This is a genomic window from Paenibacillus sp. FSL W8-0186 (genome assembly GCF_037969765.1).
In the GTDB taxonomy this organism is placed as follows: Bacteria; Bacillota; Bacilli; order Paenibacillales; family Paenibacillaceae; genus Fontibacillus; species Fontibacillus woosongensis.
This window is the reverse complement of the sequence record NZ_CP150207.1, coordinates 1789605-1847275: the sequence shown is the minus strand read 5'-3', so window position 1 is coordinate 1847275 and position 57671 is coordinate 1789605. Positions and strand designations below refer to the sequence as shown.

53 protein-coding genes and 1 riboswitch (2 of these 54 cut by a window edge) are annotated in these 57671 nt (G+C 51.6%); of the genes, 7 read left to right on the top strand and 46 right to left on the bottom strand.

From position 1 onward, the window contains the following. Positions 1–1681: the 5' portion of a PrkA family serine protein kinase gene (locus MKX50_RS08015; protein ID WP_213589045.1), read on the bottom strand. 215 nt of this gene lie to the left of the window's left edge; the window shows 1681 of its 1896 coding nt (coding positions 1–1681); the start codon lies at positions 1679–1681; its stop codon lies beyond the left edge, outside the window. 381 nt (positions 1682–2062) lie between these two features. Between MKX50_RS08015 and MKX50_RS08010 the strand changes: the two genes are divergently transcribed. Continuing rightward, positions 2063–2830, top strand: a complete 768-nt coding sequence (locus MKX50_RS08010) for a DUF2161 family putative PD-(D/E)XK-type phosphodiesterase (protein WP_213589046.1) — start codon at positions 2063–2065, stop codon at positions 2828–2830. A gap of 67 nt (positions 2831–2897) precedes the next feature. Here MKX50_RS08010 and MKX50_RS08005 read toward each other — a convergent pair whose 3' ends face one another. Beyond that, positions 2898–4199: a PLP-dependent aminotransferase family protein gene (locus MKX50_RS08005; RefSeq protein ID WP_213589047.1), complete on the bottom strand. Its 1302-nt coding sequence runs from the start codon at positions 4197–4199 to the stop codon at positions 2898–2900. Positions 4200–4374: 175 nt separating this feature from the next. On the opposite strand from MKX50_RS08005, the gene MKX50_RS08000 reads away from it, so the two are divergent. Then, the gene (locus MKX50_RS08000; RefSeq protein WP_244996346.1) at positions 4375–4764 is read left to right on the top strand and encodes a hypothetical protein; all 390 of its coding nucleotides are present in this window, start codon (positions 4375–4377) and stop codon (positions 4762–4764) included. Continuing rightward, the gene (locus MKX50_RS07995) at positions 4761–5831 is read left to right on the top strand and encodes a phosphodiester glycosidase family protein (RefSeq protein WP_213589490.1); all 1071 of its coding nucleotides are present in this window, start codon (positions 4761–4763) and stop codon (positions 5829–5831) included. The genes MKX50_RS08000 and MKX50_RS07995 overlap by 4 nt, the downstream gene beginning before the upstream one ends. 317 nt (positions 5832–6148) lie before the next feature. On the opposite strand, the gene MKX50_RS07990 is transcribed toward MKX50_RS07995, so the two are convergent. The 9 genes from MKX50_RS07990 to MKX50_RS07950 form a co-directional block, all read right to left on the bottom strand. Next, positions 6149–6394 carry an AbrB/MazE/SpoVT family DNA-binding domain-containing protein gene (locus MKX50_RS07990; RefSeq protein ID WP_055108985.1) on the bottom strand — a complete coding sequence of 82 codons (246 nt, stop codon included), beginning with the start codon at positions 6392–6394 and terminating at the stop codon, positions 6149–6151. 63 nt (positions 6395–6457) lie between these two features. Further along, on the bottom strand, positions 6458–7054 hold the full coding sequence (locus MKX50_RS07985) for a sugar O-acetyltransferase (protein ID WP_213589049.1): 597 nt from the start codon (positions 7052–7054) through the stop codon (positions 6458–6460). Between the two features lie 37 nt (positions 7055–7091). After that, a complete protein-coding gene (trmL, locus tag MKX50_RS07980; protein WP_213589050.1) occupies positions 7092–7556 on the bottom strand; it encodes a tRNA (uridine(34)/cytosine(34)/5-carboxymethylaminomethyluridine(34)-2'-O)-methyltransferase TrmL in 465 nt (154 codons plus the stop codon). Between the two features lie 205 nt (positions 7557–7761). Beyond that, the gene (gene serC, locus MKX50_RS07975; RefSeq protein ID WP_213589051.1) at positions 7762–8850 is read right to left on the bottom strand and encodes a 3-phosphoserine/phosphohydroxythreonine transaminase; all 1089 of its coding nucleotides are present in this window, start codon (positions 8848–8850) and stop codon (positions 7762–7764) included. Positions 8851–9008: 158 nt separating this feature from the next. Next, on the bottom strand, positions 9009–9896 hold the full coding sequence (locus MKX50_RS07970; protein WP_213589052.1) for a hypothetical protein: 888 nt from the start codon (positions 9894–9896) through the stop codon (positions 9009–9011). Positions 9897–10008: 112 nt separating this feature from the next. Continuing rightward, on the bottom strand, positions 10009–12738 hold the full coding sequence (locus MKX50_RS07965; protein ID WP_213589053.1) for a cellobiose phosphorylase: 2730 nt from the start codon (positions 12736–12738) through the stop codon (positions 10009–10011). A gap of 80 nt (positions 12739–12818) precedes the next feature. Beyond that, entirely contained in the window at positions 12819–13655 is an 837-nt protein-coding gene (locus MKX50_RS07960; protein ID WP_213589054.1) for a carbohydrate ABC transporter permease, read from the bottom strand. A 2-nt stretch (positions 13656–13657) separates the two neighbouring features. Beyond that, on the bottom strand, positions 13658–14551 hold the full coding sequence (locus MKX50_RS07955) for a sugar ABC transporter permease (RefSeq protein WP_155609322.1): 894 nt from the start codon (positions 14549–14551) through the stop codon (positions 13658–13660). A 91-nt stretch (positions 14552–14642) separates the two neighbouring features. Further along, positions 14643–16001 (bottom strand): extracellular solute-binding protein, encoded by a 1359-nt coding sequence (locus MKX50_RS07950; RefSeq protein WP_213589055.1) that lies wholly within the window; start codon positions 15999–16001, stop codon positions 14643–14645. Between the two features lie 553 nt (positions 16002–16554). On the opposite strand from MKX50_RS07950, the gene MKX50_RS07945 reads away from it, so the two are divergent. Further along, on the top strand, positions 16555–17580 hold the full coding sequence (locus MKX50_RS07945) for a LacI family DNA-binding transcriptional regulator (protein ID WP_213589492.1): 1026 nt from the start codon (positions 16555–16557) through the stop codon (positions 17578–17580). Between the two features lie 142 nt (positions 17581–17722). Here MKX50_RS07945 and aroF read toward each other — a convergent pair whose 3' ends face one another. The 22 genes from aroF to metA form a co-directional block, all read right to left on the bottom strand. Then, positions 17723–18766: a 3-deoxy-7-phosphoheptulonate synthase gene (gene aroF / locus MKX50_RS07940; protein WP_213589056.1), complete on the bottom strand. Its 1044-nt coding sequence runs from the start codon at positions 18764–18766 to the stop codon at positions 17723–17725. 217 nt (positions 18767–18983) lie between these two features. Then, complete coding sequence (locus tag MKX50_RS07935; protein ID WP_339159091.1) at positions 18984–20759, bottom strand: DUF5605 domain-containing protein; 1776 nt, start codon at positions 20757–20759, stop codon at positions 18984–18986. A 15-nt stretch (positions 20760–20774) separates the two neighbouring features. Beyond that, positions 20775–21605: a carbohydrate ABC transporter permease gene (locus tag MKX50_RS07930; protein ID WP_213589058.1), complete on the bottom strand. Its 831-nt coding sequence runs from the start codon at positions 21603–21605 to the stop codon at positions 20775–20777. Between the two features lie 26 nt (positions 21606–21631). Then, entirely contained in the window at positions 21632–22507 is an 876-nt protein-coding gene (locus MKX50_RS07925) for a sugar ABC transporter permease (RefSeq protein WP_155609327.1), read from the bottom strand. A gap of 189 nt (positions 22508–22696) precedes the next feature. Then, the gene (locus MKX50_RS07920) at positions 22697–23995 is read right to left on the bottom strand and encodes an extracellular solute-binding protein (RefSeq protein WP_213589059.1); all 1299 of its coding nucleotides are present in this window, start codon (positions 23993–23995) and stop codon (positions 22697–22699) included. A gap of 196 nt (positions 23996–24191) precedes the next feature. After that, a complete protein-coding gene (locus MKX50_RS07915) occupies positions 24192–25388 on the bottom strand; it encodes a response regulator (protein WP_213589060.1) in 1197 nt (398 codons plus the stop codon). Position 25389: 1 nt separating this feature from the next. After that, on the bottom strand, positions 25390–27171 hold the full coding sequence (locus MKX50_RS07910) for a histidine kinase (RefSeq protein ID WP_339159088.1): 1782 nt from the start codon (positions 27169–27171) through the stop codon (positions 25390–25392). Between the two features lie 274 nt (positions 27172–27445). After that, positions 27446–28396, bottom strand: coding sequence for a 4-hydroxy-3-methylbut-2-enyl diphosphate reductase (locus MKX50_RS07905; protein ID WP_213589062.1), 951 nt, complete (start codon positions 28394–28396; stop codon positions 27446–27448). Positions 28397–28472: 76 nt separating this feature from the next. Next, entirely contained in the window at positions 28473–29930 is a 1458-nt protein-coding gene (locus MKX50_RS07900) for a HAMP domain-containing sensor histidine kinase (RefSeq protein ID WP_213589063.1), read from the bottom strand. A gap of 2 nt (positions 29931–29932) precedes the next feature. Then, positions 29933–30625: a response regulator transcription factor gene (locus MKX50_RS07895; RefSeq protein ID WP_280530398.1), complete on the bottom strand. Its 693-nt coding sequence runs from the start codon at positions 30623–30625 to the stop codon at positions 29933–29935. A gap of 183 nt (positions 30626–30808) precedes the next feature. Then, positions 30809–32437 (bottom strand): trypsin-like peptidase domain-containing protein, encoded by a 1629-nt coding sequence (locus MKX50_RS07890; RefSeq protein WP_339159087.1) that lies wholly within the window; start codon positions 32435–32437, stop codon positions 30809–30811. A 153-nt stretch (positions 32438–32590) separates the two neighbouring features. Beyond that, positions 32591–33253 (bottom strand): response regulator transcription factor, encoded by a 663-nt coding sequence (locus tag MKX50_RS07885; protein ID WP_155609335.1) that lies wholly within the window; start codon positions 33251–33253, stop codon positions 32591–32593. Positions 33254–33268: 15 nt separating this feature from the next. Beyond that, a complete protein-coding gene (locus tag MKX50_RS07880; RefSeq protein ID WP_213589066.1) occupies positions 33269–34294 on the bottom strand; it encodes a sensor histidine kinase in 1026 nt (341 codons plus the stop codon). Positions 34295–34296: 2 nt separating this feature from the next. Further along, positions 34297–35241, bottom strand: coding sequence for a cell wall-active antibiotics response protein LiaF (liaF, locus tag MKX50_RS07875; RefSeq protein WP_339159086.1), 945 nt, complete (start codon positions 35239–35241; stop codon positions 34297–34299). A 206-nt stretch (positions 35242–35447) separates the two neighbouring features. Then, positions 35448–35621 carry a hypothetical protein gene (locus MKX50_RS07870; RefSeq protein WP_213589068.1) on the bottom strand — a complete coding sequence of 58 codons (174 nt, stop codon included), beginning with the start codon at positions 35619–35621 and terminating at the stop codon, positions 35448–35450. A gap of 101 nt (positions 35622–35722) precedes the next feature. Continuing rightward, positions 35723–36412, bottom strand: a complete 690-nt coding sequence (locus MKX50_RS07865; protein ID WP_280530399.1) for a 3D domain-containing protein — start codon at positions 36410–36412, stop codon at positions 35723–35725. A gap of 78 nt (positions 36413–36490) precedes the next feature. After that, positions 36491–38428: a threonine--tRNA ligase gene (gene thrS / locus MKX50_RS07860; RefSeq protein WP_339159085.1), complete on the bottom strand. Its 1938-nt coding sequence runs from the start codon at positions 38426–38428 to the stop codon at positions 36491–36493. Positions 38429–38824: 396 nt separating this feature from the next. Beyond that, a complete protein-coding gene (locus MKX50_RS07855) occupies positions 38825–39727 on the bottom strand; it encodes a putative sporulation protein YtxC (RefSeq protein WP_213589070.1) in 903 nt (300 codons plus the stop codon). A 137-nt stretch (positions 39728–39864) separates the two neighbouring features. Continuing rightward, positions 39865–41001: a cyclic dehypoxanthinyl futalosine synthase gene (mqnC, locus tag MKX50_RS07850; protein WP_283927652.1), complete on the bottom strand. Its 1137-nt coding sequence runs from the start codon at positions 40999–41001 to the stop codon at positions 39865–39867. Positions 41002–41204: 203 nt separating this feature from the next. Next, positions 41205–42392 carry an aminotransferase class I/II-fold pyridoxal phosphate-dependent enzyme gene (locus tag MKX50_RS07845; protein ID WP_339159083.1) on the bottom strand — a complete coding sequence of 396 codons (1188 nt, stop codon included), beginning with the start codon at positions 42390–42392 and terminating at the stop codon, positions 41205–41207. After that, entirely contained in the window at positions 42385–43572 is a 1188-nt protein-coding gene (locus MKX50_RS07840) for an aminotransferase class I/II-fold pyridoxal phosphate-dependent enzyme (RefSeq protein ID WP_339159081.1), read from the bottom strand. The genes MKX50_RS07845 and MKX50_RS07840 overlap by 8 nt, the downstream gene beginning before the upstream one ends. Positions 43573–43591: 19 nt before the next feature. After that, a complete protein-coding gene (gene metA, locus MKX50_RS07835) occupies positions 43592–44527 on the bottom strand; it encodes a homoserine O-succinyltransferase (RefSeq protein ID WP_213589073.1) in 936 nt (311 codons plus the stop codon). A gap of 136 nt (positions 44528–44663) precedes the next feature. Then, positions 44664–44788, bottom strand: a riboswitch (SAM riboswitch). Between the two features lie 445 nt (positions 44789–45233). Between metA and corA the strand changes: the two genes are divergently transcribed. After that, positions 45234–46169, top strand: a complete 936-nt coding sequence (gene corA / locus MKX50_RS07830; RefSeq protein ID WP_155609343.1) for a magnesium/cobalt transporter CorA — start codon at positions 45234–45236, stop codon at positions 46167–46169. 85 nt (positions 46170–46254) lie between these two features. Here the strand turns inward: corA and MKX50_RS07825 are convergent, their stop codons facing one another. Further along, positions 46255–47259, bottom strand: coding sequence for an HRDC domain-containing protein (locus MKX50_RS07825; protein ID WP_339159080.1), 1005 nt, complete (start codon positions 47257–47259; stop codon positions 46255–46257). 282 nt (positions 47260–47541) lie between these two features. On the opposite strand from MKX50_RS07825, the gene MKX50_RS07820 reads away from it, so the two are divergent. Next, positions 47542–47844: a DUF3055 domain-containing protein gene (locus MKX50_RS07820; RefSeq protein ID WP_339159078.1), complete on the top strand. Its 303-nt coding sequence runs from the start codon at positions 47542–47544 to the stop codon at positions 47842–47844. On the opposite strand, the gene MKX50_RS07815 is transcribed toward MKX50_RS07820, so the two are convergent. The 10 genes from MKX50_RS07815 to MKX50_RS07770 form a co-directional block, all read right to left on the bottom strand. After that, on the bottom strand, positions 47834–48940 hold the full coding sequence (locus MKX50_RS07815) for a phosphodiester glycosidase family protein (protein WP_339159076.1): 1107 nt from the start codon (positions 48938–48940) through the stop codon (positions 47834–47836). The genes MKX50_RS07820 and MKX50_RS07815 overlap by 11 nt on opposite strands. Beyond that, positions 48933–49802, bottom strand: a complete 870-nt coding sequence (locus MKX50_RS07810; protein ID WP_213589495.1) for a 5'-3' exonuclease H3TH domain-containing protein — start codon at positions 49800–49802, stop codon at positions 48933–48935. Before MKX50_RS07810 ends, MKX50_RS07815 begins: the two co-directional genes overlap by 8 nt. 58 nt (positions 49803–49860) lie before the next feature. Continuing rightward, entirely contained in the window at positions 49861–50223 is a 363-nt protein-coding gene (locus tag MKX50_RS07805) for an arsenate reductase family protein (protein WP_213589076.1), read from the bottom strand. 47 nt (positions 50224–50270) lie between these two features. Next, positions 50271–51239, bottom strand: a complete 969-nt coding sequence (locus MKX50_RS07800; protein WP_339159074.1) for an RluA family pseudouridine synthase — start codon at positions 51237–51239, stop codon at positions 50271–50273. Next, positions 51236–51811, bottom strand: coding sequence for a cob(I)yrinic acid a,c-diamide adenosyltransferase (locus MKX50_RS07795; protein WP_213589078.1), 576 nt, complete (start codon positions 51809–51811; stop codon positions 51236–51238). The genes MKX50_RS07800 and MKX50_RS07795 overlap by 4 nt, the downstream gene beginning before the upstream one ends. A 174-nt stretch (positions 51812–51985) precedes the next feature. Then, positions 51986–52174, bottom strand: coding sequence for an aspartyl-phosphate phosphatase Spo0E family protein (locus MKX50_RS07790; protein ID WP_230873697.1), 189 nt, complete (start codon positions 52172–52174; stop codon positions 51986–51988). Positions 52175–52377: 203 nt separating this feature from the next. Next, positions 52378–53580, bottom strand: coding sequence for an aminotransferase class I/II-fold pyridoxal phosphate-dependent enzyme (locus tag MKX50_RS07785; protein WP_155609351.1), 1203 nt, complete (start codon positions 53578–53580; stop codon positions 52378–52380). A 13-nt stretch (positions 53581–53593) separates the two neighbouring features. After that, positions 53594–54094 (bottom strand): Lrp/AsnC family transcriptional regulator, encoded by a 501-nt coding sequence (locus MKX50_RS07780; RefSeq protein WP_155609352.1) that lies wholly within the window; start codon positions 54092–54094, stop codon positions 53594–53596. A 200-nt stretch (positions 54095–54294) separates the two neighbouring features. Continuing rightward, on the bottom strand, positions 54295–54687 hold the full coding sequence (locus MKX50_RS07775) for a spore coat protein (RefSeq protein WP_196427047.1): 393 nt from the start codon (positions 54685–54687) through the stop codon (positions 54295–54297). Between the two features lie 31 nt (positions 54688–54718). Then, positions 54719–54952: a hypothetical protein gene (locus MKX50_RS07770; RefSeq protein ID WP_155609353.1), complete on the bottom strand. Its 234-nt coding sequence runs from the start codon at positions 54950–54952 to the stop codon at positions 54719–54721. A gap of 186 nt (positions 54953–55138) precedes the next feature. Here MKX50_RS07770 and MKX50_RS07765 point away from each other — a divergent pair, with 186 nt between their 5' ends. Then, positions 55139–56386 carry an FAD-dependent oxidoreductase gene (locus MKX50_RS07765; protein ID WP_213589079.1) on the top strand — a complete coding sequence of 416 codons (1248 nt, stop codon included), beginning with the start codon at positions 55139–55141 and terminating at the stop codon, positions 56384–56386. 20 nt (positions 56387–56406) lie between these two features. Here the strand turns inward: MKX50_RS07765 and MKX50_RS07760 are convergent, their stop codons facing one another. Beyond that, positions 56407–57594, bottom strand: coding sequence for an MFS transporter (locus tag MKX50_RS07760; RefSeq protein WP_339159073.1), 1188 nt, complete (start codon positions 57592–57594; stop codon positions 56407–56409). 69 nt (positions 57595–57663) lie between these two features. Next, a protein-coding gene (locus tag MKX50_RS07755; protein ID WP_155609356.1) for a hypothetical protein crosses the window boundary here: on the bottom strand, positions 57664–57671 show its end. It continues 520 nt past the right edge of the window; the window shows 8 of its 528 coding nt (coding positions 521–528); the start codon falls outside the window, past its right edge — the gene reads right to left on this strand; the stop codon is at positions 57664–57666.

Here is a 57671-nt window from a genome sequence, read left to right as displayed (position 1 = left end):
ATTGAAATTTACGCCCTTTCCGCGAATAGGCCGAAATCCGGATCAGAATTTCCTCGCGAAATGCTTTTTTCGCATTTTCGGAGATGCCGATCTGCTCCTCGATGGACCGCATCAGCCGCTCGTCGGGATCCAGCTCCTCATCGGTCAGCGGGTCGCGGATTTTGCTCCAGTTGCAGAATGCCTCTATATTATCAAGATAGTTCTCGAACAGTGTTTTTGCCGACTCTTCAAAAGAGTAGACAAACGCCTTCTGCACTTCCTTCTTGGCCAGTTCGTCGAATTCCTTGCGGGCGATGCTGATAAAATTGAGGTAACGCTCGCGCTCCTCCTTCGTAATTGAAGCATGCTGATCAAGTCCATCCTTAATCGCTCTGAGGATATCCAACGCTCCCATGCAGTGTAAATCCTGCTTGATGAGCGCGCTGGATATGCGATTGATGACGTACCGCGGATCGACGCCGGACATGCCCTCCTCCAAATATTCGTTCTGCAGCTCCTTCAGATCGGCATCCTTATAACCCTCGACTTCTTCCCCGTCGTACAGGCGCATCTTCTTCACGAGATCGACGCCCTGTTTTTTCGTCTCCTTCAGCCGGGTCAAGACCGAGAATATGGCGGCCGAGCGGAGCGCATGGGGAGCAATATGCACGTGCCTCATATCGCTTTGGCCGATGAGCTTCGCATAAATCTTCTCCTCCTGCGACACCTTGAGATTGTAAGGGATCGGCATGACGATCATCCGCGACTGCAGCGCCTCATTTTTCTTATTCGCGATAAAGGCCCTGTATTCCGATTCGTTCGTGTGAGCAATGATCATTTCGTCAGCGCTAATCAGCGCAAACCGGCCAGCCTTGAAGTTCCCTTCCTGCGTCAGGGACAATAGATTCCAGAGGAACTTCTCGTCGCATTTCAGCATCTCCTGAAACTCCATAATGCCGCGATTAGCCTTGTTTAGCTCCCCATCGAAGCGATAGGCCCGCGGGTCGGATTCGGAGCCGTATTCCGTAATGGTAGAAAAATCAATGCTCCCCGTCAGGTCGGCAATGTCCTGCGACTTCGGATCGGAGGGGCTGAAGGTGCCAATGCCGACGCGCCCTTCTTCCGTAAGCAGCACCCTCTCCACGGCAACACGCTCGATATCTCCGCCGTACTCCGTCTTCAGCTTCATCTGGCAGACGGGGCATAAATTGCCTTCAATCCGAACGTTCAACGCCTGCTCCACCTCGGGGCGCAGCTCATGCGGGACCAGATGCAGCGGGTCCTCATGCATAGGGCAGCCCGAAATCGCGTAAACCGCACCTTTGTCGGTTCGGGAGAACTTCTCCAGCCCTCTTTTTAACAAGGTGACCAGTGTAGATTTCCCGCCGCTTACCGGTCCCATCAGCAATAAAATCCGCTTGCGCACGTCAAGACGCCGGGCCGCCGAATGAAAATACTCCTCCACCAGCTTTTCGATCGCCTGATCGAGGCCAAAGATTTCCTGTTCAAAAAATTTATACCGCTTGCGCCCGTTTACCTCCTCGATTCCGTATGACTCAATCATTTCATATACTCGGGCATGGGCAGTCATAGCAGGGGAGGGATCCTTGGCCAACAGCTCGATATAGTCCTTAAAAGTGCCGCTCCATGCCAGAGAATCGCTTTCCGCACGGTAAGCTGCAATACGTCTGAAAATGTCCATGTTCGGTACCTCCTGTACTTCCGCTTGGGGCAAAATGCCTCCCCGACCGGTGATCCTTGCTGAACTAACTGGAGCCTCCATGTAAAATGAAATGTCTATCTCAACGCGTTTACTCCGTGGACAGACCGCGTTCAACTGCTTTTGCTTGCGTAAAGCAGCAGATCAGACTGGAGATGGATCAATCTATGTTTTTAGAAAAAGCGTATTACATACCTATGCGGATCGAAGGAAGAAGTTGACCATTTTCAGCGCCAAAAAATATTTCCATCGGAATAATTGGGATTGTTAAAATACGCGCCGGATTACCTTCCATAGCAAAAGCTGGGTTATGATATAATTTAATCCTAGCACCCAGCAACCTGCAGAAAGGAAGATCGGATCATGGCCGTTCAGCATGAGACCGAATTGTATGCTCCGCTGAAAGCCTTTTTTGAGGCGCGGGGTTACGTCATTCGCAGCGAGGTTCGCCACTGCGATCTCGTCGGCATCCATCCGGACCAGGAGGAGCCGCTAATCGTCGAATTGAAGAAGACGTTCAATCTTTCGCTGCTGCTTCAAGGTCTGGAGAGACAAAAGCTTAGCAGCGAGGTATATCTGGCCGTAGAGCGCAATCGCCCTAAAAAGGGAGCGCATAATCAGAAGTGGAACGAGATCACCCTTCTGTGCCGCAAGCTTGGCCTCGGCCTGATCACGGTGACCCGCTATAAAACAAAAAGCCCGTTTATCGAGGTGTTATGCTCGCCTGGCGATAAAGTATTTGTCCCCGCCCCAAAAGTTATCAAGACACGTGCAGCGCGCCTGCTGCATGAGTTCCATGAGCGAAGCGGGGACTACAATGTCGGCGGCAGCCATGGGAAGAAGCTGGTGACAGCTTACCGCGAACGGGCCCTGCGGGTCGCCAGCGCGCTGCGGGACGGCGGCATCATGGCGCCGCGCGAGGTTCGCGCCAGCAGCGGCGTTGGCACGGCGGCGGATATTCTGCAGCGCAACTACTACGGCTGGTTCGACCGGGTAGCGCGGGGGCGCTACGCCTTGACACCGGCCGGCGTCAAGGCGCTGCACGAGTATGCCGCCGTCATTGAGGGCATGCCAGCGGGCGCGACAGCGGCTGCCGCGGCGGCGGAGGTCTTGGAGCCGGCGGACGATTAAGCAGGCGCTAAGCCCTGCCAGCACCGCAGCCGGGCACGGCCAAGTACCGCCGGAGCTTCGCCTCCGCTCAGCCTAGGCCGCGCGCCGTGAACTCCGCGATCGCCTCCGCGATCCGCGCCAGGCCCCGGCGCAGCCGCGCTGCGCTGTGCGCCGCGTACGTCAGCCGGATGGCGTCCCCATCCGGCGGTGCCCCGGCCCCGGCGGCGTAACAGCGCGCGCCGGGCATGAACGCGGCGCCCTTCGGCAGCGCCGCGCGGAGCAGCGCTTCGGAGCACAGGCCCGGCGGCAGGCGCAGCCAGAGGAAGAGCCCGCCCTGCGGCTCTTCAAAGCTGGCGCCGTGCCACGCGGGCTGCTCCCGTAGCTGCTCCAGCATGGCTGCGCGTCGGGCGGCATACTCCGCCGCCAGCCGCGCGGCATGCTCCGGCCAAGAGAACGCCGGAGCACTGAGCAGCGCATAGAGACGCTGCTCATAGGCCGCCTTCTCCATATCCGGAGCCTTCAAGCGTTTTCGCATGGCGGTCCGGATATGGGTCAATGCTTCAATCGAGCGCTCGCTGCCCCGGATCCAGGCAACAGGCAAAGACGGGAACGCCGTAGCCTGAAATGACCCGATGCCCACCACCTCAGCCCCGGACGATAAGGGAGCCTCTTTCTGGCGCAGCCGATACAGCGTTTGCGGTTCAGCTGCAGCCCCTGCCAGTTCCTCTGCGGCCCTATCCCCGGCAGCCTTGCTTCTAAACGGAATGGCTCCCGCACAGTCATCTTCAACCACCAGCAGGGCATGACGGGCTGCCAAACGCAGCAGGTCCCCCTGACGTTGCTCGCTCCATACCCGGCCCGAAGGATTGGAGTACCGGGGCGCGACATAAATAAGCGACGGCCGCTCTCTCTCAATTTCACGCGCCAGCGCTTCTATCAGCATCCCTTCTTTATCGCACGGTATGAGAATAGCCTGACCGCCCTGCTGGCGAACCGCTTCCAGCATCTCCGGCGACGCCGGCGTCTCCAGCAGCACTGTGCCGCCAATGTTCAGGCACCAGCGCAGGATGATATCCATCGCTTCAGCACTGCCGCCAGTCAGCAGCAGCTGGCTTGAATCCGTACGGCAGCCCTCTTCTTCTGTATAGGCGGCCGATAGCCAATCCCGCAGCGGCTGGCAGCCTTGGCGATCGCCTCCGCTTTCGGCACCGGGAAGCTCCGGCTTCATCCTTGCCCTTCGCAGCACTGCATCCAGCTCTGCGATGCCTTCCCCGCCGTCGCCTCCGCAAAGCGCGAGGGATATCATCTCCGTCCCGTCGCTCCATCTGCCGAACTGCTGTCCAAAAGGCAATAGCTGCTTTCTTTGCCCCAAATCCAACCAGCGTTCCAATGTATCCGCCTCCATGACTCATCGTTTCAGCCATTGTACAGCAGGACAAATTTTCCATTCAACAGGAAGCAAATACAGCAATCTATCGTTTTTTGCCATTAAAAAGTGCTCGTGATAGAATGTAAACTTGAACTACTAAGTTGAGGTGATGAAATTGTCTTATTCTACGGAGCCTATGACCACTTCCGAACCACTCCCCAGCAGGAGAACGCGAAGGCCTTCCGTAAAAACCGTTCTGCTTATTTGGATTCTGCTCATTGGCGCAGGTGTCACTGCCGCTTATATGTATAGCAATCATTTGAAGCAATCGATGCTGGATCAGCTCGATGCCCGCATACAGGCCCAAACGAAAATCATGAAAGCCGATTATACGACCCAGCTGACGGCTTTATCCGAGCAAGTGGAGCAGTTGAACAGCAAAGTGGAGACATTCAATGAACTGCTTACCTTCACCAAGGACAACGCAAGCGATAAGACCGATAACAGCAATAAATTGTATTCTCAGCTCAGCGAAGTGAAGAACCAGCTGGCCAAGCTGCAGAAACAGATGGAATTGTTGAAATAATGGCCGAGATCAAAGGAATAAACCGGTTCTTTCTGCTTGCGACCGCCCCTCTGTTCGGTCTGCTTATCGCGTTGATCCTGAGCGGGCCCAAGATCAGCTGGACGACCGAGCCAGAATTAATTACTGCCGATGCTCAACAGATGAATCAGGCCTTCGGCTCCATTTCGTCCGGTCTCGAACAAGCCGAGGAAACAGCCAAATATACCATCTCCTCCATTCGCGAGACGGCTGAGCTTTATCACAAAACGACAAATACGATGACAACAATCGTGCAAACGGCCCAGAATACGGCAGCAAAACCGGAAATCATTTATAACAAGCGCATTACCGCGAAGCTCGGCAGCCCGAAGGAAACGATCAAGAGCGAGCGAATCATCCTTGAGCTGTATAAAGTGAACCCCGGCAACTATAAAGGATATGCAGTGAAGGTGAAGCTGAAGTCTCCGGAAGCTATGAAAATGACGCTCGGCGGCGACAAGCTCGGCGGCTCGGAGACGACAAAGCAAGCCGTTTCACGGTACGGAGCCGTTGCGGGAATCAATGCCGGCGGTTTCGCGGATTCCAAGGGCAAGCGCTACCCGCTGAGCACAACCATGCTCAACGGGAAATACCTGAACGGCTTTGAGCCCTCCTATAAGGATTTGTTCTTCGTCGGCATGGATAAGAACGGCAAACTGATCGGCGGGAAATTCAAGGACAAGGCACAGCTGGACAGGCTCGAGCCCTCCTTTGGAGCATCCTTCGTGCCGATTCTGCTGAAGGACGGACAAAAAACGGCAATACCCTTAAAATGGCAAACCTCTCCCCTGCGGGCACCGCGAACCGTCATAGGTAACTATAAGGACGACCAGTTAATCATTCTGGTTATTGACGGCTACAACGAGAATGGCAACTCGGGAGCCACGCTGCAGGAACTACAGGACAAGCTGTATAACATGGGGGTAGTGAACGCTTATAATCTGGACGGCGGCGGATCCTCATCACTCGTATGGAATGGCAAAGTGATCAATAATCCTTCGGATGGCCAGCTGCGTCCCGTGCCTACCCATTTCCTGTTCTTTAAATAACAGGCCATTCCAGCCATTATCTATGAAATATATCATATAAGCATTTATTTTTTGGGCAGAGGCGGGTATAATAAGAGGCAGTTAAATGTGGAGGTGTCACCTTTGTTTTCATTTTCGATGACATTTTGGATCGTGACTTTGGTGTTTGCTTTGTATCTTTGCGGTATTTTGACCTCGTCGTATAATAACGATAAAACAAAAGGACTGTAAGCAAGACCTTAAATGAGCTTCCCGCAAGGGAAGCTTATTTAGGCGGAGAGAACAACGAAAATAGACATCTGCATTGCGCAGACGCCTATATTCCTTGATTATGTGACTTATGTGAGGCGGTTCATCTCAACGAGGCATTGATTGCAGATGCAGCGTTCCTTGAAGTCGCTGACGCTCTCCATAGAGCCGCAGAACACGCATTTTGGACGATAGCGTTCCAAAATGATATGGTCTCCCTGCACTAAAATTTCAACAGGGTCTCCCTCATTCATTTGATACCTCTTACGCAGCGACTTGGGCAAAACGATTCTTCCCAACTGATCCACTTTACGGACCACACCAGCAGGTTTCATATTTACTTACACCTCTCCTAAAAATGGTATGTACATTGTTGAACGAAAATACTACTTCCCTCTCTATATCTTTCGCTCTTTTTCCGAGAATTCCTGCTTTAATTCGACATATTTTAATATTTTTGCTGGATTTCCTCCTACAACAGCACCAGGAGGAACGTCTCTAGTCACAACGGCCCCGGCTGCAATGACTACGTTGTCACCGATTGTTACCCCGGGAACGATGACAGCACGGCCTCCAATCCATACATTGTTGCCGATGGTTACCGGCTTGCCGTATTCCAGCCCGGAATTCCGCTCTTGCGGGTCAAGCGGATGGGTTGCCGTGTAGATATGCACGCCAGGAGCCATGAAGCAGTAATCCCCGATCCTCACTTCGCAAATATCCAAAATAACGCAGTCGAAATTTGCGTAAAATTGACGGCCCACGTGAATGTTGTAGCCGTAGTCACAGCGAAAGGTCGGCTCAATATAAGCATTTTCCCCAGCCGATCCCAGCAGTTCTCCCAGCAATTCTGTTCTGCGTGGCAGTTCATCCTCATGCGTGTTATTAAACAATCGGGTTAATCTTCTGGCCCGCAGCCTGTCCTCTACCAGCTGCGCGTCCGAAGCATCATACATTTCTCCGGCCAACATTTTCTCTCGTTCTGTTCTTGGCATGGTCAATTCCTCTCTTCGTTCTTGGTGTCTATTGCTCTTATTGCATTCCCGGAAAATCCAACTGCCGCAGCGCTTCAAACACAATGATCGCCGCTGAATTGGATAAATTTAGGGAGCGCACCTTATCCGTCATCGGCATCCGGATCAACTGATCCGGATGAGCCTGCAGAATTTCGTCCGGGAGGCCCTTCGTTTCTTTACCGAACACGAAGAAATCGCCGTCTTGGTATGCGAAATCAGTATAGCGCTTCTGGGCCTTCGTCGTCGCAAAGAAGAAGCGGCTGCCGCTGTATTTCTCTTCGACCTCTCGAAATGAATCGTGATATTCGATATTTACCGCATACCAGTAATCAAGCCCGGCACGCTTTAAGGTGGCATCATCCGTGCGGAAGCCAAGCGGGCGCACCAAGTGCAGATGAATTCCCGTTGCCGCACAGGTGCGCGCGATATTTCCCGTGTTCGCTGGTATTTCCGGTTCAACAAGCACAATATGCAAAGTCATACATCCATTTCCTCACTAGTTTCAGTTTTGAATTTCTCACATATTTATTATAACAATGAATTCAGCTTCCTAAAAATAAAAAAGCCTCCCGCCATCGACTATGGCGAGAGGCTTTATCTATTCAGCCGGGAAGCCCGCTCCGATGAGCCCGCTCCGGGATCTCACGATCCCTTTTTGTAAATCGCGGCTAAACGTCTTTGGCTGCTTATCCGTTCGACTTCTGGAATTCTGCCATAAAATCAACCAATGCCTTGATGCTGTCGTAAGGCACCGCATTGTAGATCGATGCGCGCAGTCCGCCGACGCTGCGGTGTCCCTTCAGGCCGACGAAGCCTTCTTTCTCGGATTCCTTCACGAACTGCTTCTCCAGCTCCTCCGAAGCCAGACGGAAGGTCACGTTCATCAACGAGCGGCTGCCTGTGTCTGCACATCCGCGGTAGAATCCGCCGCTATTATCGATCGCGTTGTAGAGAAGCGCAGCTTTCTCCTGGTTCTTCTTCTCGATGCCTTCAAGCGAGCCTTGCTCTTCGATCCATTTCAACACTTGGTTTACCATATAGATCGAGAAAGAAGGCGGTGTGTTGTACAGGGAGTTGTTGCCTGCGTGTGTGTCGTAGCGCAGCATCGTCGGCAGGTGCTTCGGCGAATCCTGAAGCAGCTCCTCGCGGGCGATGACTACAGTTACGCCGGACGGCCCCAAATTTTTCTGCGCGCCGGCATATACCATGCCGAATTGCGTAAGATCGAATGGACGGGACAGTATGTCGCTGGACATATCCGCGATCAGCGGAACGCTGCCTGTGTCCGGGAAGCTCTTGAACTGGGTTCCTTCAATCGTCTCATTGGAAGTTACATGCAGATATGCGGCATTGTCCGGCAATTTCAGATTGCTTAGATCCGGCAGGTTCATGAACTTGCTCTCTTTGGAGGATGCGGCCTCGAACACTTCGCCGATCAGCTTCGCTTCTTTAATTGCCTTGCCGGCCCAGCTTCCTGTCATGACATAGCCGGCTGTCTTGCCCTCCGTGAGGAAGTTCATCGGAATCATCGAAAATTGTGTCGAGGCGCCGCCTTGCAGGAACAACACCTTGTATCCCTCCGGATTGCCGAGCAGCTTCAGGAGGCGGCTAGCCGCTTCATTGTGAGTCTCCTCATAAACCGCTCCGCGGTGCGACATTTCCATAATCGACATTCCCGTACCGCGATAATCTACAAATTCCGCCTGAGCCCGTTCCAGTACTTCCAACGGAAGCGCTGCAGGTCCTGCGTTAAAATTATAAGCTCTCTTGCTCATTTCTCCCCCGTCCTCTCTTAACACTTGTTTATAGGCTTTCGAAGTTTTGATAAGGTTTATCATAGCAACTATTCTTTTTTCCAGCAAGCTGATATTTCATTAGATTTTGATATTTTGCAGAATTGACACATTAACGCTTCATCTGGACAAAGAAATGATCAAGGCTCGCGGTAAAATTCATATACCCGCGACCATTTTTTGCTTTCTCCAGGCTGAAGCTCGATACGGATAAACATCTCCGGGGATACGACATGCCCCATTCCCCATACCGCGGCGGAATAGACCGGGAAGGAGCTTATTTCCCGAACGCCGGCCCCGCTTGGCCGATGCTTTAAATCCCACAGCCAAGGGGACGCACAGGTTGAATAACCGCCGATATGAAAATAAAAGGGCTTATCCGGCACGCGCTCCCAGGCAACTGCTCCTCCATCAATCCTTAACCCATCCATCGTTCCAGGTTCATCGGTCCATGCTTCAATCGCAAAAGGAAATTGCAAATCATAATCAGGTCCGATTGGCTGCCCATCAATACCCAGGAAATTATGGTTATATTCCTCCGTACGGATTTCGCGTGTGCCCGTATTGCTTAGTTGATACTCGATTCGCAGCCTGTTCCGGTCAAGGGAGATGGACTTCTCCAGCCGCGCAGCGTACCCGCCACAATTCTTTGGATGAACCGTAAATACGATGTTCTGCTCATTTCTTACTTCAGCATCGATCCGGTAAGGCTGCAGCGGATAATTCCGGTAAAATTGATAAGGTGCGGCATCCGTTCGCGTGAGCAGCCCTACGCCGAGCTTCGGAAACTGCCCCCCGACCGGGGCATCCTCGTACCCGATGGCTTCCTTTAAGGAAAACTCGTTGCATAGTCCCAATCCGCCAGTGCCCTCTCCGCTCTTCAGGCTCTCTGGCACGCAAAAGGAATGATTTCCTTCGCGCATAGTGATGCCCGTAATGAAGCCGCTCCAGTCGAAGCGTGTGCCCTTGTAATCGCCCACAGCCGCGATGTCTACGAATAAATGTTCATTGCTTAATTGAAATCCCATACTTGTCCCCTCTAATGTTCAAGCGATCTATCGCTCTTTCTCTCTAGCTGAATAACTCCGTTAAGCCAGAAAACCCCGGCTCACAGCTTCGGAGCAACAGGGTTTTCTATAGTTACTTTTGTTCCAGTACGATTTCGATCCGCTGCGTGCCCTCTTTCGGCAGCGCATCCAGCACGGACCGCTGGATCAGAGCGCCAGAGCCCGAAGCGTCGAATTGCACGCTTTGGCCGTTTACGGCAATCGAGCCGATCCGGTATTGTCCGTAATCGAGAAGAGCGGCATTGCGGTATACGATTTGCAGCATGCGATCCGCAAACAACGTCTCCACCGCAGCCTCGCCCTGACCGTCGAACTGCTCTTTGACCAGTTTAGGCTCAAGATGCAGATGCCCGTAGCTTCCCTTTACCCCATAAACCTCCGTCAGCTCTGTCAGCAGCAGCCAGCTGGCCGAACCTGTCAGGAACGTATACATGCCGCGGCCCTTTTCATTGATATATTCAGGCACGCCCGGATACATGCGGCTCAGCTCAAAATCGGTGGAAAGGTTATAAATGGAGTTCAGCACCTCGTAGCCTTCCTTGACGAACCCGCGCTTATAAAGCGCGTTGGCGTACATGACCGTCATGTGGCTGAACATCGCGCCGTTCTCTTTATGACCGAACGCAAACCCAAAGGCCCGGCCCAGGTTCTGCTGGATGCCCCCAAAGTTCGAGTTCAGGCGGTAGCCGATTTTCGCATCCTTCAGATAGCGGTCTACAGCCTTGGATATTTTGCCGACCTGCTCATCCGTAGCTACGCCTCCCATAATGCTGAACACCTGGCCGGTCAGCGTCATCCGCACGCCTTGCGGGAAATCTCCCTCAACCCGCTGGGCATCGTCATTGTAGTAGCCATTAAACCATTCATAGCCTTCCTGGCTGGAGATCCACTCATTGCTGCGCAGATGGCTGATGGCCCATTCTGCCTTGCTTCTTAAATCGCTTGCCACCTTCGCGATATCCAGCTTAAGCTTCTTGCCGCTTACGGCAGGAGTAACGGCGTCATAGTAGCGATTCAGCAATGCAAGCTTCGCATCCACGCTCTCGTAATCCACAGGTCCTGTGAGCGAATCCAGCAGAATGCCCATTTCCTCGGCAAGCTCGATCGTTTCGATGCCCGTATTGTCCTTGAGATGGGTTAAAAGCTCGGCCAGTTCCAGCAAGTTGCTGGCATAGAATGCCGTAAACGCCACGCTCTCGCCGCGATTTGGCGCAAGGTCAAGCCCGTCGTTCCAATCTGCGCCCTCCAGCTTGATATTGTTATGCTCGCCGACATGGAAGAACGGAACGATATTTTGCAGCAAAATATGCTCCAGAATGGTACCTTCATAGATGCTGCCATCTACAGTAGTCAGCTTGTTTCCGCTGTCCGCGCTCCAGCTTAAATCCCGTTCGCCACAGCGCTTGACAAAGATATCCCGGAAATACGTCTGCGGCTGCAGGAGAATATCCAGATCGCCGCTTTGATGCACATACAGCAGTGTCGTCAGAAGAGGCCAAGCACCGTGATCCATCCATACTCTCGGAATGTTGTTACGGTCTGCGATGAACTCGCCCGGCTTGGAACCAATAATCGTGGCATTGCTGCCATCGATGCGGACGCCTGCATAGTTGTTCACCAGCAAATGTCTTACTTCGTTCGGCTCCATCACCATCAGTGCCAGGCAGTCCTGCCACAGATCGCGCCAGCCTCTGCCGCCGCGGCCGTAGTCATGGTATGGCAGGAATGAGTTGCCGTACAGGCGGCGCAATATCGGCTGCAGGGTAACCCACTTCATCCAAAGATCCTGCTCAGCATCGCCAGATTTGAATTTGATCGTATCCAGCTTATCGCGCCAGTACGCTTCATTCTCCTGCAGCAAAGCGTCGAACTTCGCTTCGGACAAGTATTGGGATGCATAGTTCCCTTGCTCCAGCCGATCGTCCGAAATAACCATGGCTACGACATAACTCACCGATTGCCCGGGCAATAATTGTACATTGGCGAATCGCAATGCGCCGACCGCCTCATAGCCTTCAAGCTCAGTGCCAGCGGTCGCCAGCGGTTCGCGGTTGCGAACGACAGCCTCCGGCCAATCGAGCGCCCCGCCTTCCCCTATGAATTCCTCGTTGATCGGGAACATGCCGGTAGGCGCCTTGCCGCTGCCTTCCGCCCCGAGTACACTGTAAGTCACTTTATTTACACGGTGTCCCCGCTCGTCAAAAGACAACGCAGGCTGGACTTCCATGCCATATTCAGCCACATAAATGCGATGCAGCAAAGAAGTGACATGACGGTGATCCCGGAGGTCATCGGCAGATCGCCCATACAGTGGAATCGCCGCTGTGGGGGTGAATTCAAGCGGAGCGGTTCCAGTGTTGGTGATTTTCACCTTCATCAGCTCGACCTTATCATCCTTAGCAGGTACAAAGCTGGTCGTTTCCGCCTTTACGCCAAGCTTGGCATAATGACGGGTAAGCTTGTGCCACAAGAAGCCCGCTTCCATTTCGCTTTCCTCTTCATCAGACACGAACTGAGCCGCATTCTGCTTCGCCGAATTGCCGCTAACAGACCAGGCGCCGTAGCCATCAATATAAAGCCAGAAATTCCGTGAAGCCTTGGAATTATGTAAATCATCCACCGATACCGGCTCCATCAGAAATGTATTGTGTCCTGACGTAATCCCCCCGTGTAAATTTGGCGTAATGGCCGACATCATTCCCGCTTCATTGACTAAGGGAAAATACAAATAACTGTTTTTCTCTGGATGCTTGAGTTTAAATACGCCCTGTTCTCCTTGAAACTGCCAACCGGACTTTGTCATATCGTCTCTTCTCCCTCTCCTAAATTCCTTTATTCATAACGAATCCCGCTCCATGTGAGGCAGGCGCGGGATTCACCAGGTTACGATTTAACGGCGCCTGCAAGAGCTCCGTCTACAAGATATTTCTGGATAAATGTATACAGTATGATGAGCGGAGCCGCCACGATGGTAATTCCGCAGGCAAGCAGCGGCCAGTTGTTGCCGTACTGGCCTTTAAACTCTTTCAATCCGAAGGTTATCGGATAGTTTGTCTGACTCGGCAAATACATAATCGGTCCGACAAAGTCATTCCAGATGCCGATTGCCGTCAAAATAACCCCGGTCGCGATAACTGGCTTCATCAGCGGAGTTACCATTTGGAACAAATAACGGACGTATCCGGACCCATCGATCCCTGCGGCTTCATCCAGCTCGCGGCTGATCGATTTGATATAGCCGACGAACATCATGAATACTACGCCGGTGCCCGTCGTTTTCAGAACGATATAACCGAGCTTCGTATCATATCCGAAGATGCCAAGGGATTCCTTGAAGCCAAGCATCAGCTTGTACTGCGCAACCATTGGGTTCGGCAGGAACTGCGACAGCAGGAAGAACATGTAGATGAACCCGCTCCACTTCACGTATTTGCGCGCAACCGGAAACGCGCCCATGACCGACACAATAATCGTCAGCACAGTAGCGACACCGGTATAAATCAAACTGTTGATGAAATAGTTGGCGAAGTTCCCTTCCGTCCATGCAGTGATATAGTTGCTCCACTGGATTTCCTTAACGAAACCAATCGGGTTGATCAAATATTCAGGATACGACTTCAAAGATACGTTTAGCACCAGAATAAGCGGTACTAGATACAGAACTAGCAGCACTGCAACAACGGCGTAAGAAAGGATTGCAAATGATCTGGAATTTTTCATAATTAATATTCCACCTCTCTCTTGCGCGTCTGTCTAACGGCCACGACAACAAAGACCAAAATAATCAGGAACTGTACAACGGACAGCGCGGACGGAAGTCCCATGTCAAGGCTGCCGCGGAAGGTCTCCTTATAGACGTCATATGCCATTGTTCTCGTATTAAAGCGGCCATCCGTAGTTGCCAGAATAATATCGAAGGTCGACATGGCGCCGATGATCGATAGCAGCATGTTTACTGTAAAGGATGGAGCGATAAGCGGGAACGTAATATGGCGGAAGGACTGCCATTTGCTCGTTCCGTCGATATAGCCAGCCTCATACAAATCCTTGGGAACGGATTGCAGGCCAGCGAGAAAGATGAGCATGGAATAACCCATGTACATCCATATTTGCACGAATATAATGTAGCCAAAAGCATGCGTGAAGCTAGCAAAGAACATGTCCTTATAACCGAACAGCCAGTCATACAGCATGTTTACCGGACCGCTCATCGGGTCGAACATCATCCCCCAGATCAGGGCAACAACCGCAACCCCAAGCACAACCGGGAGGAAAAATACGGCGCGATAGAAATAATCGCCGCGCAGCCGCTGATTCAGCAGAACCGCTACGAACAGGGCGACCCCGTTCTGCACAATCGTTACTATAAACATGAAAATCAGTGTATTCGTAATGGAGCGCCAACGTTCTCCAGAGTTGCCGGAGTAAAATAAATCATGATAATTTTCCAGCCCGACGAATTTCATCGTACTGCCGGGAAGATTTTTAACATCTGTAAAGGAATAAATCACCGTCATCACAGAAGGTCCAAAATAAAAAACTACGTACAATGCAAATGGTATTAATAAAAGCAACAGGGGTACGTAGCGGGCCATGCCTTTTCCAAATGGGTACATCTCTCTCACCTCGCGGGTTACGAATCAATAAATGATCGGGGCCTGAACAATCAGACCCCGAGACAGTACAGTATGGTTATCGCTTTGAAACTTATTTAGGAGCCGCAGCTTCCCATTCTTTCTGTTGTACGTCAGCAAGCTCTTTCGCTGTCTTGAACTCTCCGCCTGGTGCAAGGTATTCCGTATGCACGCCTTCAGCAGCAAGATGCTCGCCTACGTTTTCGCGGTTGATCATCATGATTTCATAAGCCAGTTCGAAATCGCCAAGATAAGGCGTCAACTCGTTATCGATGAAGTCGCTGTCCGTCGAGATTCCATCCATTGTAGGAATGAATCCGGCAGCTTTAACAAATGTCGTGTAGTTCTCAGGCTCGGAGAAGAACTCCAGCCATTTCAGGGCGCCTTCTTTGTTCGGGCCTTTCTCGGCAACATACCAGGTTACATCGTATTTACCTACGAAAGAAGCATTTTTCGCAGCATCTTCGGTAGCCGGCACTGGGAAATAACCGAACTTCAGGTCTGGATTCGCTGTAGCGATCGTCGGTGCATCCCAAGAACCGTCAGCCAGCATAGCCACTTTGCCCGTTGCAAAAATTGCAGGAGCGGATGCATAGTCGATACCCATGAAGCCTTCGATCATGTAATTGTCTTGAAGAGTCTTCATTTTCTCAAGCACTTCAACCGCTTCGGCATCATTGAACGCCGTTTCGCCTTTCCATACGCCTTCAATCCATTTTTGCTGATTGCCGCCACCCAGAATTTTCGCTTGCAGCGCGAACACTGGCAGCTTCAGCGGCCATACATCTTTGCCCGCTACGCCGATTGGCGTAATGCCTTTGGACTTCAGTGTTTCGTTCAATTGAATGAACTCGCTCCACGTCTTCGGCACTTCAAGTCCATGCTCTTCAAAGATCTCTTTGTTGTAGAACAAACCGGACATCGCTACTTTGCCAGTAGGAATGGCGTATACTTTGCCTTTATATGTACCGGCTTTTTCAATATCGTTGGCGTTCCATTTGCTGACGAAAGCTTGATCTGACAGATCGGCGATCAGACCGGAGTTGATCCACTGCTCCCAGTCAGGCACCTTTGCGCCAGGCGTCCACTCCTGCGGAGACAATCTCATGCCGGACAAATCGGCAAGAATGTCAACGTCGTTCGCTGTGAGTCTTGCTCTTTGCGCTTGCTTATACTCGTCATCCGGTCCTGTCGTCGTGTACTCGATTTTGTACTCCGGATATTTTGCTTCGAACGCTTCATTGATTTCTTTCATTGCCTTATTAATGTTCTCTTGCTTCCAGTGAAGAATCTTGATCACTTGTTTCTGTCCGGAAGCTTTGCTGGTATCGCCGCCGTTGGTTCCGGTAGCTTCTTTGCTTCCGCTGCCGCATGCCGCCAAGCTTAGCGTCAATGCGCCCGCAAGAACGATCGCAGAAATTTTCTTGACCATGATATTTCCCCCTATTTACAGTCATTGATTATTCGAAACCTCATCGGCTGCTTTCTCCATTGAAACATTTAAACTATGAAAATAGCCCTAGCTAGCTCAAGCATTTCGCCGTTTCGTATTTTCGTAGTTCCAATGCTCTAACGACAGAATTTCCGAAAGCGGTTTCGTCAAAATCATTATTACATCATTTATTTTTTTTGTAAAGTCCTATTTTAAATAAATTCGTTTTTCTTGTCGTATCCTCGGGTTTCTTCTCATATTGTTAAATGATCCCTTATAAATCAAGGGTTAATTATGTCCTTCTGACTTTTTCCGCATTGACCGAGGAAAAAAAAAGAGGTAAGATATTTTACGAAAGTGCTTTCGTGATTTTCGCGAAACATGAGTTTTAACGCTTTTTTGTAATGAAATTTTCGTAAACAAAGCATATCCAGCTATGTCTAAAGCTCCATGATCCGCAGCGAAGCTTGCTTCTCTATGCCAAGGACTAACGGCTTACTATCCGAATGTCCATGTGCTTGCCTTATCAAGAAGGGGGTTATGTCTCTTGTCCATCAATATTAGAACGATCGCGGAAATGGCCGGGGTTTCGGTATCGACCGTATCCAAGATCATTAACAATTATAGCGATATTTCTGAAGATACGAAAAATAAAGTTCTGGAAATTATGAAGCAGACGGGTTACGTTCCTTCCAACTCGGCTAAAACATTGGCAACGAAAAAGTCGAACCTGATCGGCGTTATCTTTGCTGGTAAACTCAATATCGATTTCACCCATCCCTTTTTCGTTGAGGTGCTAAACTCCTTTAAGAAGCAGGTGGGCCTGCTCGGCTACGATCTTCTTTTCTTCTCCAACGAAAAGTTCTATACCGTCGATGGTGAGTATCTCGCTCGTTGTAAGCACTTCCAAGTAGATGGCTGCATCATTGTCACAGGCCAGCAGTTGGAACCCTCCATCAGCGAGCTGGATTTGAGCGACATTCCTTGCATCGGCGTCGATATCGAGCTCAAGGGCAAAAATTCCGGATATATTATGTCTGATAATTACAAAATGTCATACAAAGTGGTAGAGCACTTTTACCTGCAAGGCTATCGGGAGCTTGGATATATCGGAAGCACGCAGGAATCAGATATATCCAATATGCGCGAGGCCGGCTACAAGGACGCGATTGACAGCTTCGGCCTGCCTTTGAACGAGGATTGGTTCGTAAACGGAGAACATTTTTTTGAAACGAGCGGATATGAAGCGATGAATCGGATGATTCGATCCGGCTCTCTGCCGCGAGCCATCTTTGCCGCCTCCGACCTGATTGCGATCGGTGCCATGCGCGCGCTGAAGGAGCACAAGCTGCGGGTGCCGCAGGATGTGGCGATCATCGGCTGCGACGATATCGAAGCCTGCAAATATACGAATCCGGCGCTTACGACAATCCGGCAAAACAAGGAGAAGATCGGCAGGCTGGCCGGCTTAATGCTGTACGACCTGATGAATAGCCAGTCCGAGACGAGCAGCATCGTCGTGGAGCCCGAGCTCGTTATCCGCGAATCCTGCGGCAGCAGATTCGATAATTTTAAATAAACCGATCTGGAGATAAAATAGATAAAGGGCTCCCACAAAATACAGCGTCCATACAACAACACCCCTCTAGCCGTTCTCATGAAGGCCAGAGGGGTGTTGTTGGTTTTATATAAAAAATTCAATTCGTCGATAGAAGCTTCCCTTATACTTGAACAGCCGCTTTCGGTGTATCGAAACGTTTGCCGACTAATGGAGCGAGCTTCTCCAGATCGCGGAGCAATGCAGCAAATTGATCAGGGAACAAGGACTGTACCCCATCGCCTGTCATCGAATTGTCCGGATCAGTATGCATTTCGATAATGAGCCCGTCCGCGCCTGCGGCAACCGACGCTTTCGTCATCGGTTCTACCAGCTCGCGTCGGCCCGTGCCATGGCTCGGGTCGGAGATGACCGGCAGATGGCTCAAGCCCTGCAATACCGGGATCGCCGACAGATCCAGCGTATTTCTTGTGTAGGTTTCAAACGTTCGGATACCGCGTTCGCAGAGCATTACGTTCGGATTCCCGCCTGCCAAAATGTACTCCGCCGCATTCAGAAACTCGTCGTAGGTCGCGCTGAAGCCGCGTTTCAGCAGCACCGGTTTGCCGCAGGTTCCTAGCTTGCGCAGCAAGTCGAAGTTTTGCATGTTGCGCGTACCAACCTGCAGAATATCCGCATACTCTGCGCATACATCAACGTATTCGGGCGTCATCACTTCCGTAATCGTAAGCAGGCCATGCTTTTTCCCAGCCTCGGCCATCATGACCAGTCCTTCTACCCCAACGCCCTGGAAGCTGTATGGGCCCGTCCGCGGCTTGAACGCTCCGCCGCGCAGCACCTGGCCGCCTGCCGCTTTAACCAGCCGGGCGATTTCATCGATCTGCTCCGGGGATTCCACAGCACATGGACCGCCCATGACGACGAGATCCCCGCCGCCAATCTTCACGTCCCCGATCTCGATCACCGTATTCTCCGGATGGAAATCGCGGCTGGCCAGCTTGTAGGATTTAGAAATTTTAATGACGTTTTCTACGCCCTTCATCTGGCGCAAGTGTTCGGCGAGCTTCGGCTCTATCGCGCCGATCAGCCCGATCACCGTACGGTCGCTGCCCCGCGAGACATGCGCCTGCAAGCCTTCCTTCTCAATGACGGCGATAATTTCCTGAATACGCTCTTCCGGCGTTTGGTTAGAAGTAATTACGATCACGATTCATCATCCTTTCATCGTTTCGGCCTGGCGGCCCTATCTATACATATCCAGACTTAGTTTGTCGCTTAAACGCTTGTTCGCTTTGAAGCTTTTAACCACTAAAGTAACTATAACCGAATCCGCTCACCTCGTCAAGCATTACATCCGGCTAAACGGCAAAAGCCGCAAACCTCATCTAGCTGGTTTGCAGCTTATCCTTGCCTTAGTTAGCGGCCTATTCTGCTCTTGTCAGACGCACGGCCATATACGGCCTGCCAGGGAGCTCGATGCGGAACGAGCCTTCGTGAACGCCAGCGCTCTCATCGATCGTCATGCCCCATGTGTCTATGATATCTACTTTATACTTGATGCCCGGCCTCATGTGGAAGATCCGAAATTTGGGCTGGTTGAAGCCAAAGTAATAGACATAATATTCATCTCGAATGCCCGCGCAGGGAAGATCCCAGTCCGAGCGCAGCGGCTCCCAGCATTGTCCAGGGGCTTCCTCGACCAGGCTGCGTAAGAAACCGATCCGCGCGGGGCTATCCCCAACCAGCCTGCCGCCTTTGGACCACCACAACACTTCCTCGTCGTTCAAATAAGTTTCCCCATGGCCGACATATCCTCCGCGGATCGTTCCTTCCCAGAATCTCCGCACCATTTCCTCGCCGGTAATGTTCCCCCAGCCCTGGTCGATATCGCCCTCATAGGCGCACTCGTCGATAACGATCGGTTTGTCCCAGCGCTCCCGCCACTCCAGCGTGGCCTCCGAGGTTTTGTAGACATCTATTCTTTGCAGGCTGCAGTGAGTCAGCCAAGGTTTGCTGTGATCGTAAAAATTCAGCCAATTGTGATTCGACAGCAAATGCCCGTATGGATCGTTCTCCGTAATAATTCGGGCATAACGCTCCCAATCCTCGCCGGTTTTGGCCCACATCAAATCATATTCATTGGCGAGCGACCACCAGACATGACGGTAAGCGGACAAGCGGGCCACGATATAACGCAAATAGAGGTCATCCTCCTCCCGGCTCATTTCCGAGAACCCCCATCTGTCGTACGGATGGAACAGAATAAGATCCGCTTCGATGCCAAGGCGTCCCAAATCGGCGATCCTCTGCTCCAAATGCTCGAAGAATTCAGGATTAAATACGCTGAAATTCCAGCCTTCCCGGATGGAGCCTTCATAAGGATAGAGCTCGGGCTCGTTCAGGTTATAGAGATATGATTTTGGAAAAACGCACATCCGCATTTTATTGAATGGCGAGCGCGTGAGCGACTCCAGTGTTTGCTGTTCCAGCTCTTCCCCCTGATGCGTCCAGACATAGCAGGTCGTGCCAAACGGCAAATAAGCCGTGCCATCCTCATAGGCGAAATGATATTTGTCACGAACCCGGACCGGGCCATGATTCCCCGCCTCAGGGGCGGTGCAAACGAAGATTCCCTCGTGTCCGTCCAGCGCTTTTTCCGTGCTCTCCGTCCGGTAAGTCCAACGCCCCTCTTCACCAGGCATCATACGAATTTTATAAACTCCGTTTCCGTTATAAAACCCTGGAACACGTATGCTGCGCCCATCTTCCTCACAGACAAACGTCGCCTTCAGATCGATGTCCGTATACGGATTTCCATAAGCCGGCCCTCTCAGCTCCAGCTCATAGACACCCCATTTGGCAGCAGATTTCGGAGAGCTTATCAGACCTGCGCCTTCACTATGGCGCCCAATCTCCGCAGCACCCTGTGGGGCTTCCTGCGGCTTATTCACCATTTCCGCACGCCGTTCCAACAATTTGGTGGAAGGCAGCTGAGCGAGCTCTTGAAGAAATGCCGCCCTTTCTTGATCCGTGAAGCCCAGCTCCTGCCGAGCATCTAGAAACTCCTGAAGCGTCATAATTTTATAGGCGAAGGCAAGATGCCTCTCCTCTGCAAGGAATGAGAAATGCTTTTCTAATATGCTCCCAGCTGCTGGATCCGTCCATATCCTTCCAATTCTATCCTGCTCCGTAAACATCATGTATCCTCCTTTTCGTTAGCCTTTTACGGCTCCGGCCATCCCCGAAACGAAATATTTCTGAAAGAACAAGTAGACAGCCAAAATCGGTACGATCGATATAAGCACGCCCGCGCTCAGCAGCGTATAGTTCGTGGAATGCTGGCCCTGAAACGTAAGCAGGCCTGCCGTAACCGGCTGCATCGAATCCTTCGTAATAAAAATTTGCGCCAGCAAAAATTCATTCCAGGTCGACAGAAAGTCGAGAATGATCAAGGTCGCAATCGCCGGCATCGCGATCGGCAGTATAATGCGGAAAAATTTCCCCAGCTCCGCGCATCCGTCAATATAAGCCGCCTCATCCAATTCCTTCGGAATGGAGCGAAGAAAGCCTCTCAGCACCATAATGCCAAACGGAATCCCAAAGCCGATGTACACGATAAAAATACCAGGATACGTATTTTCAAGCCCGAAATAATTGAGCATCATATTGAGCGGAACTAACGTTGCCTGGAACGGGATCATCATGCCGACCAGAAATACCGCAAACAGTGCGTTTGCCCATTTGAACCCCATCCGGGTCAGCGCGTAGGCAGCCAGCGCTTCAATCAGAATCCCAATCGGAACCTTCACGACGGAAATAACGAGACTATTGCGGATATACAGCTTCATCTTATCCCAGGCCTCCGCGAAATTGCTCCATTGGAACACTTCCGGCAAACGGTACACCGGATTTCTCATCAAATCGGCATTGGATTTCAAGGCCGTCATGACGATAAACGCGATAGGAATAAGAAAGAGCAGGCTCAGGACGATGAGTAATATATAGGTAGCCGCCTTCGAAACAGCGGATTGTTGTACTTCTTCCATAGGGACTTCACCCTCTTTCCCGAAAATCACAGATGCGATTTCTTGTTTGTATAGAAGACGTAAGGAATGATAACAGCCATTGCGACCAGGACAAGGAACCACGAAATAGCCGATCCTACGCCGATATTGTTGAATTTAAACGTCTGATAATACATCCATGAAGAGAGCACCTGCGTGCTCTGTGCCGGCCCGCCGGCCGTCATGCCGTAGATGATGTCATATACCTTCATGGCATTAACCATTGTCGTCGCGAACACGATGACGAATGTTTCGCTGAGCAGCGGGATCGTGATGAAGCGAAACGATTGCATCGGTCTGGCTCCGTCGATAATCGCCGCCTCATAGCAGTCCTTCGGAATGCTCTGCAGGCCGGCAAGAAATAGAACCATTGGCAGCCCTACGCCCTGCCATACTGCGGCAATAAACACCGCATATAGAGCGGTTTTCGGATCGGCCAGCCACGTGTGAGCCAAATTCCCCAGCCCGATGGCCTCCAGCACCGTATTGAAAAATCCCCTCGTTGGATGATACAGCCAGGTCCACATGAGGGCGACGATAATGCCTGATAATACATAAGGAAAATAAAACACGCCGCGAAACAGCGATCTGCCCTTTATTTTCCGGTTTAGCAGCAGGGCGAACAACAATCCTAGTCCGATAATGATCGTTAATGAACCGGCCAGCCACAACACGTTGTTTTTCAAGGCCGTCTGAAATACGGTATCCTCAGTCAGCAAATAAATGTAGTTTTGCAATCCGACAAACTGCTTGTCCGGAGATATCCCATTCCACTTGTAAAAGCTGAGCTGAAGTGTATACAGCGATGGCGCCACGATGACGGCGAGATAAATGAGCAGCGCCGGCAGCAGAAACGTCCACGGCTTCCAAGCTTTGAGTTTCATACCTTGCCTCCCTCGCACAAGGCCCCAGCATAAGAAACACGTTTAACAACGTACTTTCTATGGAGCCCGACCGCTTTTTGCGGTAGTATTCCTTGTGATATCAAGAAGCTAAAGCTCCGTGCTTATTGCTTTCTGATATCCAAGAGAACAGCCTTCCGGCTGTTCTCCCAAGCTATGCTGCTGCCACTTCTAGTTGCTGTTGCTCTTGTACGACTCAGCTGCCTTCTGAATTTCCTTCGCAGCCTGTTCTGGCGTCCATTCATTCAAAATGACTGCATCCTGAGCTTCAAACAGCTTCTGTACAACCGTCTGGGGCAGCGCTTGATCCGCGATCAGGAAATTACCGCCCTTGATCATTTCCGCCATCTCGGACGTATGTGGAGACTGCTCCGAAGTTTTGAACTGCTTCAAGGCCGGAGAGCCGTATACATCGATATATTCATTTACGACTTCCTCGCCGGTAATATATTCAGCCAATTTCAAGGCTGCTTCCTGCACCTGTGGTTCAGATCCTGCGTTAATCTGGAACATTTCCGCAAAGCTCGACATCCGGACTGGCTCCTGGTCCGTCGGGAATTTAAAGGTGCCGAAATCGTTAGGATCCGCTCCAGCCTGGCTAATGCTCAGATCAACCCATGCCCCCTCTAGCGCAAAGCCTTGCTGCCCATGATACATCGGCGTTTCCGCTTCAAGCGGGTCCAGGGTGATGAAGCCTTTCTCGAAATAGCCTTTATCGGACCAATCCTTCAGCTTCTGGAAAGTCTGAACGACGGCCGGATCATCCCAGGAGGCTTCCAGCGCGTTCAACCGGTCATGAAGCTCGGTTCCGCCGTAATGCTCAATAAGCTGCTCCACCCAGCGCATCAGCATCCAGCCGCCTTTGCCGCCAACGGCAAACGGCGTAATCCCCTGATCTTTCATCAATTGCAATTGCCCCTCGAATTCGGCGAACGTAGCCGGCGGCGTTAAATTCAATTTTGCATACAGCTCCTTCGGATAGAAGACCGAGAGAGATGCTAGATGGAACGGCACCCCGTAGGTTTTGCCGTCATATTGAACCAAATCAAGTGCAGCAGGATTATAAATGTTCTCCCATCCATGGTCTGCCGCAACCTGCGTCAAATCCATAGCCAGGCCGTTCTCCGGGTAAAAGGAGCCGAGCGAGCCGCCCCAGGTGAACCACATATCGGGCAGCGTTTTGGAAGACGCCGCTACCTTCAGCGATTCCTTTAACGGGTCTGTTCCATAATAAGTAGGCTCCACTTTAATATCCGGATTTTCGCTCTGGAATGCTTTGATGATCGGCTCCAGATAAGAATTCTGATCATTGAGCACCCAAACCGTTACCGTAGTCTTCTGCCCTTCCCCACTGCCGGAGCCGCTGCTGCCGGAAGCTTTCTCCGTACCTGCCCCTCCGCCGCAGGCCGATAACATCAGGACGGCTGACATCACGACCGCAAGCATGGCTGAAATACGTTTCCTATTCATTGAATAACCCCCTCTTTTGATGTTCTTAAGTCATGGCTGCCTATTGGCTTGCTTCTAAGTCTACTACCGAGAAGCCGTGCCGGGTATGAGGGAAGCATGTCATTTTCTACGCGATCATATCGTCTTGCTCCGCCCGTAAACCGGGCATTTTTCTCCTGAAATAGACGAATCATGCTGTTTCCTACATTCCTATGCACTAACGGTTCCGATACTCCAGCGGGGTCATACCGGTTCGTTCCTTGAACAGCTTGCTGAAATAGTGCGGGTTCGTATAACTCAGAATTTCACTGATTTCGTAGATCTTCTTATTCGTTTCCCGCAGCAGCTTTTGGGCGTATATCACTTTGTTGCGTATGACGTAATCGCTAAAACTCTCTCCTACTTCCTTCAAGAAAATCCGGCTCAAGTAACTCGAGCTGATCGGAATGGATTCCGCTACCTTCATCAAGGTAATATCCTCTAGCAGATGGTTATCGACATATTCTTTAGCTAACCTGACATGCAGGCTGTCGCTCTGCTGATTCACCGGGAACTTCAGCTCAACCTCCAGGTATGCTTCCGGTATTTGCCGAAAATCATCATAGACCGAACTGCAGGAGTAAATGATTGAGGCGTTGAGCAGCTCGAAAACTTTGCTCCGCAGCCTGTCCAGGTACTGCTCCTTGCTCTGGTGATCCTCCAGGCCTTCCTTGGATTTGGCCGGCGCCAGCCATAGTATTTCGCGGTGATTGCGGTGAAACACAATACCTCCCCAGTCCCTGGCTACATATTCGTCGATCAAATACCGAATGGACATGAATTTGAGATGATCCCTGGCAGAGGCCGCGGCCATATGGTCAGCTGCATCATCGCGAAGCCGCATTGCGGTAATCCACAGCCCCTCGTTAAACTGTCCTTCCGCAAGCTCGGGAAGCAGCATTTTTTGGGGATACGTGTAAGCATCCAGCAAAGAAACGAACCAATCGTTCCGCTCATCCTCTGACCACTTTCTTTCAGGTGCCCTCGCCGTGCTCTGCTCCAACAGCTGAATAGCTTTGCGAAGCGCTGCTGTCACTTCCTTCTCGTCCATGGTAGGCTTGTGGAGATAATCCAGCGCTCCAAGGCGAATCGCCTCTTTGACATAGGGAAAATCGTCATAGCTGCTTAAATAGATAACCTGTATATGCCCGCCATGTTTCTCGCGGATATACCTGCCTAGATCGAGCCCGTCCATGCCAGGCATGCGAATGTCGGTCATCACGATGTGGATGTCCTCGGCTTCCAGTACCTTCACCGCTTCTTCTCCATTGGAAGCCTCAGCTTTCCAGCATACGCCCTGCGCCTCCCAATCCACCATGTAACGCAATCCCATTCTGACAATCGCTTCATCCTCAACGACAAGAAGATTCCACATCCTAAATCTCCTTCCTTACCGGTTTATAGGGTATTGTAACTATAACTGCCGTTCCCGGCGCCAAACGTCTCAGCGTCAGACCGTATTCTCGGCCGAACCATAGCCGTATCCGGTCATTCACATTGTTTATTCCAATATTAGCGCAATCGTCTTCCCGCCTTTCCTGCAGCAGGTTCTCGATTTGCTCCTCGGTAATTCCTGTTCCGTCATCCATGATCTCAATGCATAAGGTACGGCCATCCTCCAATAGACGCGCCCTGATGATAATCATCAAAATACGGCTTAGTCCCCTGGAAGCATGAAAAATTGAATTTTCCAAAACCGGCTGAAGCAGCATGGCCGGTATGCCTGCATCCGCCAACGAATCCGGGATGTCCCACTTCACTTCAAAAGTATTCGTATACCGCAAATCCATCAGCTTCTCGTAGTCCTGCAGGAGCTCGATTTCTCTGGAGAGCGGCATCAGCTCATCATTCAGCTTGAGATAGGATTGCAGCAAACGGTTTAGCGAATGGATCAGCTTGGCGATTTGCGGAGACTGCTGTAATATGGCCAGCATCCGAATGGAATTCAGCGTATTATACAAAAAGTGAGGCTGTATCCTGACCCGCAGCGCGTACAGCTCCGCCTTCCGCTTCTGCCTTTCCTTTTCGGCAATCGAGTGGATCAGCTCATTTAGACGTTTGACCATCCGGACATAGCTTAAATGCAGCTGGCCGATTTCGTCATACCGGTTGGGCGCCTCAAGAATTTCGAATCGGCCGGTCTCCACATTGCGCATGGAACGGATTAAGCGGCGAATCGGTCCAGCCAAGCCGTTGGCCAGCAGCCAAGATACCGCCGCCGAGGCGAACATCAGCACAGTGGCGATTACGACGGTATATTGGCGTATCTTGCTCGTTCCCTGCAGAATATCAGTTTGATTTTTGCCCATATAAATCGTCCAGCCTAAATACTTGTTCATCCTTACAACGCCGCTGTATTTCACATTTCGTTGTTCTAGACTGCTGTCGGCAATCCACGTTCCATCCGCGCCGCTGTCCAGTGGATGCTCCAGCAAATGAGCCGCCAATTGTTCGTCCGAAGCATAGACCAGCTGATTGTCCGCATCGACGACCGTGACGACCGTATCGCGGAGCTGCGAGGAGGTAATGATTCTCTCGATGAAATCGGGAGAAATGTGGATAGCAATGACGGCAAGAGGCCGCATTTGCTCGTCCAGCAGCAATCTGGACACCGTTACGGCCTTGAAAACTTCTCCTTCGAATTGTTTAACCTCGTGTACGCCCGAGACGACAAATCCCCCGTTTTTCTCCAGAGCCTCCTGGTACCACTTTTCTTCAGTCACATCATAATTTTTGTTCATGGTAGATGAGCCGCTGAGCCGGTAACCGCTGATGCTTTCGTTCATTCCGTAGAACACCATTCCTTTGATCGACTTGTTAATCGAGGGATAGGCGCTCATCAAGCGAATGAGCTGTTTCTGCGCATTCAGCTCCGCGGAGCCCCATTCTTCCTGGGGAACGTAAGGCTGATTAAATATTGTAAACGCTTCCGGCATATAGTAAGGCAAAATGCTGAAGCGGTCGAAGTCGCTAACCTGCTTCTCGATCGCCGTAATTAATTGCCTGGCAATAATCTGCAAGTCCTGCTCTGTCTGCTGCATTAAAGTTTCCGAGGATTTTTTGTAAGCGATCGTTCCCAGCAATAAGACGGGCAAACTGCTGGCGATAATGAGCACAATAAATAATTTATGATGATAAGATAGCCGCTTCCAAAGCATAATTTAGCCCCCATACTCTCGTTGTCTTTCTTTCAGTCTAATCGGGACAGGATCCATTATCCATCTGCAAATTTTGTTTTTTCCACCCGTTTTATGCGGTCACAACTCCAACAGGGAATAGCAATAGACCAATTATGCTATTTACAACACTTTTATGACTTTATGGACGCATTCAGCTCTCGTTCCATCCCCGCCGCGAACAACAGCAAAAAGCCGTCTCTTCCGGCCAATATACCCGGCCATCGAGACGGCTTCTTAGGAATGATTCCGCATATTAAGATTTCTTGGCAGCCTTCACGGGCGGCAGCAGCTTCTGCATATTCACCGTCCGTACGATCTCCCAGGTATCCGCGTTATTCGGGTCATACTGCTCCAAATAAGCGATAACCTCCTTCGTAATCGGCGTCGGCGTAGACGCCCCCGAGGTGACGGCCACTTTGCCGACTCCCTCCAGCCATTCGCGCTTCAGTTCGGTTACATCGGAAATCCGATAAGCCTTTACCCCGGCTATCTCCTCCGACACTTGGGCGAGACGGTTGGAGTTGTTGCTGCGCGGATCGCCTACAACGATAACGAGATCCGCCTGCCCGGCCTGCTCGGCTACCGCCTCCTGCCGCACCTGGGTTGCCAGGCATATTTCATTATGAATCTCTGCTCCCGGAAACCTCTCCAGCAGCTTCTTCATAATATGCTTGATATCCCATTGGCTCATCGTCGTCTGGTTCGTGATGACGATCCGGTCCGAAGCGATATTCAATGCATCGATCTCCTCTTCCTTCTCGATCAAATGCACGTGCTCTGGCGCAACCCCAATCGCCCCTTCCGGCTCAGGATGTCCTTTCTTGCCGATGTAAATGATTTCGTACCCTTCTGCGACCTTCTCCTCGATCAAGACATGCGTCTTGGTCACGTCCGGGCAAGTGGCGTCGACCGTAGTCAGCCCTTTATCACGGGCGATTTTCCGCACTTCAGGCGATACCCCATGAGCGGTAAAAATCACCGTGCCGCTCTCCACCTGACTGAGTATATCCAGACGGTTCGGACCGTCAAGCGTGATGATTCCTTCATCCTCAAAGGATTGAGTCACATGACTGTTGTGGACAATCATTCCCAGTATATATATCGGCCGCGGCAAATCGAGATTCTTGGCGGCTTGCCGGGCAAGCACCATCGCGTCAACGACCCCGTAACAATAACCGCGCGGCGAAATTTTGATCACTTCCATGATTTGCACCCTCGCTTTCTTGTTCCCTCGTATCCAAACCGGATCCTGATTAAAGGGCAACAATCTTAATTATAGCCTATTCCGGCTGGTCGTTAAAGACAACAGGGAGCCAGATCACAAAAGTTGTTCCCTCGCCGCGCCGGGTTACCACCTCGACTGAGCCCTGATGCTCATCGATAATCCATTTCGCAATAGAAAGGCCCAGCCCCGTACCCTGAGTGACTCCCCGGGATGGATCCGCCCGGTAGAAGCGTTCGAAAATCTGCGGAATTTCGCTGCGATCCATGCCGATTCCGCTGTCCTTGATCCGGATGCCGACCTGGTTGCCCGATTTGACCGCATCGATGACGACTTGCCCTTCGGGAGTATACTTAAAGGCGTTCTCAATAAAAATGAACAGCATTTGCTGCAGATAATCTTTATTGCCGTCGATGCAGGCGTCCTGGATGGCCGTTAAATCCCCCTGCAGCCATAAAGCCTTGCGCGGCAAGAAATTGGCCCGCCGTACGACCTCCTCCACGATCGGGCCCAGCATCTGCGGCTGCTTCTCGATCGTCTGCCCGGCATCGGCCCGGGCGAGCGACAGCATATCATTGATCAGGCGGCTCATCCGCTCAGACTCGTCGGCGATATCGCTTACGGCTTCTAGAGAGAATTTGCGGAGCTGCTCCTCATCCATCGCCCCCGGCTCCTCGCCCTCACGAACCCAGATTTTTTTCAGCAGATCAACGTTCCCCCGAATGGTGGTCAGCGGCGTTCTCAGCTCATGCGAAGCATCGGATACGAAGCGGCGCTGGTTCGCATACGCCTCATCCAGCTCCTTATAGAACCCTTCTGTCCGAGCCAGCATGTTGTTTACGGTGCCGATCAGCCTGCCGATCTCATCGCTGGGTCCATCATATTCTATGCGGACGCTCAGGTCCGTCCCCTTCTGAATCCCATTGGCTGCCTCGATAACCTTGCCGATGGGCGCCATCGACTGCCGGGCCAAGAATAAGCCGAATGTGCTTGCTACGGCAATCGTAATAAATGATCCGAACAGCAGCACGGTTTTCAGCTGATCCATGATCCGGTTCTCCGCATTGGTATCCGCGGCAAGCTGGAGCAGACCGACGATCGTATTGCCGTAAACAAGCGGCCGTTCATACAGCATATAAGAGTTTCCATTGATGGTGATGCTCTGAAACACACCTTTTTTGCCGATCTGATCGATGTCAGGAACCGGGAAGACCATTTCGCGGTTCAGCATGCCTTCGGAAATGCGCATGGAATTTTTGACATAATTGTTCAGCTGCCAGAAGATGCGGGCATCCTCTAAACGGAGGATTTGGTTGCGGTCCATTTGCAGATCCAGCCCTTGAGACAGGCTGACATTCTGGGATTTTTCAATCTGAGCCCCGTGCTCCTCGACCTTCTTCTTCACTTCCAGAAAAATGTTATATCTTACTATTCCATATATGGATGCGCCGAACATAATCAGCGTAATCGCTAAAATCCCCGTATACCACGCGGTTAGACGTAACCGGATCGACATGCCTAGGAATCCCCTCTCAGAATGTAGCCGGCGCCGCGGATCGTCTGAATGATGCGCTTTCCTCCATGCTCTTCCGTCTTCTGCCTGAGCATCGCAATATACACCTCGAGCACGTTCGATTCACCGCTGTAGTCGTACCCCCAAATTTTGTCCATGATCAGGTCGCGCGTCAGCAGCCGCTTCGGATTTTGCATGAACAGATGCAGCAGCTCAAACTCCTTGGCGGTCAGCTCCAGCCGCTGGCCGCCGCGCAGCACCTCGCGCGAATCCATATCCATAATGACATCCTCGAAGATCAGCCTGTGGCTTCCCGCCTCTCCTCCTGTGGAATCCTTGCGCCGCAGCAGCGCGCGTACCCGGGCCAGCAGCTCCTCCAGCGCAAACGGCTTCACCAAATAGTCGTCTGCCCCGGTGTCCAGCCCCTTAACCCGGTTCTCGACCTCGTCTTTCGCTGTCAGCATAAGTACGGGAACCGTGCTGCCCCCTTCCCTCAGCCGGCGGCACACCTCGAATCCGTCCAGCTTCGGCATCATCACGTCCAATATGATCAAATCTGGATCTGCAGTCAGCAGCATCGACAGACCTTCCATCCCGTCATTCGCCGTATAAACGTCATACCCTTCGAATGCCAGGCCCCGGCGGAGCATGGAAGTAATCTTTTCATCATCATCGATTACCAATATTCCCGATCTCACGGCCATCTCTCCTTTATACCAAAGCCGCTGTCTGCTTAACTCCGGTCTTGCGGCTTCATATCTATATTGTACAACAAATGTCTGCTTGTTTCGTCCGTATATACCTTATTGGCTATATTAAGAGGCGGCAGGGCAAATTAGCCGTGCCGCCTCTCTTTGTTTCTGCAGACTTCTCATTCGGTTTTATTGCTGGAGGTTAGGAAACTCGTTTTTGTCGCCGATCGTCACCTTCAGATCGATATTCTTGCCGTCGCGCACGATGTTAAATGTAACAACCGTACCTACGGTCTGCTTCTGAATATAAGCGATGAGTTCTTCCTTCGTCACGAATTTCTTGCCGTCTGCTCCAGTGATGATATCATATGGACGAAGATCGGCATTGTATGCCGGAGATTTGTAGACGATATCAGAGACGACGGAGCCTTCCTTCACATCGGTTCCCATCTGTTTCGCCACTTCATCCGTCATTGTCATCAGGGTCGCCCCAATGAACGGCACCGGCTTCTTCGGAATTTCCTCGTTATTCTTCAGCTTATCCAGCACTTCGGACACCGTAGACGTCGGAATCGCGAATCCGATCCCTTGAGCATCGGAGCTTACCGCCACGTTAATTCCCACAACTTCCCCGTTCAGGTTCAGCAGCGGACCTCCAGAGTTCCCCGGATTGATCGATGCATCAGTTTGCAGCAAATGCTCGTATTCCCGGTCCTTCTCGCCGTTCTCGCCAGCGATGCGGATGCCGCCTCTTTCCTTGGCGCTCAGAACCCCTGCCGTAACGGTATGGTCAAAGCCCTGCGGGTTGCCGATCGCTACCAGCCATTCGCCTACCTGCGTGTTGTCGGAGTTGCCGAGCGGAATGGAAGGAAAATTGCTGTCTCCTTCGATCTTGAGCACAGCGAGGTCGAGTTCATAGCTTGTACCAAGCACCTTCGCTTCATAAGGCTTCTCGCTGTCCTGAAGTGTTACTTGAACGATATCGGCATTATGCACGACGTGCTCGTTCGTCAGGATGTAACCCGTCTTATCGAAGATGAAGCCGGACCCGATACCGGTAGGCACCAGCTGGTTCGAATTGGAGGAGCCGGACCCGCCGCCGCTGCCTCCATTGTTTCCATACAGGTCGTCGCCGAAGAAGAAGCGGTAGAACGGATCGTTGCTTTGGCTCCGCTGGCTTTGTCTGCCGGCTTTAACCAGAGTCTCGATCTTCACGACAGCAGGACTAGCCTGCTGCACGACACTGGTAACGTCGCCGGGATTTGTCATCGGGAAGACGGCTGTCGAAGTCTTGGACGATGAGCCGCCTTCCCCTGCCGCCGTCTTGGATTCGGGTGCCGTTGTCGCCGGGACATGCGCTGCTGATTCAGGCGTGAACAAATTGGTCCGGTCTGCGAACACCATCGCTCCGGTCAGAATCAGCATGCCTGCCAGCATGCCCGCCAATACGGATTTGAAGGACGAGCGCTTCGGCCGTTCATTGTACTGCCAGTTGTTGTTCCTTGCTGCTGGCGGTGCCGAATTTCCCGTGCCGCTGCCGCCGAATGCGCCAGGCGAGCCTTCCGTAGAATTATAGCTCGTAAAAGAAGATGTAGGGATTGGCTTTACTGGCTGCGGCCTGGTGATTTCTACCTCCTCCGGCTGACGGCGTTCGTAGGATGGGCCTTGCCCGGATTCCTCGCCGTTTTTGCCATAGGATTGAAAAGGTCCGTATGAATAGTAATATGAAGAGGACGAGCCGGACTCCGGAGTTTGCTGCGGTTTGTCATTTCCGTTCTCTCCAAAGCCTTGACCCGGTTTATTTTTTTGATCGTCCATGGTGAATACCTCCTTGCCCCCGGCCTTACTGGGGTTCTTGTTTACTGTTCTTATTTTGTACTATAAACCTTAAACGTACCTTAAAAACAATTAAAAAGGAGATAAAAGCCTGAAACAACCCACTATTATGCTTCAGCAGCAGAGCAAGTCATGCTAGAAGCCTGTCACCCATCCTTGCCGGTGGGCATAAATCGCCAGCTGCGTCCGATCCTCCAGCTCGCATTTCATCAGCAGATTGCTGACATGGGTCTTCACGGTCTTGATGCTGATGTGAAGCTCCTCGGCGATGTCTTTATTGCTCTTTCCTTCGGCAATCAGCAGCAGAACTTCCTTCTCCCGCTCGGTCATGCCGGAATCATCGCCCTGCACGGTGCGCTGGCGCAGCCCGCGCGTTAGCGCCTGGGCGACGTCTCCAGTCATAACGGGCATCCCCCGATATGCTCCCTGCAAGGCATAAATGAGCTCGGCAGCCGAAACCGTCTTCAGCACATAGCTGACCGCACCCGATTCAATCGCCTGAACGACAAGATCGTCCTCGAGAAAGCTCGTCAGGATAACGATCTTTATTTCCGGATATCGGCCCAGCACCTCCTTCGTCGCTTCAGCCCCGTTCATGGAGGGCATCATCAAGTCCATCAGGACGATATCCGGCAGCCCACCCTCGATGCCTTGATCCAGCAGCTTGACAACCTGATCGCCGTCGCTGGCCTCCGCTACGACCTCAAAGCCCGGATCAAGCATTAAATACGTCTTGAGGCCCATACGGACCATATCGTGATCGTCCACGATCATCACTCTGATTTTCTTGTCGCTCATCTGGCGTTCTCCTCTCTACTCTTCTTCAAACTTAGGAATATGTACGCGAATCGTCGTCCCTGCCCCTGGCTTGCTAATAATTTCGACATTGCCGCCGAGCTTCTCCGCGCGTTCCTTCATCGTTGTAAGGCCGTACGAGCCCTGCTTCTGAGCACCGTTGCTGAAGCCCTGCCCGTCATCGCTGATGCTCAGTACAACCTGCCGCGGCCCTTCCCTCAGTGACAGGCTAACCAGCTTGGCCCCCGAATGCTTGACGATATTCGCCATCGCCTCTTGCACGATCAAGAACAGCTGATGCTCCTTCGCTTCGGACAGATCCCCCTGCAGATCCATGTCCTTCATTCCCCTCAGGCCATTCTGCCGGCAATAATCGGGAAACCACTGGTCCAGCGCTTCGGCCAGCGTCTTGCCCACAAGCTCCATCGGACGCAGCTGCGCAATAAGCGCACGCATCTGCTTCTGCGCCATGTTGGACATTTGGATCAATTGATCCAGCACAGTTTGCGCCTGAGCTTCGTTCATTTCCAGTACCTTTGGTAAAGAGGATGCCGCCATATGAATCGCAAACAGCTGCTGGCTTACCGTGTCGTGCAAATCGCGGGCAAGCCTCCTTCGCTCCTCGAGCACCGCTTTCTCCGCAGCCTGCTCCTTCTCGACCACTTCCCGCTCGCCAAACTGTTGAAGCAGCTTCATCTTCTTCTCGACGGCCTCTGTCATATTGTTAAATTCCTGGTAGACGCCGGAAAACGTCTGGTCAGCCGTATCCGGCATGCGAACTGCTAGATTCCCTTTCGCTACCTGAAGCATGTTCAAATGCAGGTAATCCAGCCGCCGCTGTATGCGCTGTCCGGCGATATATCCGATAATCAGAATAAACACAAGAATCCCCGCGATGATGTAAATCCATACCCGAGGATCAATAACATGGACGGCTCCGAAGATCGAGCCGACATAAAGAGCTACTGCCGTCAGACTGCCTGTCAGCAGGAAGTAGAGCAGCAGCTCCCATTTTGTATTTTTCAATATACGCTGTACGATCATAATCAGCCCACCATGTTTACTTTTACGTCGCCGACGAACACGCTGACGACCAGTTTAATGCGCTTGCCGGCCTCACCATAATGCGGCGACTGGGCATTCACGTTGCTTAAGAAGCCTCCGCGCTTTTGCGACAAAACCTTCAAATCGCCGATGAGCGCGCTGGAGGTAGCGGTAATTCCGATGTCCATATCCTCAGGAATGAACACCTTCACGTCACCGATAAATGCCGAGACATTGATTTTGGTTTCCCCATAAGGAATTTGCGCTTTCGTCAAATCGATAACCGTATCTCCGATGAAATGCGATATATTCATGGGCTGCAGTTGAAAATAATCCTGTCCGAGATGAACGTCGCCAATAAACCCCGCCTTTGTAATCACTTCCCGCTTGCTGGACTTCGTGCTGCTGCCGTGATAAGAATTGTAGTTCATTTTCTCGTCCTGCGGCTTCTCACCGAACTGCGCGTCACCTTTGTTCGTCGTACCGAAGATTTTATCAAGCGGCGATTCCATTTCCGGATGAAAGGCCGGATCGATCGGCGCCTCGAACGGGTTGTCTACCGGGGGCGGCGGCATAGGAGGCAGATCCTCCTTTTTCTCCTGGCGGTCCCTCGGTTTAAACAGAATGGATAGACCGAATATAATGAGCATGACCGGGATAAACATTTTGAAGAAATCGGAAGCATCAATATCGAGAAATCCTACATTTTTGCCCAGGAAGAACACGCCTAATACGATCAGAACCAGGCTCCAAACGAAGCTGGAGCTCTCGCGCTCCCTGTTCACCAGATGCAATATTCCGGCGATGATCAAAAATACGGGCCAATAGGTAGAAAACAAATAGCCGAGACTAATATCGGTGTAGCCGAGCTGATTCAGCAAAAAGACGACGCCGATTCCAATAAGCACAAGTCCTCCGAATATTCGGCCTGACATGTCGTTCTTCATTTACATTCCCTCCATCTTAAGAAGCACGATCTTATTCCTTGAATCTGTTCTAAGTGTACACCATCCTGCCGGGAAGGGACAGCGGCGGCAGATGGAAAACCATCTCCGTCCCGAGACCGATATGATTCCATTTGTTGGTATGTATCAAATATAAATCCCTGCTCCTAACAACAAAAGAGCGCCCTATTCAGGACGCTCGTGTTGCATTATTTTCCGCTTTGGTTGCTTGGGTTCGAAACAGCGTTGCGAGAAGCTCTCGCTTTTTGAGCGACCGTTTCCATGCTCTCTTCAGCGAATTCTTCATTGTATTTCTCGTTTGGCGTTTTGTAACCTGGAGAAGCTGCATTCTTTTGATTTTGGTTCTGATTTTGATTCGGCATCTGTATTCACCTCCCTTAAGCCGTCGCGTGCATAACATGCAGCGACTGCGTGGATGCATTCGTATTATGCAACCCGGGAAGCGATATTATGCAAACCCAAATCAAATCGCCTCATCCCAAATATCCTCAGGAATTTCCTTGTCGACCTGAAGCGCCTTGCCCAGCTCAAGGAACATCTCCTCCGTCAGCTTGCCCGTGCCTTTACGGATCACCTGCACCTCGACTTCCTTTTTGCCCCATTCTTTAAATACCTGCTTGGTTGTCGTAAAATACAGATCGATTTTGTTTCCTTTGATCGCTGAACCCTTATCAGCTACGACACCGTATCCATAACCCGGGATATACAAAATCGTCCCGAGCGGAAACACTTTTAAATCGGCGGCAATGGTCGAAATGGTATCCTTGTCCCTGCGCACCTTGACTCCGGAATAAGTGATGCCGTATCCCGGGTGGTTGGGTCGTTTGCCTGTAGATTCATAACCCGCCGTATAACCGGTAGCTACCACTTTTACTGTTTGAAACTTCGCTTTGGCCGTCTTTTCTCCAGCATTGGCGCCCGCTCTTTTATCGTGCTGCTCCGATGAGCTTGTAATATATACCGGCTGTGGAATAACTCCCTGCCGAGCTAGGATCGCAGTCGTCTTAAACGTGTTCATCGCCGCGATTTGTTCATAATTTTGCTGCTGAACCGGATTGGCATAAACCGTACTATCCTTACTCATCGATGACACAAGCACGAATATCAGCGTACAACACATACCAAGCCGATCCCAAAAAATAGTTTGGCGCATGTGACAATCTCCTCCCTTATTCCAGAGGATGTCCACATGCGCCAAGGTTTATACCTTTGCTAGATCTAATGCATCTTCCTATATCTTATGGTTCTGAATATCGTCCTGCAGCATGGAAATGACTTCGTCCAGCGACTTCGCACCGAGATCGCCTTCGCCGCGTTTACGCACGGAGACGGTTCCTTCCCTCTGCTCGTTCTCGCCGACAACGAACATATAAGGTATTTTCTCCAGCTGAGCTTCGCGGATTTTGTAGCCCAGCTTCTCGTTGCGAAGATCGCTTTCAGCCCGAATTCTGCCGGCAAGCAGCTTCTCCTCTACTTCGCGCGCATAGGCTTCGAAATTGCTGGATACCGGAATAACCTTTGCTTGTACTGGAGCGAGCCAGAGCGGAAGATTGCCTGCAAAATTCTCCAGCAGGAAGGCCGTGAAGCGTTCCATCGTGCCGAGAATGCCGCGGTGCAATACGACCGGACGGTGCTTGGCGCCGTCATCACCGACATATTCGAGCTCAAAGCGCTCTGGGAGCAGGAAGTCGATTTGTACGGTGGATAAAGTCTCTTCCTTGCCAAGAGCCGTTTTGATTTGTACATCCAGCTTTGGTCCATAGAAGGCGGCTTCGCCTTCCGCCTCGAAGAACGGCAGACCTTCCTCCTCGACGACCTCGCGCAGCATGCGCTGTGCCGTGTTCCACATATTATCGTCCTTGAAATATTTCTCGGTATCCTCTGGATCACGATAGGACAAGCGGAACCGGTAATCGTTAATGCCGAAATCTTTGTAGACTTGTCTGATCAAGGCTAGCACGCGTTTGAACTCGTCTTTGATCTGATCCAACCGGCAGAAAATGTGCGCATCGTTCAGTGTCATCGCCCGCACGCGATGCAGGCCAGTCAGCGCCCCCGACATTTCATAACGATGCTGCATGCCAAGCTCGGCGATGCGGATTGGCAGATCACGGTAGCTGTGCATCTCGCTCTTATACACCATCATATGGTGCGGACAGTTCATCGGCCGAAGCACAAGCTCCTCATTGTCCATAACCATTTGCGGGAACATGTCCTCTTGGTAATGCTCCCAGTGGCCGGAAGTTTTATAGAGCTCCACATTACCGAGCACCGGAGTGTACACGTGCTGGTATCCCAGGCGCTCCTCGATATCAACGATGTATCTTTCCAGCGTGCGGCGCAAGGTTGCACCCTTTGGCAGCCAGATCGGCAGACCTTGGCCTACGAGATTCGAGAAGGTGAAGATGCTCAGCTCTTTGCCGAGCTTGCGGTGATCGCGTTTTTTGGCTTCCTCGAGCAAATGCAAATGCTGATCCAGGTCGGCTTTTTTGAAGAAGGCCGTACCGTATACACGCTGCAGCATTTTATTGTCGCTGTTGCCGCGCCAGTAGGCTCCCGCCACACTCAGCAGCTTGAATGATTTAATTTTGCCCGTAGACGGCACATGCGGCCCGCGGCATAAATCGAAGAATTCGCCTTGATCGTAAATGGACAGTACGCTGTCCTCAGGCAAATCGCGAATGAGCTCTAATTTATAAGGATCGCCCAGCTCCGTAAAAATCGCCACCGCTTCCTCGCGGCTCACTTCACGGCGCGTAATCGGCAGATTCTCGCCGATAATCCGTTCCATCTCCTTCTCGATCTTCTGCAGATCCTCCGGATTGATCGGATGCTCCAGGTCCATATCGTAATAGAAACCGTCTTCGATGACCGGACCGATGCCCAGCTTGACTTCCTTGTTGCCAAACAGCCGTTTGACCGCTTGCGCCAGAAGATGAGCCGTGCTGTGCCGCATGATTTCAAGGCCTTCCTTGGAATCCGGCGTAATGATTTCGACCGCTGCGCCGTCTGTTAATTTTGTACTCAGGTCAACGGCTGAACCGTTCAGCTTTCCCGCGAGCGCATTTTTGCGCAGGCCGCTGCTGATCGATGCCGCCACATCCTCCAGAGTGCTTCCGTCTGCATACTCCCGAACTGAGCCGTCCGGTAATGAAATTGATACTGCCACTTTCTGTTCCTCCCTTAGTTTCGTAATTCATTGCCGGGAGCGGACAAACAAAAAACGCCCGTCCCGGAAAGGGACGAGCGTTATATACCCGTGGTTCCACCCTCATTCGACCGTTCGCAAGCCGCAGCAAGACAGCATTGGAACAAGTCCTTGTTTAGGCATTATATAACGGTAATGAACCGGCATTCCTTAATATTCGGGCAATCGCCCAAAGTTCGGGAATACAGCTACAAAGGGGTAAACCAAAACCGACTCCGAAGGGAATTCCAGCCGACCGTTCCCTCTCTCTGTACCGTTCGCATTTCTGGTTCATGTCTTTGTCAACGCTTTTCGCTTGAATATTTGTAATTATAATGCTAACGAGGGGTACCGTCAAGAACCCTGGTTCGCCCGACATTACTTAACCTGATCGCGCTGCCTTGTTTCCTGCAGGAAATCCTTGCACTGCGGACAACGCAGGCAGAGCTCAACTCTTTCCCCAAAAATTTGCCGGATCGTCTTTATCGCCAAGGCTTCCGGTTCACAGGTGTGCAGAAGAATGCGCTCCGGAGACAAGGATATCAGCGTGCTGACGATCATATTTTCCATCTGCAGCTCCTGATCCGCCAGGCGCATGACGACGTCTCCGGACGAAACTTCAATTTGGTTTAACCCTTCGTTCAAGATGACGAATTCGCTGCCTTGCTTGTGCATAACGTGAATAAACGGCGTAAGCGGCTCCTGAAAATACACGAAGTATTGCAGCAGCGCGATAAAATCTTCATACTGCTTGTCGAGCAAAAACTCCTCCACCGCGTAATCAATCATCTCGCGCAGCTTCAATCCGTAGTCCTGCAGCCTAAAGGTGACAAAACCGTCAAGATCAAGCGCTTCCTGCTGCTCGAGCATTTGCAGAAACGCTGCTTCGACAAGCATGATTCGCGCATTTCTAGCCTCGGCCTGTCCTTCTTCCGCGGTTAGAAACCTGCGATATATCGCTTCTATGGCCTGCTTTTCGCTTTCATCGAGTTCATAATCCTTCGTGAGAATTTTGCGGACGATTCCCGGCTCCTTAACATCAACGACATACTCCGCGACAGCGTTAGCCAATTCAAGCGTTATCTTACTCCATACGGACTGGGTGCCTTTTCTCGGCTTAAGGCTAATGCTCCATTCCGCTCTAGCGTGTTCGGGCATATATACAAATCCGGAGCTGATGCTCCCTTTATGTAAACCCTTGGTCAACCGCTGCATATACTCGGCGAATTGGCTTGCTGACGCCGCGGATGCGACATTCGTGCTAATTGTAAAAAAATCCATGAACTCGCCCCTTTCCGCTTCCTTCTCAAAGTATATGGTGAGGAGGTAGCAGATATACGGGACGGTCCATGGAAACATCAACAGCTATTGGCAAACAGCTTCGTGATCAAAAGGTAACCTATTGATCACGAAGTAAATCAGTTCTGCATGACAAAGTCTTTTTCAACCTGGCTGTCTTGATCGAATACACGCAGGATCTCATATTTCGTATTGCGCTGTGCCGGGATTTTGCCGGCCTCGCGGATAATAGACAGAATGGACTCGATATTGACCTTGTAGGTTGCCCCTGCAGAGGAGACAACGTTCTCTTCGATCATCGTGCTGCCGAAATCGTTGCAGCCGTATTGAAGCGACAGCTTGCCGATCTCAGGTCCCATGGTCACCCAGGACGATTGAATGTTCTTAATGTTGTCCAGCACGATCCGGCTGATCGCCACAGTCTTAAGGTACTCCCGTGGAGTCTGTCTCTCCCGCTTCAAATTCGTGTTGTCCGGCTGGAACGTCCATGGAATGAAGGCCAGGAAGCCCTCGGAGTCATAGCCGTTCTGCAGGCACTCGTCCTGGGCATCCCGGACCCGCATCAGATGAAGCGCGCGCTCCTCCATCGACTCGCCAAAACCAATGACCATCGTCGCGGTCGTATTCATGCCGATCCGGTGAGCCGTTTGCATGACATCCATCCAGTCTCTCCAGGAGCCCTTCAGGCGGCTGATTTTACGACGCGTCCGATCATCAAGAATTTCCGCTCCCCCGCCAGGCAAAGAGTCGAGCCCGGCTTCATGAATTTGCCGGACGACCTCTTCCAAGGACAACCCGTCCGACACTTCCTTCATTTTCATAATCTCCGCCGGCGAGAAGGAATGCATCGTAATATCAGGAAATCTTTGCTTGATCGCCTTCAACAGGTCTGTATAATAACTGAACGGCAGGTTCGGGTTCGTCCCGCCCTGCATCAGAATTTCGGTACCGCCTACATCGATCGTTTCCTGGATTTTCTGAAAAATGACCTCATCCGGAAGCACATACCCTTCTTCCGACCCCGGTCTGCGATAAAAGGCGCAGAACCGGCAGTATACGTCACACACGTTCGTATAGTTTACGTTCCGTCCGATAACGAAGGTCGCTACCGGTTCGGGATGCATACGTTCCATCAGAATATTAGCTACGTGCCCCATTTTCTCTACTTCGTCAGATTCGAATAAAGCGATCGTATCCTCCAGGTCAAGACGTTCTCCGCGAAGCGCTTTGTCTAATATGTCGTCGATTGCAGTCATGGGCTGCCTCCTCTTCTCCCTTAGAATGATCTTTGAGCTCTATTTCACTTGCCCTGATATAAATATCAAAAATTTAGAAATTAAATAGTACGGTTTTATCGTAACATAATCCAGACAGAAAAACAGCACCCGATCCAAGATCGGATGCCGCTCCTCTATATAGACAAATAGATTCTATTATTGCTGGATCACGCGGCAGTTTATTACCTCTCCAATGCCTGTTCCAAGTCGGCGAGAAGATCGCCGATATCCTCGAGACCCACGGAGAATCGAAGCAAGCCGTCGGTAATCCCGCGCTCGTGACGGACCTCCTTAGGCATCGATGCGTGCGACATCATTGCCGGATAGGACAAAATGCTCTCCACCGCCCCCAGGCTGACGGCAACCAGCGGAAGCTTAACGCTGCTGAGCACACGCTTGGCGCGCTCCGCGGAGCCTACGTCAAAGGAAACAACCGCGCCGTAACCTGAAGACTGCTTCTCATGAATCTCGCGTCCCGGATGACTGGCCAGGCCGGGATAGAATACGGCCTTGATGTCGCTGCGCTCGCTTAACCACTTGGCGAGCTTCGCTGCACTCTTCTCGCTGTGCGCCATGCGCGCGCCGAGCGTCTTCATTCCGCGCATCAACAGCCAGGAGTCCTGCACGCCCAATACGGTGCCAAGGCCGTTCTGCATATATTTCAGCTTACGGCCCAGCGCCTCTGTTCTGGTCACGGCAAGTCCGGCAAGAACATCGCTATGGCCGCCCAAAAACTTAGTCGCGCTGTGCAGTACGATATCGACGCCTTGTTCGATCGGCCGCTGATAATAAGGCGTCATGAACGTATTGTCGAGAATGCTCAGCAGGTCATGGGCGTGCGCCCACTCCGTTACTTGGGCGATATCGGTAATTTTCAGCGTCGGGTTGGAAGGCGTCTCCAGATAAACGGCCTTCGTATTCGGCTTGAGCGCGGCCTTCACTTCATCGATTTTCGTCATATCGACGAAGGTTGCTTCGATTCCGAACCGATTCAGGATGCCGGTCAGCAGGCGATATGTACCACCATACACATCCTCCGTAACGATGATATGATCCCCCGCCGAGAACAGCATAAAGGCCGTCGAGATCGCCGCCATTCCGCTGGAAAAGGCAAGTCCGCGGTGGCCGCCTTCGAGGACGGCAATATAATCTTCGAGCGCCTGCCTGGTCGGATTCCCCGACCGGCTGTAGTCATAAGAAGGCGGATTATAGATGTCGTGGTGATGGAAGGTCGACGCCTGATAGATCGGCACGCTGGATGCACCGGTTGCAGCATCCACTTCCCCGCCGAAATGAATCAGCTTCGTATCGAACTTCCTGTCCTCTTTTCCTGCCCCCGATAATTCATTTGGGTTGCCCTGATCACTCATTCTTGCTGCCTCCTTCAACTTCTGCCCGCGCTGCCTCCAGCGCCTGCTCCAGATCCTGGATAAGATCATTCACATGCTCGATTCCGACAGAGAAGCGCAGCAGGCGGTCATCTACGCCGACAGCGTCACGAACTTCAGCCGGAATATCGGCATGCGTCTGCACCGCAGGGTACGTCATTAAAGACTCCACTCCGCCGAGGCTTTCGGCGAAGGCGATCAGCTTCAGGTTGCGAAGCACCGGATCGACATAACGCGCATCGGAAACTTTAAATGAGAAAATTCCCGTATTTCCGCTCGATTGGGCATTCTGAATCTCATAGCCCGGATGATCCGGCAGCCCCGGATAAAATACTTCAGTCACTTGGGGATGGTTCTGCAAATATTTTGCGATGGCTAGCGCGTTGCTCTGATGCCGCTCCATACGCAGCGCCAGCGTCTTCATTCCCCGCATAAGCTGGTAGGAATCCGTCGGTCCGAGCACCGCCCCGATAGAATTGTGCAGAAAAGCCATTTCTTCGGACAGCTCTTTGCCTTTGGTCACAATAAGACCCGCCAATACGTCGTTATGCCCTCCGAGATACTTCGTTGCGCTATGGACCACAATATCGGCCCCCAGCTCGATCGGACGCTGGAAGAACGGAGTCAGCAGCGTATTGTCGACAATCGTCAAAAGGCCGTGATCACGTGCCCACTGGCTGACCGCTCTAATATCCGTGATCATCATCAGGGGATTCGTAGGCGTCTCAATGATTATTGCCTTCGTGTTTGGCTGTTTAGCTTCTTCAAGCGCGCTTAAATCATTCGTGTCTACATAAGATGCAGTAACTCCGTATTTGGACAATACCCGCTCCAAAAGGCGGTAAGTTCCCCCGTACAGATCGAGCGATACGATCAAATGGTCGCCGCTGGCGAACAAAGTGAATACCGTCTGCAGCGCAGCCATGCCGGAGCTACAGGCAAAACCAGCGTCTCCAGACTCGAGCTCGGCCGCCGCTTCCTCCAGCACCGCACGGGTTGGGCTCTTCGTCCGCGAATAGTCAAATCCGGTGCTTTGGCCGAGACGCGGATGGCGGAAAGCCGTTGCCTGATAGATCGGATAGTTTACTGCGCCAGTAACCGGCTCCTCAACCGATCCGATCTGCGCAAGTACACTTTCAATGCGGTACTTCTTCTCTGACATTTAACAATCCCTCCACAGCCTATATATGATAGATGAGTCCGCCCTGCTGATCGATATCATAAGGCGTCTCTTGATACACATAGTAATTCAACCAATTGGAGAATAATAAATTTGCATGGGATTTCCAGGTCGACCTCGGTGTGCGGGACGGATCATCATTTGGAAAATAGTTGACAGGCAGAGCAATATCCAGTCCTTTCGCTACATCGCGGTCGTATTCCCATTTCAGTGAACAGGGATCGTACTCGGAATGCCCGGTGACGAAAATGTGTTTGCCGTCCTTCGTCGCGACAAGATACACGCCCGCTTCCTCGGATTCGGCCAGAATATCGAGCTCCGGCACCTTCTCGATGTCTCTGCGTTCCACGTCCGTATGCCGGGAATGCGGAACCTGGAACACCTCGTCGAATCCCCGCAGCAGCTTGACGTTGGGAATGTTTACGGTGTGCGGGAACACGCCGAAGCATTTCTCTTGAAGCGGGATCTTCCGGACCCCGTAGTGATAGTACAAGCCGGCTTGGGCCGCCCAGCAAATATGCAGGGTTGAAGTGACGTTTGTCTTGCTCCACTCAAAGATCCCTTTCAGTTCTTCCCAATAGTTCACTTCTTCGAATTCCAGCTGCTCGACCGGTGCGCCCGTAACAATCAGTCCGTCGAACCGGCGCGATTTGATTTCGTCAAACGTCTGGTAGAACATTTCGAGATGCTCGGCGGGCGTATTTTTGGACGTATGGGACCGGGGATGGAGCAGAACGATTTCCACCTGCAGCGGCGTATTCCCAAGCAGGCGCAAAATTTGTGTCTCGGTCGTCTCCTTCGTCGGCATCAGGTTCAGAATGGCGATCCGCAGCGGACGAATATCCTGGCGGTAAGCCCGGGATTCATCCATCACGAATATATTTTCGTTCTCCAGTACTTCTTTTGCCGGTAAATGATCAGGAACTTTAATTGGCATACTTTCTTCAACTCCTTCTTTCGACAAAACGTTGTTGTTGTGCGCAGTCATCCTATAGTAGAAAGCGGACGCAGCTGATACAAGAAAAACCTTTCTCGCTTAGAGAAAGGTCTTCATCGGTATCATGAATGCGCCTCTCTCATCTCTCAGAATCCGAAAACGCCTATACGTCAACGGATCTGCAAGAATTAGCACCGTACGATTAAATCGCCGGTTGCCGGGTATCATCGGGCCAGTCCCTCCACCTGCTCTTGATAAGATTTCGCCATATTTGATTATTTACGGAACACTTTCGTTCCCTGAGATCACTTTAAAGGATAAATAGGCATCCGTCAAGAACCCAGCGGTGATTTGACACCACCTGGAGGTCTTCGCCATATGCTGAAAAATAGCCCCAATATGCTAGGTATGGCTTGATCATGTCATATGTCAGGGTTATACTAGACAAGTGTTAATCAGCTTATGAGCAAAGAGGTGAAACCGATTATGGAAGGCGACCCGAGTCCGCAGAGAACTGCCCCACAACAACAATGGCATAGGAAATCGATCAGCAGAGCGCTCACGGATGAATTGGGGCTCTTTCGTTTTCGTTTCCCGGTGTTTTCATAAAACGCCCGTTTAGGCGTTGCCGGCTGCTGGTCCTTTTTCCTGTGCTCAACCTAGAGCATATTATCCGAGGGATTTGGGGAAAAGGAGAGTGATACCCTTGAAAATTCGTCATGTCAAAGACGGCGTATTTACAACGGTTGATGATGTGGAACTAACGACCACGGCACCGGAGGAAGGCTTTTACTGGATTGATGCGGACGGTGAGGATCTGCAAATATTGCAGCCGCTGTTCTCCTTGCATGACCTGGCCGTAGAAGACTGTTTAACGGAAGAGGAACAGCGTCCGAAAATCGAAACGTATGACAATCACTATTTCATTGTCGTGAACAGCATCCGCTTTGACGATGAAGAGATCTTCCTGCGGGCTCTGAATATTTTCCTGGGCCGGCATTATATCATTACGGTAACCAACCAAAAAATCAACGAGCTCCGCGCGGTCAAGCCGATACTTTGGGAGCAGGAGGTCAGCGAGCCTGACCGGTTCCTGTATCTGCTCATTGACCTTGTCGTGGACAACTATTTCACGGTCAGCGACCGGATCGAAGTCAAGATCGAGAAGCTTGAAGAAGATATCCTCATGCATACGAAGCGATCTCATCTAAGCGAGATTATCGGCCTGCGAAGCGAAATTTTGTGGCTGAAGAAGATGCTTGGGCCGCAGAAGGAAGTTATCAATATTTTAAACAAAAAGGATTTGCGTCTGATCGACGATCAGCTCCAGAAATATTTCAGAGATATATACGAGAACGCTGTAAAAATCTCCGAGAACTTTGAGACGTTCCGGGAGCTGATGGGCAACTTGCGAGAAGCCTACCAGTCTTCGATCGCCAACAGGGCGAACGAGATTATGCGCGTCTTTACCGCAATTACAACGATTTTCATTCCGCTGACGTTGATTACAGGTATTTACGGGATGAACTTCGATAACATGCCGGAACTGCACTGGAAATATTCTTATTACGTAGTGATCGGGATCATGATTGTTCTCGGCGCAGGAATGTACTATTTGTTCCGCAAGCGGGACTGGATTTGAAACAGGAAAGGACGAAGGCCTCCGTATTCCCCGGAGACAGCTTTCGTCCTTTTTGGTTGCATCTGACTGTATATTCGCTCCCCTGCTAGCCCGCATCCCGCACGGTGCTTCTGTCCCTCCGGAAGCGAATCCGGATCAGGCGCAAGCGTTCATACAGCATTTCCCGATCCTCAGCCTCCGCTGCCTCCTGGCCATAGACCCGCTGAAGCACCGGCTTTAGGAAGGCGTCTCCGAGCTCTTCATAAGCCTCCATGACCGCCGTCTGCTCCACATCGGGCATTTCTTGCAATTCTTTGTTCACCAGCGGCTCAGTACTATATCCGTCCTTCTCAAGTTCCTCAAGTAATTCAATCACCTCCCGGCGGCCCATGGCCACGCGCTCGCGAATCTGCTCCACGCTCAACCCCTCGGCAATGCCTTCAAGCAGCTTCCGGCGCACGCCGTATTTTTCCATTTCTACCCGGAATTTCGCTTCTTTCTGTTTATATAGCCAGGAGCGGAGCGTTTCCTGATTAACCTCTTCCTCAACCCAATCCAGCGGGAAAGGACTCGGCTGCGGGTGTCTCCGGGTCATCTCCAGCAGCTCGTCACCAAACTCCCCCGCTTTATTCTGGCCTACCCCCGGCAGCTGCAGCAATTCCTCTAGTGTATGAGGAAGAAATACGCTAATCAGCCTAAGCAGGCGATTGCTAGCGATCAAATAAGGCGCCTTGCGCTCTGTGGAGGCTTTTTTCCTTCTCCAATTGCACAGCTCGGTATAGACCGGTTCATTCGGATGCCCTTCGCTGTAACAGATTAGCTTCTGGGCGGTCATCGCCTTGCCGCGAAGCTGATCCTTATCCTCCCAAACGCCTTCGACCGTCGGCTGGAACCCTTCCCCCAGCTTGATAACCAGGCGATGACGGTAGACATGGAGCATCTCCGACCAGGACGAGCCTTCGTACCAGATGTATTCCTGCTCGCCGTCGGCCGTAATTTCATTCCAGCCCATGCGCCACATGCTCTCCTCCTCCCCCATCCAAACCTGCGCGCTTCCGACCACGGCGCCGGCCTCCCGCTTCTCCAGACTGTTCAAAAATATAATTCTCACGATCGTTCCCCTCCCTTAAAATTCAGTACCTGAACGGACATCCGGCTGGAGCATTTCTTTTGCACGCAAAAAAAGCACCCCTTCTGCAAAGTTACAGAAGAGGTGCTTCCTCCATTCATATACTGTTATACCCAATGATACCATTTTAAGGATGTGTGTCAATGCCTGGCATGTTTTTTCCCATTAGCTGCATTTATCCGCTATAATATCTAGGAGCAACAGCTTAATTCTAAAATATGCAAAACGCGATATGCGCACTATTTGTTCAAGGAGGCAATATCAATGACTAACCCGCACAAAGAGCTGGACTTCCTGTCCGACAGCACGGAAAGCACCTCCACCCGGTTCGTGACCTTCATTGGAGCATCCCTAAAGCGCTTCGATCTGGCGATAACTACGACCAACCGCTTCTACGGCAAGAAGCTCGTTACTGATTTGCAAAATGGCAAAACAGCGATTCTAGGCACGGATGACCTGGAAGAGGAAGGCTATCTGGAGCATGTCTACAACCTGGAAGAGGAAAAAGCCGATGAGCTGAAATCCTTCCTGTATCAGGTTGTGGGTGATCCTTATTTTACGGATTAAAACCCTTTGAATTAAAGACTAGGGTATTGCTAAGATGCCGCCCGGCCGTGGTGAGCATCTTGCCCCCGCCATAAAGCGCGGAGGATGCTCCGCCATCCAAATTCATCGCTTGCTTCGCTCCAAGCGTCTTCATAATATCCGCCCATTGCTTCATCGTGGCTGCAGGGACGGTCGCCAGCATAATGGAACCATCCGGCATGATGGCGATTCCGCTGCGGGCTGCCGAGCTGGTCAATATTTTCGCATCGTTGAACCCCTCAGCAGCCGCATTCAAAGCAACCTTGCTGTCCTTCACCAGGCGAGGCCCTGCACCGACAGCGGTAACGACGTCCTCCCAAGCGGGCAGCGGATCGCCTTGCGGGTTTTTGTAGCTGAGGCTCAGTTCTACCTCGCTTCCGATTACAAACCGCTCCGCCATGTTCTTCTCTGTTCCCGTAAAGACAAGCACATACCCGTTCTTCGGAATGTCGGCATTGGCATTGACTTCATTTTTTGCGACCTTGCCCTCGACTACCGTAACGGCTAGACCGCCGGAGAATCCGACCTTGCCGCCTCGGGCCGGCGTAAACATAATGCTGACGTTGCTTCCTGCAAGCGGCACCCGGTTCATGAAGGTGGCATACCAGCCCTTTGACTTGCCTTCCGGAGAGACGACCGTGCCGGTAATGGAAATGCGCAGCTCGTCCATGATTGCCGTGCCGTCCTTCTTAAAGCCGATCGTCGTGCCGTTTCCGCCCTTGTGCATCACTTCACCGTCCGCGATCAGTGTACCGTAAGGATCTGGCGGCCCGCCGTAAGCTTCAAAGAAAGCTCCGTTAATCGCAGCTTCCGCCTTGTAGGTTTTGACGATCGATGCAAATTCCTCCGTGCTGCCCACCTGCCTCTTGGCTAACCCTACCGTGACCGGCGTGCCCTTTGGAATACGTACGGTTTGTACGGTGAAGCTCTTGTTGCCGACCTTCACTTTCTTCGTTTCTTGCTTGATGCCTGGAGACGGAGCCGCTGCTGCGCTCCCCCCGCTAGCTGTGATTAAGCCTGCAAGCAGGAAAGCGGCAAGGCAGGCTGCGGTCCATCTTTGCCAGTTACGCTTATTCATTAGTCGCGGCCACTCCCATCCAATTGATGATGCTTGCCATTTCCAATTCTTCGAATTTAGCGGCAACTTGAGCATGGTTCAGCTCAAGGCGGCAAGCCTCCTGATCGCATACAAGCTCAACGTCGCAGCGGATCTCCGCAAGCTGCCTGGACAAATGCAGCATATCGAGGTCAGCCTCGATCTTGGTGCGAATCGACTTGGAGAGCTTATCCAAATTGCTAAGGATGCCGTCCACCGAACCGAATTCCAGCACCAGCTTGAGCGCGGTTTTCTCGCCAATGCCGCGAACCCCCGGATAATTGTCGCTCGTATCCCCCATCAATCCTTTAAGATCGACGATTTGGGCGGGAGCCAGTTGCTTCTCCTCCATTAAGCTTTGCGGGGTATATACACTATAATTGCCATGACCCTTTTTCATAATGATTACGCTTGTCGTCTCATTGACCAATTGGAGCATATCATGATCGCCCGTCAAGATATAGACGTCCATCTGCTCGCAAAAACGGGCGGCTAGTGTTCCGATGCAGTCATCCGCCTCAAATCCGGGAGCGCTAATATTAGGTATTCCCAAACTGTCCATCACTTCCTGAATCACCGCAAATTGCGGGATCAGCTCGTCAGGCGCCTCGGAGCGATTGCCTTTATAGGCGGCGAATTGCTCCGTCCGGAACGTCTTACTGCCTAAATCCCAGCAGCAGGCGATATGGGTCGGGTTGAATTTCTGCACCGCGTCCCAAAAATATCTCATGAAGCCGTATACCGCATTTGTCGGCAGTCCGGCTTTCGTTCTGCGTATATAGCCCGTGGCTGCCGAGGCGTAATAAGCGCGAAACATAAGCGCCATCCCGTCCACCAGCAGCATGCTGTCTTTACTGTTAGGTATAACCGTCAAATTACTCTCTCCCTATAGCGGCCTGGCGCTATTTGCCCCAGACCCGTTCATATTCTTCAGGCTTGAAGCCAACCGTGACCTGTTTGCCGTCACTGACCAATGGACGTTTGATCAGCATTCCCCTGGATGAGAGCAGCGCGATCTGCTCCTCGCGGGACATGCCTGGCAGCTTGTCCTTCAATCCTTCCTGTCTATATATCTCTCCAGACGTATTAACGAATTTCTTCAGTTCAAAACCGCTTCGGTCAATCCAAGCGGACAATTCCTTCGCGTCCGGCGGAGATTCCTTAATGTCGCGAAGCTCCAGCTCATGGCCTTGCGCCTCCAGCCACTTCACCGCACTGCGGCAGGTGCTGCATTTCGGGTATTGATACACAATCAGCTTACTCATTGCTGCACAACCTCCTGATCCAATACATAATATTATCATCTCTATGATTAAATCATAGCTATCAATGCCTGCTCCAGACTTGCCATATCCGGAGGAAACGGAGCATGAAAGCTCATAAATTCTCCGGTCAGCGGATGACGGAAGGCCAACTCGGAGGCATGCAGAGCCTGACGCTGGATAAGGCCATCCAGCATGCCGGAATTAGCCTCATCCGAATCGGCCTGATGCGGCGAACCTGGACTGCCCGGCCTTTGATACATCTTATCTCCGATAAGCGGATGCCCAATCGAAGTCATATGCACTCGAATCTGATGCGTCCGGCCCGTGCCCAGCCGCAGCTCAACCTTGGATGCCGGCCCCATCATCTGTGCCGTTGAATAATAGGTCAGCGCCGGATAACCGGACGAAATGACGATCCGGCGATGCGGCTGCTCGGGATCGCGGTCAATCGGCCCGTCAATTGTTCCTTCTGCCGGATCTGGCGTCCCATGCACGAACGCCACATATTTTTTATCCACCTGTCCTGCGATCATCTGTTCGGAAATATGCTGATGTACGTAAGCATTTTTGGCGATGGCCAGCACGCCGCTCGTCTCTTGGTCCAAACGGTGCACGGGCCTGAACCGGAACATTTCGCCTTTCTCTCGCCAATAATGCACCACTCCATTCGCCAAAGTCTCCGTATAATGCCCGTGGGTTGGGTGGACGATCATTCCTGGCGACTTATTGACGATTAACAGTGCGTCGTCCTCATAAATGCAGTCGAAAGGAATCGGCTGCGGCAAAATGTCCTCGGATGTCTCCTTCTCCAGAGAAATGGCAGCGATATCCCCGCTCTTTACGGGAACGCTGATATACACCCTTTCCCCGTTCAGTGTAATCCCCTTCTCGGTCAGCTTCAGTCTGGACATCAGCTTTCTGGATACGCCCAGCCGGCGCTGTAGGAGCTTCTTAAGCTGCCAGCCGTCCTCTTCCTCCGTTACTACGTATACAATAGGGTCGTAGTATTGCGTCATGATTTCCGACCGAACACCTTTGCGCTGCGCACATATTCTATATCCTGTACGTGCATTCGGGCATTCGCCGTCCGGGCCGCGGCAAAGAAGTAATCCGACAGACGGTTCAAATACGTCAGCACCTCCGGATTGACCTCATGCTGATGGCGCAAGGTAACGGCCCGGCGCTCGGCGCGGCGGCATACCGTCCGGCATACATGCAGTATAGCTGCCAGGGAAGTCCCTCCGGGCAAAATGAACTTTTCCAGCGGCGGGTTATTCTGTTCCAGGCGATCTATCCATGTTTCCAGCCGTTCAGCCAGCTCGGCTCCGACCTTGTAGCGGTCCTCGTTCAATCGGGCATAAGCCAGATCGGAGCCGCAATCGAACAGCTCATGCTGGATTTGCAGCAGTTCTTCCTTCATGTCCGCGAATATTCCGGAGTTGGTATCCATCAAGCTCACTGCCTGACCGACAAAGCTGTTCAGCTCATCAATCGTTCCGTAAGCCTCGATTCGGGCATCGTCTTTATCCACTCTGCCGCCGATGATGGAGGTCTGTCCCGCATCCCCGGTTCTTGTGTACAAATTCACTTTAATCCCCCATTCAAGCAAAAATTATATATGTCCAATATAACATATTCCTGCCCTCGTTTACTCCATCGTCCCCTTCTCAGCGTGGACCGTTGCAGCGTCGCCGGACATAAAAGAGGCGATCCGTCTTCCGGATCACCTCTTTGCGCAGGATGCTATAGATACGAGCCTGGATTATTTTGCTTTCTGACTCTTCATAAATTCATTGATTTTTAAATCAAGCAGGCTGCTGATCTCGATGACAATGTCTGATGTAAAAGACTTCTCCTCTAAAAATATTTCTTCCATTCTAGTACGGAGCAGTTGAATTTCATCTTCCAATGTCAATGCTTGTGGTGATATCGTCCGGCCTTCTTCGCCCATCCATTGATTCGTTGCATCGCCTTCAGCAATATGACCGCCCATCTTCTCGTACGGCATGTTGTATTCACCACAAAACAAAAGTTATCCCTCCCTGCGAAACTCAAGCTCTACCAAAACCAAATTATAACATGATTATTGGACAATGATCAAATAATAAATGAGAAATTTGTTAATAACCCCCATTTACTAAAAATCACCGGAAGCTAGCCCTGCTTCAGCTTATGAACGAATTTCCCCATCCGGTCCAGCGCTTCATTAATTTGATTGACCGAAGTCGCATAGGAGCAGCGCAGGTACCCTTCGCCGCCAGCCCCAAAAGCAGTGCCGGGCACAGCTGCCACTTTAGCTTCGAGCAGCAGTCGCTGGGCAAATTCATCTGAGCTAAGGCCGGTAGTTTCTATACCGGGAAAAGCGTAAAACGCGCCTTGCGGCTCGTGGCAGGATAATCCGATGTCCCGAAGTCCCTGGACAATCAGCCTTCTTCGCTGATTATAGGATTCGACCATCTGATCCTTCTCCTCCAAGCCATTCTTGAGCGCTTCTAAAGCAGCGACCTGTCCCATCACGGGCGCACACATCACCGTATACTGATGGATCTTTAACATCGCATAAATCAGTTCCGGATGGCCGCAGGCATAACCCATTCTCCAGCCCGTCATGGCAAAGGCTTTCGAGAAGCCGTTGACAAGAATCGTGCGATCCTTCATTCCCGGAAGGGAGGCAAAGCTGACATGCTTGCTGCCGTAAGTGAGCTCGGCATAAATCTCGTCGGAAATGACAATCAAATCATGCTTCTCCACCAATTTGGCAATCGGAAGCCAGTCTTCGTAAGTCATGATTCCGCCCGTTGGATTGCTGGGATAGTTCAAAATCAGCACCTTGGACTTCGGCGATATTTTCGCTTCTAGATGCTCCGCCTTTAGTTTGAAGTTATCCTTCGCGTAAGTTTCGATCTCCACGGGGACTCCTCCGCCGATAAAAGATATCGGGGAATAGGAGATGTAGCAAGGAGCTGGAACAAGTATTTCATCCCCTGGCTCAATCAGCGCCCGGAGCGCCAAATCAATCGCTTCACTCCCGCCTACTGTAACCAGAATTTCATCCTTGGGATCATAGTTCAGGCCGAACCCATTGTGCAAATACTCCGCAATGGCCTCGCGCAGCTCGGGCGTACCGGCGTTGGAGGTATAGCTCGTGTAACCCCTCTCCAAAGAATAGACACAGGCTTCCCGGACATGCCATGGCGTAATAAAGTCAGGCTCGCCCACGCCGAGAGTGATGATATCTTTATTGCCGCTGGCAAGATCGAAGAACTTCCGGATCCCGGAAGGCTGAATCTCTCTTACCCGGGGGGCCAAATAAGATAACATCGATTTGTCCGAATATTGTTGCGATTCTACTGTCATAATATTACTTCCTTTACGGAGAAATCATGAGACGGCGGTCTTCTTCGGGATCTTCAAAGATAATGCCGTCCTGTTTGTATTTCTTAAGTATGAAATGGGTCTTTGTCGAGAGCACCGACTCCAGTGTCGACAGCTTGTCGGAGACGAAGCTGGCTACCTCTTTGAGCGTGCGCCCTTCGACTTCTACTAGCAAGTCGTAGGCTCCTGACATGAGATAGACCGATTTGACCTGAGGGAACAAATAAACCCGCTCGGCAATGGCCTCGAACCCTCGCCCGCGCTCCGGGGTAATTTGCACCTCGATCAAGGCGGTTACTTTCTCATCATCCAATTTGCCCGAGTTGACGACCGTCGCGTATTTGACGATGACGTTGTCTTCCTCTAGCTCCGCGATCGCCACAGACACCTCATCCTCAGTTACTCCCAGCAGGGTTGCCAGAAGAGCAGGGCTTCTTCGGGCGTCTTCTTTCAGAAGGTCCAGCACTTTCAGTTTCAATTCGCTAAGTGGTTTCATGCTTCATCCTCCAGCGCTGTTCCAGTGGAGCAGGACACTCGTTCCCCCCTGCTCACCGGAATCTAAATTTAATACTTATATTACATGAATTTAGGAGTCCTGCAAAGAAAAACCGTCCGTTTCGGGAGGCGCTCCTTAGGCGGACGGTTGTATGGGGCTGCTCTTAACTCTTGTGCTTGAGCCGCTGCAAAAACGGGTTATTAACTGTAAGTATGGTTTCCTGCATTTTGCTGCATATTGGCTTGCGGCGCCTGGCTGCCGCTGCTCATTTGCGCGGTGCGCTGCTGCGTAAATTGCTGAAGCTGCTGCTGGGTCTGCTGAGCCTCCTGCAGCTTCTTGTCAACCTCCGTACGAATCGCCTTGGAGGGTGCCGTATACATATTTTGGCTGCTCAGCAGCTGGAACAATTGTCCTTGGAGCTGCAGCGTGCTGTCCGTCAATTGAGTAAACATTTGCCGAACGGAAGGGCATGCGGACTCGGTCGTCGCTGTCGTATATTCCCGTACGGTCCGTTTAAGGTCGGCCAAAATGACATTTAGCAAATCTTCCTCGGGCAGCAGGTGTGCATTTTGAAATTGTGAAGTAGGGGTCAAAGGAATTCCTCCTGTTCAAAGTTCGAATGATTTAATGGGCTTGCGTCGGGGCGAGCGCCTGATGCTGCTGCATGGCTTGGATAAGCTGATTGATATGCTGCTCATGCGTTCCGAGCTGGCTTTGAATCACGTTCTGGATGTTCGGATTCTGCGATACGGCTAAAGCTGCCGCAGTCAATTTTAGCAGCATTTCTTCATTGGATACCGAATCGGAAATATACTCTAGTTCTTTGGCCGTCAGCGGCTGCATTTGCGAAGCATTCATTAAGATTACCTCCTGAAAAATTGGTTGCATTCCATTCAGGAATATTATGTCCAAGGAGACCATGGATATGTAACCGCGCATAAAATGTACAAGTTTTATACATATGGAGCGATATTTTGCGCACCATTTTAAAGTAAAAAACAAGATCTTGACCATTTCCATGTGATAAAGGAGCGATAGCCACTCATGAAGCTGCACAGCGGAAATTTCGCCTGGCAAAATACCTTGCCTGTTCCACCGCAATACGAAACGCTCCAGCACGATATATCCTGCGATTGTCTTATTATTGGCGGAGGAGTCAGCGGGGCGCTGTGCGCCTATTTCCTAGCTGAATCCGGCATCCATACCGTACTGATTGACAAAAGAAAAATAGCATCGGGGAGCACCTTGGCGAACACTGGATTAATACAATTTTCAAATGACAAAACATTGAGATCATTAATCCATACGTTTGGAGAGAAGCAGGCCGTCCGTTTCTATCAAATGTGCCGGGAAGCCGTAAGCAAGCTGTTTAAGCTTAGTCAGGGCCTGAAGCCGGAAGCTCGTTTCCTTACGAGAAACAGCCTGTACTTCGCTAGTACCGATGACGATGTAGGCATGCTGCATCAGGAATATGAAACGCTTCGAAAATACCATTTTCCGGTCGAATGGTGGGACAGAACGCATATTGCAGACCGCTTCCCATTCGAGAAGCCGGGAGCTATTTATAACGATGGAGATGGTGAGGGAAATCCCGTCGCTTTCGTTCATGGGCTGATCGAAGCCGCTTCCGCCATGGGACTGGCCGTCTTCGAGAACACCGAAGCGACCGGCTTTGAATTTGAGCAGCACGGTGTCCTATGCCGTGCTGGGAACTATGTGATCCGGGCACGGCATGTTATTTTTGCAACGGGATATGAGACTCAGGAGTTCCATAAAGAAAGAGGCGCATATTTGTCATCAAGCTATGTGGTGGTCACCGAACCCGCTGAGCATTTTGACGATTGGTTCGAACGCTGCCTTCTTTGGGAAACAGCCCGGCCGTATCTTTATTTGCGGACAACGCCGGACAAGCGCATATTAATCGGCGGCCTCGATGAGCCGCTGCCAGGCGGGAAGCTGAATGAGAGCCGGTATCTGAACCAGGGGAAGACACTGCTGAAGAAGTTGCATGAGCTGTTTCCGGGTAAACGGGAGCTGAAGGCTGATTATGCTTGGGGTGCCGTATTTGGACAAAGCCGGGACGGATTGCCATTCATCGGCACTCACCCGAGTTATCCCTGCTGTTATTTCATCGAGGGCTATGGAGGCAATGGCACGGTATACAGCATGATCGCCGCGGAAATGCTGACCGACGTGCTTCTGGGAAAGGATCGGCCAGACATGGAATGGTTTTCACTGACAAGAACCTCGAAGCCAGCCCCGGCAGCGAGCCGCTTAAGAACCAGGCGCTGAAACTGAAGGAGTTTCAAGACCTAAGCCGCCAGCAGCTTCCGCATGGCAAGCCAGCTCATCAGCGGAGCGGCCCCTAGACCGGCCATCAGCCATAAGATCGTCGACATATGCGGGGAACGGGTGTAGAGCCAGATAAAGATAGCTATGCCTGCTAATCTCCCGACCATCATGCTGATTTCGCGCAGAACGATCAATTCCACGCGATGCTCGGCATCCGTTTTGTCCCGACCCATTAAATCGAACACCGAAGAGATCATGGGGATAATGTACAGTGGCATGAACAACGAGGTGCCTACCCCGAATATAAGCAAGGTCATATAGCTCATTTTCCATAGCAGCGGAATGACGATGAGCGTCATCATGAATGCGCCTATCAGCATCTCCAACCAGCGGTGACGTATGGCCAGCCACTTGCCCGCCGCCCAGTAGCTGACCAAGGATACCAGGGAAGTGATCAGCATATATTGCCCGACCTTCCACTCCGAAGACGTGCTAATATAGACGAGCAAATTAATCATAAATATGAAGACCCCTTCTCTAAGACCGTAAGCGATCGACGCGGGAACGGCCTGTCTCCAGGGGCTTCCTGGCTTAAGGCGCCGCACGGGCTCCAGCCATCGGTACCCCTTGCCCCTCTCCCGTTTTTTTAAACGGAAGCTTAGCAGGACTCCTCCTCCGTACACGATCAGCGATACCGTGAAAATAACTCTGTACCCCCGTACGCCAGGCATCACTGAAATCAGCCATCCGGACAGCCACGGACCGATGATCCCAATCACCGACCCCATAACACCTACCCAACCGTTAAAGAGATCTCGATTAGCCTTGTCGGTCACTTCAAAGTAAACGACGTTGAACGCGAGCCAGAAGATCCCCGCCCCAATGCCGGATAGGATGCCAAGGGGCCAAATATAATGCACCATTCGAGCGCCGGTCGCCAGCACCAGCAAATAGAACAGTCCAGAAATGATGATCCCCAACCGCAGAATAATCATTTTATCCCGCTCCTTCACCCATTTGCCGGCAATCCAGAACGTAAGGCCTATAGCCAACTGCTGGCTAAAGGCGAACCAGCCGATCATTGTGAAGTCCTGCTTGAATTTCCATAAGTATACGTTCAGGAAGGTGCCGGACAATGCTCCAGCGAGTACGAATAAACTATTAACAGTTAACAGCAGCTTGCATTGTTGATCTAGCGCGCTCTTCATGCTTGCTCCTCCACAGGTTACTGATTTCCCCAGTAAGGATGCCCAAAAAAAGAAAAAAGCATGATCAAATCATGCTT

Coding starts and splice junctions, on each gene's coding strand:
- MKX50_RS07780 (WP_155609352.1), bottom strand. CDS start 54,094: ATGAAACCACTTAGCGAATTGAAACTGAAAGTGCTGGACCTTCTGAAA.
- MKX50_RS07955 (WP_155609322.1), bottom strand. CDS start 14,551: ATGTACCCATTTGGAAAAGGCATGGCCCGCTACGTACCCCTGTTGCTT.
- MKX50_RS07865 (WP_280530399.1), bottom strand. CDS start 36,412: ATGCGCCAAACTATTTTTTGGGATCGGCTTGGTATGTGTTGTACGCTG.
- metA (WP_213589073.1), bottom strand. CDS start 44,527: ATGCCAATTAAAGTTCCTGATCATTTACCGGCAAAAGAAGTACTGGAG.
- MKX50_RS07915 (WP_213589060.1), bottom strand. CDS start 25,388: ATGTGGAATCTTCTTGTCGTTGAGGATGAAGCGATTGTCAGAATGGGA.
- serC (WP_213589051.1), bottom strand. CDS start 8,850: ATGAGCAAGAGAGCTTATAATTTTAACGCAGGACCTGCAGCGCTTCCG.
- MKX50_RS07845 (WP_339159083.1), bottom strand. CDS start 42,392: ATGAGTGATCAGGGCAACCCAAATGAATTATCGGGGGCAGGAAAAGAG.
- MKX50_RS07840 (WP_339159081.1), bottom strand. CDS start 43,572: ATGTCAGAGAAGAAGTACCGCATTGAAAGTGTACTTGCGCAGATCGGA.
- MKX50_RS07910 (WP_339159088.1), bottom strand. CDS start 27,171: ATGCTTTGGAAGCGGCTATCTTATCATCATAAATTATTTATTGTGCTC.
- MKX50_RS07905 (WP_213589062.1), bottom strand. CDS start 28,396: ATGGAAGTGATCAAAATTTCGCCGCGCGGTTATTGTTACGGGGTCGTT.
- mqnC (WP_283927652.1), bottom strand. CDS start 41,001: ATGACTGCAATCGACGACATATTAGACAAAGCGCTTCGCGGAGAACGT.
- MKX50_RS08000 (WP_244996346.1), top strand. CDS start 4,375: ATGACCACTTCCGAACCACTCCCCAGCAGGAGAACGCGAAGGCCTTCC.
- MKX50_RS07900 (WP_213589063.1), bottom strand. CDS start 29,930: ATGTCGATCCGGTTACGTCTAACCGCGTGGTATACGGGGATTTTAGCG.
- MKX50_RS07885 (WP_155609335.1), bottom strand. CDS start 33,253: ATGAGCGACAAGAAAATCAGAGTGATGATCGTGGACGATCACGATATG.
- MKX50_RS07930 (WP_213589058.1), bottom strand. CDS start 21,605: ATGGAAGAAGTACAACAATCCGCTGTTTCGAAGGCGGCTACCTATATA.
- MKX50_RS07970 (WP_213589052.1), bottom strand. CDS start 9,896: ATGGGATTTCAATTAAGCAATGAACATTTATTCGTAGACATCGCGGCT.
- MKX50_RS07925 (WP_155609327.1), bottom strand. CDS start 22,507: ATGAAACTCAAAGCTTGGAAGCCGTGGACGTTTCTGCTGCCGGCGCTG.
- MKX50_RS07765 (WP_213589079.1), top strand. CDS start 55,139: ATGAAGCTGCACAGCGGAAATTTCGCCTGGCAAAATACCTTGCCTGTT.
- MKX50_RS07960 (WP_213589054.1), bottom strand. CDS start 13,655: ATGAAAAATTCCAGATCATTTGCAATCCTTTCTTACGCCGTTGTTGCA.
- MKX50_RS07935 (WP_339159091.1), bottom strand. CDS start 20,759: ATGATGTTTACGGAGCAGGATAGAATTGGAAGGATATGGACGGATCCA.
- MKX50_RS07890 (WP_339159087.1), bottom strand. CDS start 32,437: ATGGACGATCAAAAAAATAAACCGGGTCAAGGCTTTGGAGAGAACGGA.
- MKX50_RS07855 (WP_213589070.1), bottom strand. CDS start 39,727: ATGGATTTTTTTACAATTAGCACGAATGTCGCATCCGCGGCGTCAGCA.
- MKX50_RS08010 (WP_213589046.1), top strand. CDS start 2,063: ATGGCCGTTCAGCATGAGACCGAATTGTATGCTCCGCTGAAAGCCTTT.
- MKX50_RS07785 (WP_155609351.1), bottom strand. CDS start 53,580: ATGACAGTAGAATCGCAACAATATTCGGACAAATCGATGTTATCTTAT.
- MKX50_RS07800 (WP_339159074.1), bottom strand. CDS start 51,239: ATGACGCAATACTACGACCCTATTGTATACGTAGTAACGGAGGAAGAG.
- trmL (WP_213589050.1), bottom strand. CDS start 7,556: ATGACTTTGCATATTGTGCTTGTTGAACCGGAAATACCAGCGAACACG.
- liaF (WP_339159086.1), bottom strand. CDS start 35,241: ATGAAGAACGACATGTCAGGCCGAATATTCGGAGGACTTGTGCTTATT.
- MKX50_RS07985 (WP_213589049.1), bottom strand. CDS start 7,054: ATGCCAAGAACAGAACGAGAGAAAATGTTGGCCGGAGAAATGTATGAT.
- MKX50_RS07770 (WP_155609353.1), bottom strand. CDS start 54,952: ATGAATGCTTCGCAAATGCAGCCGCTGACGGCCAAAGAACTAGAGTAT.
- MKX50_RS07790 (WP_230873697.1), bottom strand. CDS start 52,174: ATGGGCGAAGAAGGCCGGACGATATCACCACAAGCATTGACATTGGAA.
- MKX50_RS07920 (WP_213589059.1), bottom strand. CDS start 23,995: ATGAATAGGAAACGTATTTCAGCCATGCTTGCGGTCGTGATGTCAGCC.
- MKX50_RS07805 (WP_213589076.1), bottom strand. CDS start 50,223: ATGAGTAAGCTGATTGTGTATCAATACCCGAAATGCAGCACCTGCCGC.
- MKX50_RS07880 (WP_213589066.1), bottom strand. CDS start 34,294: ATGATCGTACAGCGTATATTGAAAAATACAAAATGGGAGCTGCTGCTC.
- MKX50_RS07810 (WP_213589495.1), bottom strand. CDS start 49,802: ATGCTGCTGGTGGACGGGATGGCGCTTATGTTTCGCGCTTATTACGCC.
- MKX50_RS07870 (WP_213589068.1), bottom strand. CDS start 35,621: ATGCCGAATCAAAATCAGAACCAAAATCAAAAGAATGCAGCTTCTCCA.
- MKX50_RS07815 (WP_339159076.1), bottom strand. CDS start 48,940: ATGAATAAGCGTAACTGGCAAAGATGGACCGCAGCCTGCCTTGCCGCT.
- MKX50_RS07820 (WP_339159078.1), top strand. CDS start 47,542: ATGACTAACCCGCACAAAGAGCTGGACTTCCTGTCCGACAGCACGGAA.
- MKX50_RS07950 (WP_213589055.1), bottom strand. CDS start 16,001: ATGGTCAAGAAAATTTCTGCGATCGTTCTTGCGGGCGCATTGACGCTA.
- MKX50_RS07990 (WP_055108985.1), bottom strand. CDS start 6,394: ATGAAACCTGCTGGTGTGGTCCGTAAAGTGGATCAGTTGGGAAGAATC.
- MKX50_RS07965 (WP_213589053.1), bottom strand. CDS start 12,738: ATGACAAAGTCCGGTTGGCAGTTTCAAGGAGAACAGGGCGTATTTAAA.
- MKX50_RS07760 (WP_339159073.1), bottom strand. CDS start 57,594: ATGAAGAGCGCGCTAGATCAACAATGCAAGCTGCTGTTAACTGTTAAT.